This is a genomic window from Actinoplanes sp. NPDC004185 (assembly GCF_053603475.1).
The window spans coordinates 1-43,825 of sequence record NZ_JBSGFR010000064.1 but is presented as its reverse complement, the minus strand read 5'-3'; the positions used below and the strand labels follow the sequence as shown (position 1 = coordinate 43,825).

General features: G+C 71.9%; 33 protein-coding genes, 1 pseudogene and 1 riboswitch. Of the genes and pseudogenes, 22 read left to right on the top strand and 12 right to left on the bottom strand.

Annotated elements, in window-relative coordinates; translation table 11 throughout:
* Positions 1-516 precede the first annotated feature (516 nt).
* The gene (locus tag ACWEOZ_RS39875) at positions 517-1,701 is read right to left on the bottom strand and encodes a YncE family protein (protein ID WP_451915875.1); all 1,185 of its coding nucleotides are present in this window, start codon (positions 1,699-1,701) and stop codon (positions 517-519) included.
* A gap of 389 nt (positions 1,702-2,090) precedes the next feature.
* Between ACWEOZ_RS39875 and ACWEOZ_RS39870 the strand changes: the two genes are divergently transcribed.
* The 4 genes from ACWEOZ_RS39870 (at position 2,091) to ACWEOZ_RS39855 (ending at position 11,740) form a co-directional block, all read left to right on the top strand.
* A complete protein-coding gene (locus ACWEOZ_RS39870) occupies positions 2,091-10,376 on the top strand; it encodes a DNRLRE domain-containing protein (RefSeq protein WP_451915874.1) in 8,286 nt (2,761 codons plus the stop codon).
* Positions 10,376-10,621 carry a hypothetical protein gene (locus ACWEOZ_RS39865; RefSeq protein ID WP_451915873.1) on the top strand — a complete coding sequence of 82 codons (246 nt, stop codon included), beginning with the start codon at positions 10,376-10,378 and terminating at the stop codon, positions 10,619-10,621. Before ACWEOZ_RS39870 ends, ACWEOZ_RS39865 begins: the two co-directional genes overlap by 1 nt.
* 380 nt (positions 10,622-11,001) lie before the next feature.
* Positions 11,002-11,151: a hypothetical protein gene (locus ACWEOZ_RS39860; RefSeq protein WP_451915872.1), complete on the top strand. Its 150-nt coding sequence runs from the start codon at positions 11,002-11,004 to the stop codon at positions 11,149-11,151.
* Between the two features lie 184 nt (positions 11,152-11,335).
* Positions 11,336-11,740 (top strand): VOC family protein, encoded by a 405-nt coding sequence (locus ACWEOZ_RS39855; RefSeq protein WP_451915871.1) that lies wholly within the window; start codon positions 11,336-11,338, stop codon positions 11,738-11,740.
* 104 nt (positions 11,741-11,844) lie between these two features.
* Here the strand turns inward: ACWEOZ_RS39855 and ACWEOZ_RS39850 are convergent, their stop codons facing one another.
* From ACWEOZ_RS39850 to ACWEOZ_RS39830, 5 genes are all read right to left on the bottom strand, one after another.
* Positions 11,845-12,219, bottom strand: coding sequence for a cyclic-phosphate processing receiver domain-containing protein (locus tag ACWEOZ_RS39850; protein WP_451915870.1), 375 nt, complete (start codon positions 12,217-12,219; stop codon positions 11,845-11,847).
* Between the two features lie 33 nt (positions 12,220-12,252).
* Entirely contained in the window at positions 12,253-12,879 is a 627-nt protein-coding gene (bluB, locus tag ACWEOZ_RS39845; RefSeq protein WP_451915869.1) for a 5,6-dimethylbenzimidazole synthase, read from the bottom strand.
* 37 nt (positions 12,880-12,916) lie between these two features.
* A riboswitch (cobalamin riboswitch) is annotated at positions 12,917-13,119 on the bottom strand.
* Positions 13,120-13,228: 109 nt separating this feature from the next.
* Positions 13,229-14,473 carry a D-arabinono-1,4-lactone oxidase gene (locus ACWEOZ_RS39840; protein WP_451915868.1) on the bottom strand — a complete coding sequence of 415 codons (1,245 nt, stop codon included), beginning with the start codon at positions 14,471-14,473 and terminating at the stop codon, positions 13,229-13,231.
* Positions 14,474-14,496: 23 nt separating this feature from the next.
* Positions 14,497-15,708 (bottom strand): fatty acid desaturase family protein, encoded by a 1,212-nt coding sequence (locus ACWEOZ_RS39835; RefSeq protein ID WP_451915867.1) that lies wholly within the window; start codon positions 15,706-15,708, stop codon positions 14,497-14,499.
* A 52-nt stretch (positions 15,709-15,760) separates the two neighbouring features.
* Positions 15,761-16,819, bottom strand: a complete 1,059-nt coding sequence (locus tag ACWEOZ_RS39830) for a ferredoxin reductase (RefSeq protein WP_451915866.1) — start codon at positions 16,817-16,819, stop codon at positions 15,761-15,763.
* Positions 16,820-16,914: 95 nt separating this feature from the next.
* On the opposite strand from ACWEOZ_RS39830, the gene ACWEOZ_RS39825 reads away from it, so the two are divergent.
* The 3 genes from ACWEOZ_RS39825 to ACWEOZ_RS39815 all read left to right on the top strand — a co-directional run bounded on the left by ACWEOZ_RS39825 (position 16,915) and on the right by ACWEOZ_RS39815 (position 20,189).
* Entirely contained in the window at positions 16,915-18,087 is a 1,173-nt protein-coding gene (locus ACWEOZ_RS39825) for a PucR family transcriptional regulator (RefSeq protein ID WP_451915865.1), read from the top strand.
* 88 nt (positions 18,088-18,175) lie between these two features.
* Positions 18,176-18,664 carry a hypothetical protein gene (locus ACWEOZ_RS39820; protein ID WP_451915864.1) on the top strand — a complete coding sequence of 163 codons (489 nt, stop codon included), beginning with the start codon at positions 18,176-18,178 and terminating at the stop codon, positions 18,662-18,664.
* 61 nt (positions 18,665-18,725) lie between these two features.
* Positions 18,726-20,189, top strand: a complete 1,464-nt coding sequence (locus ACWEOZ_RS39815; RefSeq protein WP_451915863.1) for a LysM peptidoglycan-binding domain-containing protein — start codon at positions 18,726-18,728, stop codon at positions 20,187-20,189.
* A 3-nt stretch (positions 20,190-20,192) separates the two neighbouring features.
* Here the strand turns inward: ACWEOZ_RS39815 and ACWEOZ_RS39810 are convergent, their stop codons facing one another.
* Positions 20,193-21,707 carry a diguanylate cyclase gene (locus ACWEOZ_RS39810; RefSeq protein ID WP_451915862.1) on the bottom strand — a complete coding sequence of 505 codons (1,515 nt, stop codon included), beginning with the start codon at positions 21,705-21,707 and terminating at the stop codon, positions 20,193-20,195.
* Positions 21,708-21,795: 88 nt separating this feature from the next.
* On the opposite strand from ACWEOZ_RS39810, the gene ACWEOZ_RS39805 reads away from it, so the two are divergent.
* The gene (locus ACWEOZ_RS39805) at positions 21,796-23,088 is read left to right on the top strand and encodes a serine/threonine-protein kinase (RefSeq protein ID WP_451915861.1); all 1,293 of its coding nucleotides are present in this window, start codon (positions 21,796-21,798) and stop codon (positions 23,086-23,088) included.
* Between the two features lie 3 nt (positions 23,089-23,091).
* On the opposite strand, the gene ACWEOZ_RS39800 is transcribed toward ACWEOZ_RS39805, so the two are convergent.
* Together ACWEOZ_RS39800 and ACWEOZ_RS39795 are read right to left on the bottom strand one after the other, a co-directional pair.
* On the bottom strand, positions 23,092-24,015 hold the full coding sequence (locus ACWEOZ_RS39800) for an AraC family transcriptional regulator (protein WP_451915860.1): 924 nt from the start codon (positions 24,013-24,015) through the stop codon (positions 23,092-23,094).
* A 4-nt stretch (positions 24,016-24,019) separates the two neighbouring features.
* A complete protein-coding gene (locus ACWEOZ_RS39795) occupies positions 24,020-24,832 on the bottom strand; it encodes an NmrA family transcriptional regulator (RefSeq protein WP_451915859.1) in 813 nt (270 codons plus the stop codon).
* A gap of 249 nt (positions 24,833-25,081) precedes the next feature.
* On the opposite strand from ACWEOZ_RS39795, the gene ACWEOZ_RS39790 reads away from it, so the two are divergent.
* From ACWEOZ_RS39790 to ACWEOZ_RS39755, 8 genes are all read left to right on the top strand, one after another.
* A complete protein-coding gene (locus ACWEOZ_RS39790) occupies positions 25,082-26,218 on the top strand; it encodes an inositol-3-phosphate synthase (protein WP_451915858.1) in 1,137 nt (378 codons plus the stop codon).
* The gene (locus ACWEOZ_RS39785) at positions 26,215-27,063 is read left to right on the top strand and encodes an SCO3242 family prenyltransferase (RefSeq protein ID WP_451915857.1); all 849 of its coding nucleotides are present in this window, start codon (positions 26,215-26,217) and stop codon (positions 27,061-27,063) included. The genes ACWEOZ_RS39790 and ACWEOZ_RS39785 overlap by 4 nt, the downstream gene beginning before the upstream one ends.
* On the top strand, positions 27,060-27,908 hold the full coding sequence (locus ACWEOZ_RS39780) for a sugar phosphate isomerase/epimerase family protein (RefSeq protein ID WP_451915856.1): 849 nt from the start codon (positions 27,060-27,062) through the stop codon (positions 27,906-27,908). Before ACWEOZ_RS39785 ends, ACWEOZ_RS39780 begins: the two co-directional genes overlap by 4 nt.
* A 253-nt stretch (positions 27,909-28,161) precedes the next feature.
* A complete protein-coding gene (locus ACWEOZ_RS39775) occupies positions 28,162-28,770 on the top strand; it encodes an EboA domain-containing protein (RefSeq protein WP_451915855.1) in 609 nt (202 codons plus the stop codon).
* Positions 28,770-29,618: a TatD family hydrolase gene (locus tag ACWEOZ_RS39770; RefSeq protein WP_451915854.1), complete on the top strand. Its 849-nt coding sequence runs from the start codon at positions 28,770-28,772 to the stop codon at positions 29,616-29,618. The genes ACWEOZ_RS39775 and ACWEOZ_RS39770 overlap by 1 nt, the downstream gene beginning before the upstream one ends.
* Positions 29,618-30,769, top strand: a complete 1,152-nt coding sequence (gene eboE / locus ACWEOZ_RS39765) for a metabolite traffic protein EboE (protein WP_451915853.1) — start codon at positions 29,618-29,620, stop codon at positions 30,767-30,769. Before ACWEOZ_RS39770 ends, eboE begins: the two co-directional genes overlap by 1 nt.
* Entirely contained in the window at positions 30,766-32,148 is a 1,383-nt protein-coding gene (locus ACWEOZ_RS39760) for an alkaline phosphatase family protein (protein ID WP_451915852.1), read from the top strand. The genes eboE and ACWEOZ_RS39760 overlap by 4 nt, the downstream gene beginning before the upstream one ends.
* Positions 32,145-33,212, top strand: coding sequence for a polyprenyl synthetase family protein (locus ACWEOZ_RS39755; protein ID WP_451915851.1), 1,068 nt, complete (start codon positions 32,145-32,147; stop codon positions 33,210-33,212). The genes ACWEOZ_RS39760 and ACWEOZ_RS39755 overlap by 4 nt, the downstream gene beginning before the upstream one ends.
* Before the next feature lie 4 nt (positions 33,213-33,216).
* Here the strand turns inward: ACWEOZ_RS39755 and ACWEOZ_RS39750 are convergent, their stop codons facing one another.
* A complete protein-coding gene (locus ACWEOZ_RS39750) occupies positions 33,217-35,526 on the bottom strand; it encodes an ABC transporter permease (RefSeq protein ID WP_451915850.1) in 2,310 nt (769 codons plus the stop codon).
* A gap of 91 nt (positions 35,527-35,617) precedes the next feature.
* Between ACWEOZ_RS39750 and ACWEOZ_RS39745 the strand changes: the two genes are divergently transcribed.
* The 3 genes from ACWEOZ_RS39745 to ACWEOZ_RS39735 are packed head-to-tail and all read left to right on the top strand — an operon-like array spanning position 35,618 to position 38,456.
* The gene (locus tag ACWEOZ_RS39745; RefSeq protein WP_451915849.1) at positions 35,618-36,859 is read left to right on the top strand and encodes a sensor domain-containing protein; all 1,242 of its coding nucleotides are present in this window, start codon (positions 35,618-35,620) and stop codon (positions 36,857-36,859) included.
* Complete coding sequence (locus ACWEOZ_RS39740) at positions 36,832-37,491, top strand: response regulator (protein ID WP_451915848.1); 660 nt, start codon at positions 36,832-36,834, stop codon at positions 37,489-37,491. The genes ACWEOZ_RS39745 and ACWEOZ_RS39740 overlap by 28 nt, the downstream gene beginning before the upstream one ends.
* Positions 37,492-37,505: 14 nt before the next feature.
* The gene (locus tag ACWEOZ_RS39735) at positions 37,506-38,456 is read left to right on the top strand and encodes an MBL fold metallo-hydrolase (protein ID WP_451915847.1); all 951 of its coding nucleotides are present in this window, start codon (positions 37,506-37,508) and stop codon (positions 38,454-38,456) included.
* A 63-nt stretch (positions 38,457-38,519) separates the two neighbouring features.
* Here ACWEOZ_RS39735 and ftsH read toward each other — a convergent pair whose 3' ends face one another.
* Entirely contained in the window at positions 38,520-40,622 is a 2,103-nt protein-coding gene (ftsH, locus tag ACWEOZ_RS39730) for an ATP-dependent zinc metalloprotease FtsH (protein WP_451915846.1), read from the bottom strand.
* Positions 40,623-40,753: 131 nt separating this feature from the next.
* Between ftsH and ACWEOZ_RS39725 the strand changes: the two genes are divergently transcribed.
* Both ACWEOZ_RS39725 and ACWEOZ_RS39720 read left to right on the top strand, forming a co-directional pair.
* Positions 40,754-40,918, top strand: a complete 165-nt coding sequence (locus ACWEOZ_RS39725; protein WP_451915845.1) for a hypothetical protein — start codon at positions 40,754-40,756, stop codon at positions 40,916-40,918.
* Positions 40,915-42,126, top strand: coding sequence for an LCP family protein (locus ACWEOZ_RS39720; protein ID WP_451915844.1), 1,212 nt, complete (start codon positions 40,915-40,917; stop codon positions 42,124-42,126). Before ACWEOZ_RS39725 ends, ACWEOZ_RS39720 begins: the two co-directional genes overlap by 4 nt.
* Before the next feature lie 34 nt (positions 42,127-42,160).
* Here the strand turns inward: ACWEOZ_RS39720 and ACWEOZ_RS39715 are convergent.
* Positions 42,161-43,106, bottom strand: a pseudogene (locus ACWEOZ_RS39715) (AraC family transcriptional regulator).
* Between ACWEOZ_RS39715 and ACWEOZ_RS39710 the strand changes: the two are divergent.
* Positions 43,014-43,427: an SDR family oxidoreductase gene (locus ACWEOZ_RS39710; RefSeq protein WP_451915876.1), complete on the top strand. Its 414-nt coding sequence runs from the start codon at positions 43,014-43,016 to the stop codon at positions 43,425-43,427. The pseudogene ACWEOZ_RS39715 and the gene ACWEOZ_RS39710 overlap by 93 nt on opposite strands.
* Positions 43,428-43,825 lie beyond the last annotated feature (398 nt).

Below are 43,825 nucleotides of genomic sequence, written 5' to 3'. Positions count from 1 at the left end.
CGAGGTGGGCAGCCGAAATGAGAGCGACAGCCCGGACGTCTAGACCGAAGCCTGGCCGGGCCGCGGTCCTAGGGCAATGAAACAAGTAGCCGATGAGAGTGCGTAGCCACGGGTCCGAGACTCATTCAGAGCTTGTTCATGGCCGGTGTAGTTGATGCGTCGTTGCCTGGGTTGTTCGGAGGGATGACAGGTGACTGCCCTTTTCTCACGTGCAGCCTTCGCGTTTGTCATCGAGTCGGATGCGTGCTTGTAGCTGCTGGTGCGGCCGTTGGGATATCGCGCATTGTCCGGAGCAACGTCACGAAGAGCGCCGCGCTCACATGCCCAACGCGCACATCCGGATGGCCGGCCGGAGCCCCAGGGTGGCCCCGAGCGCACTGCCGGACGTCGCCGCACGCGCGGCCTCCGGGTCGTCTGCCCGCTGCCGCAACCGATGTCGTGGACGTGGTCATGCGGGCGCACGGTCGAACCCTGGAACGCGGCACCCGATCGGGCGCCGCGTTCCGGGTGTCCCGGTCAGACCGGGTCGTGAATCACGTGCAGGGTCGGTGCGCCGCCGGCCGGCGGCGCGGTGATCGCGTACAGGTGGGTGCTGTCCGGCGACCAGACCAGGCCCCGGGGTACGAGCACGTCGGTGCTGATGTCGATCCGGGCCTCGGGCACGACGCCGCCGGTCTCGTAGATGTAGATGTCGTCGCCGGTGGCGCGCACGCCGTTGGCGACGTGGTAGTCGTCCGGCGCCGCGGCGACGGCGGTCGGGTAGTAGCCGGTGTAGTACGACCCGCGCCCGGACAGGTCCGCGGTCGCGTACGCCTGGGTGGCGTTGCGGCTCCCGGCGCCGGTCAGCAGCGTCTGGCCGTACTTGTCGATGCTGATGTCGTTGAGGTTGCTGCCCGGGGCGGTCCCGGACGTCTTGGTGCTGAGCGCACCGTTGTCGCTGATGTCGTAGATGTACACGGTGGACTGGCTCAGGTTCAGCTGGGCGGCCACCAGCGGGCCGGTGGCGGCGTTGTGCGCGGCGAGCAGGGGCGCACGCTGGAAGCGGACGCTGCCCTGGGTGTTGAGGTCGATGTCCGGCTCCGGCTCGGGCGACGGTGACGGCGACGACGACGGGGTCCGGGACGGGGTGGGCGAGGGTGAGTACGGCCCGGAAGGGCTGGGCGCGGGCGAGGACGTCCGCGACGGGGACGCCGATGGTGAGGTCGACGGGTCCGGCTCCGGCTCCGGGAACGTCACCCGGCCGACGCCGCCGCTCCATGTGCCGTCGCAGCCGTGCCCGAACCAGAGCCGCTCGCCGGCCCGCACCAGGTGGGTCGGGCAGGTACGGGCGCCGGTGCTGTACCGGTCGATCTCCTTGAGCGTGTGCGTGTCGATGACCGAGATCGCGTCACCGGCGGCGAGCGCCACGTAGAGCTTGTGGTTGTCGTGGTTGAGCGCCAGGCCGGTCGCGCCGTACTGGCCGGTGATCGTCTTCTTGTAGTGCCCGTCCATGTCGGTGACGACGACGCCGTTCGCGCTGGGGCCGCCGGTGATGTAGAGCTGGTCGTGGTCCTGGTCGACGGCCAGGTCGCCGTAGGCCGGCAGGGCGAGCGGGACGGTGTTGTCCTCGGCGGCGGCCGGCCCGGCGGCGGCGATACCGAACACTGTGGACAGTGCGGCGGCGGCCGCGGCGGCGAGAATGCGGTTTCTGGTCGCCCTCATTGATTTCCTCCCCGTGACACAACAATGGCGGTGGCAGGTTATGCATGCCATTCGAGATCGCGCGGTCCCGTCCAGTCTTGATCACCGGCCCTCGGGGGAACGGACATATCGACTACGGGAGGGCGATGTCACCATTGAGGACGGTCATTGTCGCCAGCGGCGAGCTGCGCTAGCGTCACCACCAGCTATCAGCAAGATTCACTCCACGGGGGGCCGGGTCCGCTCGGTCCGGCGCGCTTCGCACGCGTCGCACTTTCTTCAGTTACCGAGACGGCCAGCAACTTCTGTTACGCACTTATGACGATTCCGCATGCCCATTTCCGCAATGGGCGTGTGGCGGTTCTGGCTGTCTCTTTTGCGCCGCACGTCTACGAGGAGACCGGACGAGCATGCACACCACTCCACCCCGCGACGGCCCGCGTCGTCGTCGCACCGCCATCGGCGCGGGCCTGCTCGGCCTGCTCCTTGCCGCATCCGGCACGGTGGTCGTCACGCAGTTGCGGCCGGACGGCGCCGCGCAGACGCGCGAGGCCGAGTCCCCGCCCGCCGGGGTGCCACCGGTCAAGGGCCGGCCGATCGCCGAGACCGCGCCGGCGCCGGGCAGCAAGCTGCCGCATCCGGAGAAACTGGCCGCGGGCAGGACGATCCCGGCCGCCAAGCGGGTCGGCGAGAAGGTCTCCGCCCGTACCGCCAACACCAAATTCTTCACCCTCGCCGACGGCCGGACCCAGGCCGAGGTCAGCGGCACGCCGCTGCACTACCGCGACTCCGCCGGCAAGTGGCAGGACATCGACACCACGATCCGGAGCACGACCAAGCAGGGGTACGCGTACGCGTCCGAGAAGAACGCGTTCGGCAGCTTGTTCGGCACCCGCACCGACCGCCTGGCCCGCTACGAGCTGGGTGGCGGCTCGGTCGCCGTCGGCGTCGACGGGCCCGCGCGCGACGTGACCCCGAAGGTCCGCGGCGCCGCCATCACCTACCCGGACGTGTTCGGCAGCGCCGACGTCGCGTACGACGTGACCTCGTCGATGATGAAAGAGAAGATCGTCCTCGACAAGGCGCCGGCCGGCGCCGCGTCGTACACCTTCACGCTCGCGCTCGACGGCGTCCGGGCCGCCGCGCAGCCCGACGGATCGATCGAGTTCCGCTCGGCGAAGTCCGACGGCCCGGCGCTGTTCTACCTGCCCAAGCCGTTCATGTACGACAGCGCCGGCAACGCCGGCACGGCCACCGGCACCGGGTGGAGCAACAAGGTCACCCAGGTGCTCACCGGCACCGGCAGCCAGGTGCGGCTGACGATGACCGCCGACCAGGCGTGGCTGCGCGACCCGGCCCGTAAGTACCCGGTCGTCATCGACCCCACGATCAAGGTGCAGCCGCAGGTCGGCCAGGCCCAGGACGGGATGGTCAACTCCTACGAGCCGACCACCAACTACGACTCGAGCTGGCGGCTGTCGGTCGGCACCAACAAGATCAACGACACCACCAACGCGACCTTCCGCAGCCTGGTCAAGTTCCCGCTCACCGAGGTCCCGGCCGGCACCAAGCTCGACTCGGCGCAGCTCAAGCTCTACTTCGACCAGACCATGGTGAACGAGCTCGACGACACCGCCGTGCCGATCAACGCGCACCGGGCCACCACGGCGTGGGCGGAGAACTCGGTCACCTGGAACAGCGTCAAGAGCTCGGTCGGTGAGATCGGCACCAACACCGAGCAGATCGACAACGTCGACCCGGGCAAGACCGCCGCCGCCGGCGCGTGGGGCCTGGGCACCGCCACCACCGCGCTCGGTGGCACCTTCGTCTCCAACAGCGGCGCCACCACCGGTGACAACTTCACCTGGGTGCCCCGGGTCACCGAGGCCGGCACCTACGAGGTCAAGGTGCACTACGTGCCCGGCTCGGACCGGGCGACCAACGCGCCGTACACCGTCTTCCACAAGGGTGGCAGCACGGTCAAGACGGTCAACCAGACCACCGGTTCCGGCAACGGCACCTGGGTGTCGCTGGGCAGCTACGCCTTCGACGCCGGCACCACCCACAAGGTCGTGCTCGGCGACGTGGCCAACAAGACCGTGGTCGCCGACGGCGTGCGCCTGGTCAAGAACGCCGCCGACACCAAGGGCAAGCTGCAGAACCACGCGTGGCACACGTTCAGCGTGCGGTCGATCGTGCAGGACTGGCTGGACGGCAAGCAGGCCAACAACGGCTTCATCGTCAAGACCGACGACGAGTCGCTGGCCCGCAGCGGCCCGCGCTACGAGGGCGCGGAGAACGCGTTCGGCGGTGAGGTCGACACCTTCCCGACCATGTTGCTGACCTGGGGCAAGCCCGGCGTCACGCTGCAGATGCCGACGACCATCCGGTCCACCGGCGCGGAGCTGGCCTGGAGCGCCTACGCCGACCCGTCGCCGAACAGCACCACCGGCGACGACATCCTCGAGTACCAGGTGCACCGCAGCACCGCCCAGAGCTTCATCCCGTCGGAGCGGACCCTGGTCGCGCCGATCCTCAAGGACCGCACCGCTTACAGCGACACCAGCGGCACACCGACCCCGGCCAACAACGCCACCGAGTTCGGTGCGCCGTTCTACTACATGATCGTCGTGAAGACCCGCGACGGGCAGCTCATCCCGTCACCGACCGAGCAGGTACAACTGCCCAAGGCCGGGCACATCGTGCGCGTCCTGCAGGGCAACTCCACCGACACCACATTGACCAGCAAGGACCCGACGGCCGGGCACGACGTGCTGGACGGTGGCGGGCTGGTCCAGGTCGGCATCGACGGCTCGAAGTACGGCACCAGCCGGGCGGTGATCAAGTGGCCCAGCATGGCCGGGCTGCCGACCGGGACCAAGGTGCTCAGCGCGAAGGTCGGCCTCTGGGGCGCGTACTCCGAGGGCGACGGCGGCGCCACCTTCACCATGCACGGCCTGACCCGCGACTTCGACGAGGCCACCGGCACCTGGAACAAGGCGAACTCGTCGACGGCGTGGACGACCGCCGGTGGTGACTACACCTCCACGGTGGCCGGCTCGGTGACCAACATCGGCACCGACCCGCGCTGGCAGAACTGGACCGCCACCAGCTTGGTGCAGGGCTGGGTCAACACCCCGAGCACCAACAAGGGCGTGTTGTTCAAGGTGGCCGACGAGACGTCGGCGAGCCGCAAGACCCAGCGGGTGCTGTTCACCGCGGGTGAGGTGCCCGACATCCGGCAGCGGCCGCGTCTCGAGGTGATCTACACCGCCCCGGCCACGGAGAACACCTACTACGCGCCGACCGTGCCGTCGCGGATGATTCCCGGCGACGAGTACACCTCTCCGGTCACGATCACCAACTCGACCGGTTCGGCGTGGTCGAAGGCGGACTGGGTGCTGTCGTACCGGTGGGAATTGGCTGACGGTACCGACGTGACCAACGGCGACAACCAGCGCGAAACGGCGTTGCCGGTCGATCTGGCCTCCGGTGCGGTCACGACCGTGCAGGCGAAGATCATGACGCCGGTACGCTCGGATCAGGGCAACAAGCGGCAGAAGTTCGTCCTGAAGTGGGACCTGAAGAACAAGACCACCAACCAGTGGCTGTCGCAGGTCTGGGAGATCCCGCCGCTGGCCCAGCCGATCACCGTCGAGGACCCGACCTCCGACCAGCTCGGCCTGGAGAAGTTCTACCAGTACACCGGGCAGAACGCCGGCGCCGGCTCGACCGTGATGGTCAACCAGTTCTCCGGCAACTCGGTGTTCAGCTACAACGCGTTCTCCAACCCGAGCCGGGGCCTGTCCACGTTCCTCCGGTTGTCCTACAACAGTCAGGACAGTTCCAACTCCTACATCGGCTACGGCTGGTCGCTGTCCACCTCGACGGTGACCCGGCTCGGCTCGCCGTTGCAGTTCTCCGGCGGCAACGACCGGTGGCCGGTGAAGATCACGCTGACCGACGGTGACGGCACCAGCCACTGGTTCGACCTGAACAAGCACAACAGCAGCAACGAGGCCGACTGGGACTACGACAACCCCGCTGGTGTGCACCTGTACCTGCAGCGCAACGGCGACGACCCGACCCGTACCTGGGTGATGACCCGCCCGGACCGCAGCCAGTTCTACTTCGACGTGGACGGCTACCAGACCGCGGTGGTCGACAAGAACGGCAACGACCTGCGCTTCACCTACGAGCGGGTCAAGGTCGGCAACCGCAACACCGGCGTGCTGAAGTACATCACCGACGCCACCGGCCGCCGCACGCTGACCTTCGAGTACTTCAACAGCGGCGACAACTTCCCGTTCTTCACCGGCAACAGCGACACCAAGCAGTCCGGCACGAACCTGGCCAACGGCCAGATCGTCAACCAGCTGCGGGCGATCACCGACGTCTCCGGGCGCCGCATCACCCTGACCTACAACGACAAGGGCATGCTGCGCGAGGTCCTGGACGGGCAGGGCACGGCGGACGAGAAGCCGTTCGGCTTCTACTACGACGACGCCGCCGGGCAGAACAACCCGAAGCTGGTACGGGTCGACGACCCGCGTGGCAACGGTACGAAGCTCGGCTACTTCCCGGCGTCCGCCGGCAACCTGCTGAAGTGGCGGACGGCCAAGGTCACCGACCGCAACGACAAGGACACCGACTTCACCTACACCGACCCGGACGGCAGCACCGGTTCGTCCATCGAGAACGTCGTGACCGACGCCAACGGCCACGCTTCGACGTACCTGCTCGACGGGTACGGCCGGCCCGAGCTGCTGACCAACGCCAAGGACCAGAAGACCCGCCTGACCTGGGACGCCGACAACAACGTCCGGCGCCTCGAGGAAGACAACAAGGCGGTCACCACCTGGGTGTACGACGAGAACACCGGCCTGCCGACAGAGATCAAGGACCCGGAGGCGAACAAGAACGGCTGGCCGGCGCAGAAGATCGAGTACAAGTTCGGCCTCAAGGGCCACACCGCCGACATGATCTCCAAGACGTCGCCGGAGGGCCGCAAGCACACCTTCACGTATGACCAGTACGGCAACCTCAAGTCGGTCACCGACCCCAAGGGCACGGCCACCGCGACCGAGGGCGACTACACCTCGTTCTACGAGTACGACACGTGGGGCCAGCAGACGAAGTCGACCGACGCGAACGACCACACCACCCAGTACCGCGATTACGACCCGGTCGGCTACCCACGCATCATCGAGGACGCCCTCAACCAGGTCGAGACCTACGAGTACGACTCCATCGGCAACGTCGTCTCGATCACCGACGCGAACAAGAAGACCAGCACCTACACCTACGACGTGTTCGGCCGGCCGCTCAACTCGCGGGAGCCGAAGGACGCGGCGAACGACGTCTACATCGTCACGCCCGGCTCGACCTACGACGGCAACGACAACGTCATCCGCGAGGAGCAGGCCAACGGCGCCGTGGTCGAGGCCGGCCACGACCCGACCGACCGCCCAGCCTTCAAGAAAGAGCCGAGCGACGGCGACGGCAAGCCGGAGCGGATCACCACCTACGACTACGACAACGTCGGCAACCTGCTCAGTGAGACCGAGCCGAAGGGAACGCTGACCGCCGACCCGGACGACTACGTCACCACCTACCGGTACGACGAGCTCAATCAGGTCATCGAGGCCACTGACGCGAACCGTGGGCGGGTGACCTCCACCTACGACAACGTGGGCAAACTGAAGACGATCTCCGACCAGCGCAAGTCCGCCACCGCCGACCCTGACGACTTCAACGAGAAGTACGACTACGACCTGAACGGCCGTCAGACCGTGGTGACCGATGCCGCCGGTCACACCACGAAGACGGAGTACGACAAGGACGGCAACACGACGGCGACGATCGATCAGGACAACAACAAGACCCTGATCGCGTACGACGAACGCTCCGCGGTCAAGGAGCAGCAGGTTCCGTACGAGAGCAAAGACGGCAAGATCACTTACCGTACGACGCGCTTCGAGTACGACGAGGTCGGCAACCAGACCCGGGTCATCTCGCCGCGGGGCGTCGCCACCACCGACGACCCGAACGACTTCGCCACCGTCACCGTCTACGACGCGCTGAACCGGACCAAGGAGCAGCAGGAGCCGTACGACGCCGACGACTCGCGGTACAAGACGGCCGACAAGACGATCTACGAGTACGACGCGGTCGGCAACACCAGGACGGTGAGCGCACCGCCGTCGGAGGGTGAGAGCAAGCGGGCCGACACCACGTACACGTACTGGGACAACGGCTGGAACCGCACCAGCACCGACCCGTGGAACATCAAGACCGAGTACGACTACGACGCGGTCGGCAACCAGACCTCGCGCGAGGTCACCGGGGCCAACGGCAAGACCCGCCAGATGAACTGGACCTTCTTCCTGGACGGCAAGCAGAAGACCCAGTCCGACGACGGCGACGGTTCGGGCACCGCGCGCAAGAACTTCTCCTTCTCGTACGACGCCAACTCGAACCTGACCGAGATGCTCGACAAGAGCAGCGACGCCAAGATCGACGCGTACGTGATGACCTATGACGTCGTCAACCGCATGCGCAAGGTCGAGGAGAAGCTCAACGGCTCGGTGAAGAACACCACCAAGTACGACTTCGACGTCAACGACAACCTGCTCGAGCGCACCCACGACAAGATCTGGTCGAAGTACACCTACGACGCCCGGGACCTGATCTCGGAGGTGAAGAACGGTAAGACGTCGACCGACTCGGACGCCAAGACCACCACCTTCACCTACACGCCGGCGCAGAAGATCAAGACGGAGAAGAAGGGCAACGGCAACACCGTCACCTACGACTACTTCCTGAACCAGCTGCTCAAGCACCAGGTCGAGAAGAAGTCGAGCGGAACGGTCGTCAACGAGCACACCATCGAGTACGACGCGAACAGCCACCGCTCGAAGGACGCGGCCAAGAAACAGAACGCGGACAACAAGTCGGGGTCGATCGACACCACCACGACCTACGAGTACGACCCCCGCGACCGCATCCGCAAGCAGACGAAGGCCGGCAGCGGCGCGGGCACCGAGGAGTACGTCCACGACGCCAACAGCAACGTCATCGAGCAGACGGTCAAGAGCCTCAAGACCACGTTCGATTACGACCGCAACCGGCTGAAGACGTCGGAGACCGCCGGCATCAAGTCGACCTACAAGTACGACGACTGGGGCCGCCAGGAGAGCACCACCACCGCCGACAAGGAAACCGAGAAGTACACGTACGACGGTTTCGACCGCACGGTGGAGTACAAGAAGACGCCGGGCGGCACCACCACCTACACCTACGACCCGCTGGACCGGCAGCGCACCCGTAAGCAGAACGACAAGACCACCGAGTACTCGTACGTCGGCTTGTCCGAGCAGATGCTGTCGGAGGAGGAGGGCGGCAAGCTCCGCAAGACCTACCAGTACGGCCCCGACGGGCAACTGTTGTCGCAGGCGAAGTTCAAGGACGACGGCAGCTTCGAGACGTCGTACCAGGGCTACAACCCGCACACCGACGTCGAGCAGATCACCGACGAGCAGGGCGATTCCCGGTCCACGTACGGCTACACCGCGTACGGCAGCCAGGATGAGTCCCAGATGACCGGGGCCGACAAGCCGGACGCGTCGAACCCGGAGGACCCGAACAAGGAGCCGTACAACGCGTACCGCTTCAACGGCAAGCGTTTCGACCAGTCCTCCGGCGACTACGACATGGGTTTCCGCGACTACGACGCGGGCCGCAACCGGTTCCTGACCCAGGACAACTACAACGGCGCCCTGGACGACATGAACCTGTCCACGGATCCGTTCACCAACAACCGGTACGCCTTCGGCGGCGGTAACCCGATCTCCCAGGTGGAGCTCGACGGCCACATCTCGCTCAGCGACATCGGCCACGCGGCCCTGGACGTGGCCGGCCTGGTTCCCGGCGTCGGCGAGGTCGCCGACCTGGCCAACGCCGCCTGGTACGCCGGTGAGGGCGACTACGCCAACGCTGCCCTCTCCGCGGCGTCGGCCATTCCGTTCGCCGGCTACGGAGCCTCGGCTGCCAAGGGTGCGAAGTACGCGGCCAAGGGCGTGGACGCGGCCCAGGGTGCGGCCAAGGGAGCAGACGCGGCCCGCACCGGCGCCAAAGCCTCGAACGCGGCTCAGGGCGCCGGTAAGGCATCGCCGTCCCCGGTCAAGGCATCGTCCGGTGGGGGTGGCCCGGCTGGCAACGCCAGAGGTTCCGGCGGGAGCGGCGGTACACCCAAGGCCGGCTCCGGCGGGCGCGGGGGCGGGGGAGGGGGCGGTTCGCAGCCGATATACCGAGGAATGACCAAGGATGCGGATGGGGCACCGAAAGTCGGTGATACAGCCCGTACCCTCGGTGCCCGGAAGGGAACCGACATCAAGGCGGACGCTCAGGGTATGGTTCATCCCAAGACCGGTGGAATGTCGGTCAGCCCCGGTTCGCCACGCAATCTGCCGAGTCACCGTCGGCCGTCGGAGTGGGGTGGCAATGGTAAGGACCCGGCATGGCAGATGGACTCCGGGGGTCTACCGGACGGCTTGTCCTATCGATCCGACCCGGCCAATCCAAGCGGACACGGTTTCATCGAGCCGAGCCGACCGATGCCGTTCGAGCAGTACCAGAGTCTGATCGGCGGCACCCGAGGTCTGTGGCGAGTGATCAAGCCTGGGGAGGGCGGCTGATGGACAGGATGGAATTCCTCCGCGAGATCGACGTCGCGTTGGCGGCAGACGACCCGCTTGATGCCTCGCGGGCGACGGTGCAGAAGTTTCGCGAACTCGGCTCGTCCCCGGCGGAGATGATCGAAATGCTGCAAGCCCACGCCCTCGATCTGCGTCGAGCCGGCCGCGAGCGGGAGGACGACACTGTGCTGGAGGTGTTGGACTTCCTGTCCGGATGGTGCGCACCGCACATGCGCATCGAGTGATCGACTGATGAGGTCACGCGGTGCGGGCATCATGCCAATGGATGCCCGCACCGCTCTGCATGTGCGTGGAGGTCTCATAGGCGGGCAGTGAGGCTTTCCGGGTGACAGGTGACATCTGAGATGGCTTGCCCGCTGGGCGGCCTGGAAGGATGCCATCGGGCCGAAGCCCTATTTCCGAGAATTCCGCGATGATGTCGTGCGGGTTGCCCCAATCGCAGGCGAATCTGCCGGGAAAGGATCCCCGGTCCGCGTCGCCCGGCCTATCCGGACGGGCCCTGGACCCGAACTCGTACCGAGGGTTCTTCGAACCAGAGTGAGAATGTCGGGGCACCCCTGCAGCGGCAGGGGTGCCCCGAACCGCCCAACGAGAGAGGATCTCCATGACCACCCGGGACACCGCGGCGCTGGTGATGTGCCGGATGGCCGAGGTGCTCCGGGGCTGGTCCGCCTTCGCACCAGGCAAGTTCACCAGCCGGATCGAACGGGTTGTGGAGGAAGCCGGTCGTGTGACACTGGCACTCCGCCACTGACCTGGCCGTCGTGGGGTTGCTTGATCGGGCTCTTGATGCCGTGGCCTGGGCTTTCGTAGCCGGAGTCGGCCAGGGCGACGGGCCGGAATCCAACAATGAACAGACACGCGCGGCTACGCATTGTCATGCCGCCGTCAACGCGCGCCGACGCCGAATACGGCACGGCAACGCATACGCTGCCCCGGTGCAGGTTGACCTGGTTGCTGTGATCGTTGACGAGTACGACCCTGCCATCGCGTTCTTCACCGGCGTACTCGGCTTCGACCTCGTCGAGGACTCGCCGTCCCTCACCAACGACGGCCGGCCCAAGCGGTGGGTGGTTGTCCGCCCTCCGGGAGCGCAGACGGGTCTTCTCCTTGCTCGCGCAGATGGAGAACGCCAAGCTGCAGCCGTCGGCGAACAGGCAGCCGGCCGGGTCGGCTTCTTCCTTCGTGTCGACGACTTCGACGCGGCGTACCGAAAGATGACGGCAGCCGGGGTGACGTTCGTTCGTGAGCCTCGCGCCGAACCGTACGGCCGGGTGGCGGTCTTCCTTGACATCGCCGGTAACCGGTGGGACCTTCTCGGAACTCCCGCGAGGACGATGTGACGGCCTACCTGGAGGAGGCCCTGTGACTCCGCGCTCGCAGCAACAGCGAGGCCTCGCATCCGGATCTGCCGCGGAGCGGCGTTCTGGTCGGTCGCTGAGTCAGGTCATCCACCGGCGCCCGATCCGTCGACGTAACCCACGGCGGGGTCACCCGAAGCGATGCGGACCGGATAGTCCCACCGTCGGAGAACCTGCGCCATCTTCGCGGCTCCCGCGGGATTGGCCGAGTGGATGATGACGACACCGACATCGAGAGGCCGGCCCTCGAACGCAGCCCGCTCGAGGATTTCCACGACCGGCCAGATGGTGTCGTCGTCGCCCAGATCGTGATCCAGCCAGAGTTCGTCGAGCCGGTGGCTCCGGGGTCGGTCGAGCAGCTCGACTCCCGCCGCACTGGTGCGAGCTACCTCGGCTCGACGGCCGTCGACGAAGGAGCGGAGATCGTCGACGAGGACGATCGCCGGCTTGTGGTCGGTCATCGCACGATGATCCCGGTTCGGGCCTGGCCGGGATCAGCCGCCCCAGCGGTCCGCGTGCAGGGCCAGGGACAACGGCCGGCGTCGCCGCCAGCCATGTCGTTCCAGGTCCGGCTCGTCCTCCAGGTGACTCACCGGGCCGAGACACAGCCAGGCGACCGGCCGCACCCCTTCCGGGATGCCCAGCAGGTCGCGCACGAACTCCTCGCGGTAGAAGGACACCCACCCGACCCCCAGCCCCTCGGCCGTGGCGGCCAGCCAGAGGTTCTGAATGGCCAGGCACACCGAGTAGAGCCCGGCCTCCGTGATGGCGTGCCGGCCCAGCACCGCCGGCCCGCCCCGGGCGGCGTCGTAGGTCACCACGACCGACAGTGTCGACTCCAGGATCCCGTCGATTTTGATGCCGGCGAACCGCCCGGCCGCCTCGTGGTCGAGGGTGGCGGCGAAGGTCTCCCGTTCGGTGTGCACGTGCCGGTGGAACGTCTGCCGCAGCTGCGGGTCGCGGACCAGGATGAAGTCCCACGGCTGCGACAGTCCGACGCTGGGGGCGGCGTGCGCCGCCGTCAGGATCCGGTCGAGTACGGCGCCCGGCAGGGGCGCGCCGGTGAACTGGCCGCGGACGTCGCGACGGCGGTGAATGGTCTCGTACAGGTCGTGGCTCATGGGCAGGCTCCCGCTGCGCTCGGGCCCCGGACACGCCGGGGCCGCCGGACGCGAGGCCGGTCTTCGGACTCCCGGATCAGCGCCTCACCGCCCGCCTTCCCAGCCGGCCGGCCAGTGGCTGCGCACAGGATGCGCGTGGGCGGCAGCTCCCCGGTCACCGCGGCGGGCCCGTGCCGGATTTCCACCGGCTTCCCGATTCTCCCCGCCCGGGGGCGGGGCACCTCGCAACAAGTTCGTGCCGGGCGACACGCTACCGCCGCGGGCGGCGCGCCAGAAACGAGGGCACCCGGCGAGCACGGCAGCCCGGGCCCGCTCGGCGCCGTGGCGAAGTACCTCGAGGGACGGGGTGTCAGCGGCCCAGGATGTCGTCGAGCCAGGGGTTGCGGAAGGTGCCCTGGGGGTCGTACTTGGCGACCAGGGCCTGGAAGTCCGCGAAGCGGGGATAGCGGCTGCGCACCGTGGCCGCGTCCTGGGTGAAGACCTTGCCCCAGTGGGGGCGGGCCTCCAGCGGCGCGAGCTGCTCCTCCAACGCCGCCACCGCGGGCAGGACCGCCGCCGTGTCCGCGATCCAGGTGAAGTGCAGGCCGAGGCTGTCGCGTTCGTGGTTCATGCTCAGCCACAGGTCGTCCGCCGCCACCGTGCGGATCTCGTTCACCTGCAGGACCGGCACGATTTTCTCGCGGACCCGGGCCACCGCGTCGATCGCCTCCAGCGCGCGGTCGAACGGGACCATCCACTCCGACTGCAGCTCCGCGCCGGTGCTCGGGTTGAACTCCATCTTGAAGTGCGGCAGCCGGGCGTGCCACGGGCCGGGCACGCCGAACTGCTCGGTGCTGTTGTCCGCCGGCACGCCGGGCACCGGGTGGCGCTTGCCGTCAGCCGGCCGGGCGCCGAACATCGGGCCGTCGGGCAGCTCGTCGGTGCGCTTGAACCAGGCGTGGTTGATGTCCGCGCTCCGCCAGTTGGTGAACAGGCTGACGCTGTAGCCGGCCGCCAGGATCTCCGGCAGCTGCTGCTCCAGCGAGGCGCGGGGCAGGTCGTCGTAGACGTACTGGCGGATCTCGAACGCGGGCACCACGTCCAGGGTCAGCGCGGTGACCACCCCGAGGGCGCCCAGGCCGACCACGGCGCCGGCGAAGTCGTCGTCGCCGCGGCGCAGCGTGACCAGCTCACCGTCGCCGCGGATCAGCTCGATAGCCGCGACCGAGGCGGCCAGGTTGCGGTTGCGCACGCCGGAGCCGTGGGTGGCGGTGGTGACCGCACCGGCGACCGAGATGTGGGGCAGCGATGCCGTGTTGTGCAGCGCAAGGCCCGCGGCGTCCAGGTACGCCACCAGGTCGCCGTAGCGGGCGCCGCCGTCCACCCGTACCGTCGTGCGGTCCTCGGCGATCTCCACGACCCGGGGCATGCTGATCAGGCTGATCAGGTCGCCGGTCGTGTCGGCCATCCGGTTGAAGGAGTGCCCGCTGCCCAGGACCCGCAGCGGGCCGCCGGCCCGGAGGATCTCCCGTAGCTCCGGCAGCGCCGCCGGCCGGTGCAGCCGGCGGGCGCCGAAGGTGATGTTGCCGGCCCAGTTGGTCACCACGTTGCTCACCGGACCAGCCTAGGCCGTACCGGTCAGGAGTTCACAGCTACGGGCTCGGCCGGGGCCTCGGTGACCGGGCGCTGCCAGCGGGTCGCCTTGGCCTTGCGGCCGCTGGCCGGGCGCGGGCCGTCGGCGAGGGCCTTGGCCGCACCGCGGTTCGGCAGCGCGAGCCGGAAGACCTTGTACCAGGCGGAGCCGACCTGGCGGGGCAGCGAGCCACTGACGTACGAGAGCCCGTAGCGCTGGAACAGGTCGCGGATCTGCGGCGCGATCTCCTGGTACCGGTTGCTGGGCAGGTCCGGGAACAGGTGGTGCTCGATCTGGTACGACAGGTTGCCGGTCATGATGTGCATCGCCCGGTTGCCGTCGATGTTGGCCGAGCCGAGCATCTGGCGCAGGTACCACTCGCCGCGGGTCTCGCCCTCGATCGAGGTGCGCTCGAAGGTCTCCACGCCCTCCGGGAAGTGACCGCACATGATCACCGAGTGGGTCCACAGGTTGCGGACCAGGTTGGCGGTGGCGTTGGCGGCGATCGTGGTCAGCCAGGAGCCGGTCAGTGCGGACAGCGCCGGGTGCACGCCGTAGTCCTTCAGGATCTGCTTGCCGATCTTACGGCGGACCTGCTTGAGCCGCTCCTTGAACTGCGGCGACTGGCGGCGCTTCTTGGTCTTGAGGTTCTTGCCCAGCTCCAGGTCGTACGCGGCGATGCCGTACTCGAAGAAGCAGGCGTTGACGAAGTTCCAGAGCGGCTGACCGAGATGGATCGGGTGCCAGCGCTGCTGCTCGTCGACGCGCATGATGCCGTAGCCGAGGTCGTTGTCCTTGCCGATCACGTTGGTGTACGTGTGGTGCAGCTCGTTGTGCGAGTGCTTCCACTGCTCCGACGGCGAGGCGTTGTCCCACTCCCAGGTGGTCGAGTGGATCTTCGGGTCGCGCATCCAGTCCCACTGGCCGTGCATGACGTTGTGCCCGATCTCCATGTTCTCGAGGATCTTGGCCACCGACAGGCCGGCCGTGCCGAGCAGCCAGGCCGGCGGGAAGATCGACACGAGCAGGACCGCGCGGCTGGCCAGCTCGAGCCGGCGCTGGGTGGTGATCACCTTGCGGATGTACCGGGCGTCACGCTCGCCGCGGCTCGCCACGATCTTGTCGCGCAGGGCGTCCAGCTCGCGGCCGATGGCCTCGATGTCCTCGGGGGTCAGGTGCGCGATGGGGTTCTCGGGCTTGCGCTGCAGAGTGGTCACGGCAGTCCTCGGTTTCTTCGTGGAGCAGGAGCAGGGGAGCGGGAGCGGAGTCTCAGTGGTCCAGGTGGCAGTTGCCGGCGGCGGCCGACACGCAGGTCTGCACCAGGACGTTGTCGCCTTCGACGGCGGTGGTGACCGAGCCGTCGCGCAAGTCGCGCACGGCACCCTCGGTCATCGGCAGCACGCAGCTGAAGCAGATGCCCATCCGGCAGCCGGACGGCATCAGCACGCCCGCGGCCTCGCCGGCCTCCAGCAGCGGGGTGCTGCCGTCGGCGTCGACGACCGTGCCGGAGCGGCCGAAGGTGACCTTGCCGCCGTCGCCGGTGGCGATGACGGTCGGGCGGAACCGTTCGACGTGCAGGTTCTGGGTGATGCCGGCCTCGGCGAAGTGCGCGCCCAGGTCGTCCAGCATCTCGTTGGGCCCGCAGGCCCAGGTGTGCCGCTCGGCCAGGTCGGGGACCAGGGTGGCCAGCTCGGGCGGGGCGATCCGGCCGGCGGTGGCGGTGTGCCGCTCGACGAAGCGGATCCGGCCCGCGGCGGCCAGCGCGCGCAGCTCGTCGCCGAAGACGACGGCCTCGCGTTCCCGCGCCGAGTGCACGACCACGACGTCCGGCAGCTCGTGCAGGGCGCTGCGCAGGATGCCCATCACCGGGGTGATGCCGCTGCCGGCGGTCACGAACAGCGCCTTGGCCGGGCGCGTGGCGGGCAGCGTGAAGTCGCCGGCCGGCTGGTCGAGGTGCACCAGCATGCCGCGCTTGGCGTGGCGGATCAGGTGGTTGCTGACCGCGCCGTCCTTGACGGCGTTGACGGTCACCGAGAGCCGGCCGGGAGCGCTGGTCACCGAGTACGCGCGCCACAGCCGTACGCCGTCCACGTCGACGCCGATGCGGACGTACTGGCCGGGCTCGTGCCGGCGGAAGCCGCGACCGGGCCGCAGCACCAGGGTCACCGCGTCGCGGGTCTCGGGCCGTACCGCCTCGATCCGGGCGCGCAGCACGCTCGCGTTGCGCAGCGGCGCGATCACGTCGAGGTAATCGGCCGGCACCACCGGTGTCGTGAGGAGCTCCACGACCCGCCAAGCACGCGATCGCAGGGTATGAGTCACCGCCATGTCTCAAGCCTGCGGTGATCTCGGCACGAATGCCTGACCCGGTCAAGGGAATTTAGCGGCAGGTTATTGTTCCCTACGAACAAAAGGGGGTCGCGGTGAGCGATGTGAAGGACTTCCGCCTATCCGCCGAGGCGGCCGCCCCGCTGCGGCACGCGCTCCCGGCGGTCGCCACCCAGACCGTGGAGGCCATCACCGAGGGCGTGCCGGCGTACGCGAAGGCCTTCGCCGGGGAGCTCGGCCCGCAGATCGAGAAGGCCGTCCGGGCCGCGCTGGCGACCTTCCTGAACCTGGTGTCCCGCTCGGCCGGCAAGGGACGGGGCTCGCCGCTGACCCCGGCGCTCGAGGCAGCGTACGCGCTGGGCCGCGGCGAGGCGCGCAACGGGCGCAGCCTGGACTCGCTGCTGGCGGCGTACCGGCTGGGGGCCCGGGTGGCCTGGCGGGAGCTGGCGGCGATCAGCGTCGGGGCCGGGCAGGACTCGGCGACCATCGCGCACTTCGCCGAGCAGGTGTTCGCGTACATCGACGAGCTCTCCGCGGCCAGCGTCGCCGGGCACGCGGACGAGCTGGCCAGCTCCGGCCGGGTCCGCCGGCACCTGCTGGAACGCCTGGCCCAGGCCCTGCTGGCCGGTGAGCCCGCGCACGTGGTGACCGCGGCGGCCGAGCGGGCGGAGTGGGTGCCGCCGCAGACCCTGACCGCGGTACTGGTGCCCGAGCCGTTCGCCCGCTCGGTGCTCGACCTGCTCGACGCCCGCACCCTGCAGGTCGCCGAGGCCGGCCCGGACGAGACCTCGGTGCTGCTGGTCCCGGACGCCCAGGGCCCGTCGCGCATCCACCTGATGCGGCTGCTGGCCGGCCGGGGCGCGACCGTCGGACCGGTCCGGCCCTGGCTGCAGGCCCGCGACTCGCTGGCCCGGGCCGTGCGGACCTCCCGGTTCGCGCCCAGCGCCGGGGGAGCGGTGGTCGACACCGAGGACCACCTCGTCGCGCTCATCGTCACCGCGGACCCGCAGGCCCTGGCCGACCTGCGGGCCAAGGTGCTGGCCCCGCTCGCGGACGAGAAGGAGCCGGTGGTGGCCAAGCTGACCGAGACACTGCGCGCCTGGTTGCAGCACCAGGGCCGCCGCGACGAGGTCGCCGCGGCCCTGTTCGTGCACCCGCAGACGGTCCGCTACCGGATGACCAGGCTGCGCGAGCTGTACGGCGACCGCCTGCGCGACCCGCAATGGCTGCTGCAACTGACCGTCGCCCTGGCCCTCGAACCCGCCTGATCCACGGTCCGCCGAACGAATGACCACCGTGGTCCCGCCCCGCGCGGCGCGCTTATGGTCAGCGCGGACACGACGAACGGGGACAAGCGTGGACGATGACGACGAAGACCTACGGACCGGGCAGGATGTCGTCCGCGAGGTGCTGGCCGCGCTGGCCCCCGCCGAGCTGCCGTACGTCGGGTCAGTGCTGGAGGCGTACCGGATCGAGCCCTGGGCCCTGACCGGGCTGCCCGGTGGCCCGCACGCCGGGTGGGCGCCGTTCGTGCTGGGTTTCGTCGCCGAGACGGTGGTCTCGCTCGCCGTGGGCGGACCGGAGACGGCGCCGGTCCGGCCGGGCCGGCTCGCGGCGCTGCTCAGCCGGTGGCGCCGCTCGCGCACCGATCACCTGGCCCAGGTGCCGGACCAGCCCGTGCCCGCCTTCGACCAGGGGCAGCTGCGCGCGGTCTGGGCCGCCGCGACGGACGCGGCCGTCGAGCACGGCTGCTCGCCGGGCGACCGGGAGGCGTTCGCCGCGGCGGTGGTCGCGGCCCTGTCCGTCGGTCACCTGCCCAGGCCCCGGCGGCCGCCGGAGGATTGACCGGCCGGGGTACGGCGGCCGGAGAGTCTTGCCGACGTCGATGAAATGTAGGGTGACCGGCATGCTTTCGCGGGCCGTGCTCCTGGCGCTGACTCTCGCCCTCACCGGCCCGCTCGTCGCGGCGACCGGCCCGGCCGCCGCGGCCGCACCCGCCGCGCAGACACCCACCCGGCCCGGCGCGGCGGCACCCGACACGCCGCAGGCCGCGTCGGCGCCCAACCGGCCCGCCGAGCAGCCGCTCGATCGGCCCGCCGCGCAGGCGCCCACCCCGGCCGGCTCGGCGGCGCCGCCCGGCGCCGCCGAGCCGGTGAAGTGGTACCGCGTCCGGCCCAGCTACGACGGTGAGAACGAGTATCTCTACGAGATCGCCGAGCGGTTCCTCGGCGACGGCGACCGCCTGGACGAGATCTTCGAGCTCAACCGGGGCCGTCTGCAGGCCGACGGCAACCGCCTGACCGTCCCGGACGAGATCGAGTCCGGCTGGGTGCTGCGCATGCCCGCCGACGCCGAGGGTCCCGGCGTGGAGACCGGCCCGCTGCCGGCCGTGGTGCCGAGCGCTTCCGCTGTCTCCGCGCCTCCGCCGCGGGCGGGCACCACCCCGCAGAAGTCCGGCATGTCGCCGATCTGGCTGATCGCCGGGCTGCTCCTGGTCGTGGCCGGTGCTGTCCTCGCCGTCGTGCTGGCCCGCCGCCGGCCGAGTGCGCCTCCCGCCGCCGGGGTCGTGGTGCCGCGCCGGCGCACCGGCGAGGAGGTCCCGGCCTTCGACGCGGCCGCTTCCTGGACGATCGACCGGGCCCTGCGGGTGCTGGCCACCTCCGCCGCCGCGGCGGGCCGGCCGGCGCCGCCCATCCTGCGCGTCAGCGTCGGCGAGAGCTGGATCGGCCTGCGGCTCGCCGAGGCGGATCCGGCTCCGTGCGAGCCCTGGGAGGCCCGCGAGGACGGCACGCTCTGGGTTGCCGCGCTGCGCGCGTTGCAGGCTCTGCCGGCCGACCAGCACCTCCCGGCCCTGTGCCCGCGGCTGGTGACGCTCGGCGTCCAGGACGGCACGCGCGAGCTGCTGGACCTGGGCCGGGTCGCCGGGCCGGTGAGCCTGCGGGGAGACGCGCCGGCGACCCGGGCGCTGCTCAGGGCCTGGGCCGCCGAGCTGACCGGCAGTCCCTGGTCCTCCGGCGTACGGGTGGTGGCCGGCGGCCTGCTGCCCGAGGTGCGCGACGCGGGCCCGGTGCTGTCCGTGCCCGCCCTCGACGATGCCGTCACCCAGGCCACCGGCGAGGCGGCGCCGGACGCGCCGGATGACGGATGGCTCTCCGTGCTGCTGCTCGGGGCCGTACCGGCGGGGCGCGATGCCGACCGGGTGCGCGAGCTTGTCGCGCGGGAGGGGAGGCCGTGGGCTGTGGTCGTGCTGGGCCGGGCCAGGAACGAGGCGGTGCAGCTCACTCTGCGTCCGGACGGCCGGCTGGACACCGGGTCGCTGGGCGTCACCGTCCGGACGGCGAGGACGGCGGCCGAGCCCGAGCCGGTCTGAGAGTCACTCGGCGCCGGCGACCACCCGGTCGCGGCCGGCGTGCTTGGCCGCGTACAGGTGCCGGTCGGCGCGGGACAGCAGCATCGCCGGGGTGACCCGCGCGTCGGCGGTGGCGGTCACGCCGATGCTGGCGGTGACCGGCAGGCGGCCCGTGATGGGCACCCAGTCGTGCCCGCGCAGTCGCCCGGCCAGTCGCTCGCAGACCCGGACCGCCGCGGCCGTGCCGGTGCCGGGCAGCACCAGCAGGAACTCCTCGCCGCCGAGCCGGGCGGCGAACGCGGGCTCGGTCAGCGCCTCGGTGAGCAGCCGGCCGACCTGGCGCAGCACGAGGTCACCCGCGTCGTGCGACAGCGTGTCGTTGATCCGCTTGAAGTGGTCGAGGTCGACGATCGCCACCGCCAGCGGGCGGCCCGCCGCCACCGCCTCGCCGAGCAGGGCCGGCAGCCGCTCGTCGGCGTAGCGGCGGTTGTGCAGGCCGGTCAGCGCGTCGCGGTGGGCCAGCTCGCGGAAGTGCTCGCCGACCCGGCGGGCCTCGGTCGCCTCGAACACCGCCTGCAGGGTGCGGGCCTGGGCGTCGCGCTGCGCGGACTGCAGTTCGGCGAAGAACCGGTGGTACGCCACGTGCGCGTCGTACGCCTCGCGGTGCCGGTCCATGGCCGCGTACAGGGCGGCCTGCTGCTCCAGCATCGCGGCCTGGGTCGCCCGTAGTCCGCGTTCCTGCGCGAGCCGGCGGGCGGCGTCCAGATCGGCCTGGGCGGCGCTGAACTCGCCGGCCAGCCGGTGCGCCTCGCCGAGGGTCAGCATCGCCTCGGGCAGCGCCGCGCTGGTGCTGTGCAGATACTCCGCATCCCGGGTCAGCGGGCGCAGGATCTCCTCGACCGCCCGGTGGTCACCGCCGGCCAGCCGGACGCGGGCGATCGTGATCAGCTGCGGCCCGTCCAGCGGGATCCCGGTGGTGGCCTGGACCTCGGTCATCCGCGCGACCGCCCGGGCCGCGGTGCCGGGATCGTCCTGCTGGGTGGCCAGGTTGGCCAGGTTGCCGAGGATCATCAGCAGCTGCTGGTGGTCGCCGGTGGTGGCGGCCAGCTCGAGGGCCTCGCGGTAGCGCTGCGCGGCCTCGTCGGGGGAGCCGCTCTCGCCCAGCACCACGGCCAGGGTCATCAGGTGCCGGACCCGTACGGCCACCGGGTCGTCGGCGCCCAGGTGGGCGACGGCCTGCACGGCGTGTCCGAGGGCGCCGGCCAGGTCGCCGATGTAGTAGTGGAAGTGGGTCAGCGTGCGGTGGCTGCAGGCCAGCACGTACGCGTCGCCGCGCTCCAGCGCCCAGGCATTGACCTGCTGGGCGAGGGTGCCGCCCTCGGCCGTGCGCCCCTCGCGCAGCGCCGCGTCGGCCCGGATCAGCCGGGCGCGCATCACCGTGCGCTCGTCACCGTCGCGCTCCAGCGGCGCCGCCGCGGCCGCCGTGGCCCGGAAGTCGGTGACCGGCCGCAGCTCCAGCTCCGCGACCTCGATGCTCACAAAACGCAATGTAATGCTCACAGGTCTCGCTCGGGGTGCGAACCCGGCCCCCGGGTTTCACCGCCGGAGCGGTGGGCACAGCCTCCGCGTGGACGAACGGTATCGACTGCAGGAACGACTCGGCGTGGGTGGCATGTCCGAGGTGTGGCGCGCCCATGACCAGGTGCTCGCCCGGGACGTCGCGGTCAAGGTGCTCGCCCCCGGCGCGCCCGCCGACGCGCAACGCCCGGCACGGATCCGGCTCGAGGCGCGTGCCGCCGCCGGCCTGCGGCACCCCAACATCGTCGAGGTCTACGACTACGGCGAGGCCACCGACGGCGCCGGCCAGGCCCGCCCGTACGTGGTGATGGAGCTGGTCGAGGGTCCGACGCTGGACGACCTGCTCAAGAACCGGGCCCTGCCGTGGGCCGCCGCCACCCGGATCGGCGCGCAGGTCGCGGCGGCGCTCGCCGCCGCGCACGCCCGCGGGGTGGTGCACCGCGATGTGAAGCCCGGCAACGTGATGGTCACCCCGGACGGCGTGAAGCTGGTCGACTTCGGCATCTCGGCTGCCGCCGGCGCGGTCGACGAGACCGACGGCGAGGTGCTGGGCACCCCGGCCTACCTGGCCCCGGAACGCCTCGACGGCGGCCCGGTCCGGGTGGCCACCGACGTGTACGCGCTCGGCCTGCTGCTCTACCGCGCGCTGGCCGGCCGGCTGCCGTGGACCGGCTCGACGGTCACCCAGATGGTCGGCAACCACCTCTACGTCGACCCGGCGCCGCTGCCCCGGATCGCCGGGCTGCCGTCCCGGGTGGCCGAGCTGGTCCGGCACTGCCTGGCCAAGCGCCCGCAGGACCGGCCGACCGCGGCGGAGGCGGCCCGGATCCTCGGCGCGGCCGTGGGTCAGCCCGTTCCGGAGCCGCTGGCCCTGCCGACCGTCGCCGCCCAGGCCGGTGCCGAGACCGTCGCCCTGACGGTGCCGGCTCCCCGTCGTCCGCGCCGCCCCCGCCGCCCGGCGCTGCTGATCGCCGCGGGCTTCGCGGCTGTGGCGATGATGTCGTCGTTCACCTGGTGGCCCACGGGCGCACCCCGGTCGGCCGAGGCCGAGGCCTCGACGGTGCCGTCCGCGTCCGCCCCGGCTCCCTCGAGTGCCGCGCCGGCCCCGAAGCCGTCCGGGACGACGACCGACCGCCCGGCCGGCCGCCGGACGACGGTGACCAGGCCGGTGGTGGCCACCAAGGCCAGGCCCAAGGCGGCGCCCATGCTCAAGGCCGACCCCAAGCCCAAGGCCGACCCCAACGACGACGCCAACGGCAAATCCAAGGACAAGTCCAAGGGCGGGCCCGGTAAGCCCAAGGGTCCGGAGAAGGCGAGATCCGGGGGCAAGGGCAAGGGCTGACCCTCAGGCCAGCCGCCGGTACTCCTGCGGGCTCAGGCCGCGCTCGCGTTTGAACGCCGCGCTCAGGGCGAAGGCGCTGCCGTAGCCGACCCGGCGGGCCACCGCCCCGATCGTCGACTCCGGCTCGCGCAGCAGGTCCGCCGCCAGCGTCAGCCGCCACGTGGTCAGGTAGCTCATCGGTGGTTCGCCGACCAGCTCGGTGAAGCGCCGGGCCAGCGCCGAGCGCGACACCCCGCACCGCTGGGCCAGGGTCGCCACCGTCCACGCCTCGGCCGGTTCCTCGTGCAGCAGCCGCAGGACCGGCCCGACGACCGTGTCGTTCCGGGCCCGGTACCAGGCCGGTGCTCCGGACTCCGGTGCGGCCAGCCAGGCCCGCACCACCGCGACCAGCAGCAAATCCAGGATCCGGTCCAGGACCAGCTCCTGGCCGGGCTCCGGGCGGGAGATCTCGGCGGCGAGCAGCTCCACCGGTCCGGCCGCGCCCGGGCGCACCAGCAGTGGCGGCAACGCGTCGAGCAGCCGCCGGCTCACCTCGCTGCGCAACTGGTAGGTCCCGGTGAGCAGCAGGGTGCTGCCGTCCGGCCCGTCGCCCCAGGTGCGTCCGCCGGCGTCCACCGTGGCGGTCCGGTCCGGCCCGGTCAGCGTGGTGCACGTCTGTCCGGGACCGATCAGCGTCTGCCACGGCGTGCCCGGGTCGTCGGCGACCGTGTAGTGCCCCGGCCCGCGGACCAGCGCCACGTCGTACGGGTGCAGCAGCACCGGCTCCCCGTCGTCGGGCAGCACCCAGGCCGCACCCCGCACCAGCGTCATCACGGTCAGCGGCGCCTCGTCCTCGATCCGCAGCGCGTACGGCGGTTCGAGCAGCGACCGCAGCAGGAACGCCCCCCGCGCCCGCGGCCCGTCCAGCAGCCCGGTCAAGGTGTCCACCCGGTCACCGTAGCGCCACATCCCAGACCCCGGTGGCCGCCGTGGCCCGCGCATAGTCGGCGAAGTCGCGCGGCGGGCGGCCCAGCGCGCGTTGCACCCCGTCGGCCACACTGGCATTGCGACCGTCGGTGATCAGGTGGAACAGGTCGCCGAGGTCCTCGGGCAGGCCGTGCTCGCGGAGCACCGCGATGAACTCCTCGGGCTGCAACGCCACGAAACTCAGCGGCCGGCCGGTGGCCTCGGCGATCTCGGCGGCGGCGTCGGCGAAGGTGAGCAGGCGGGGGCCGGTCAGCTCGTAGGTCTGCCCGGCGTGGCGCTCGTCGGTGAGCGCGGCCACCGCCACCTCGGCGATGTCGTCCGCGTCGGTGAACGGCTCGGCGGCGTCGCCTACGGGCAGGGCCAGCTCGCCGGACAGCACGGCGTCGAGCAGAAAACCCTCGCTGAAGTTCTGGTTGAACCAGCTGGACCGGACGACCGTCCACTCCAGACCGGATCGGCGCACGGTGTCCTCACTGACGAGCGCCTGAGGTTCCCCGCGCCCGGAGAGCAGGACGAGACGGCGTACGCCGCGGGCCGCCGCCCGGTCCACCAGGGCAGCCACCGTCTCCGCCGCACCGGGCAGCGCCAGGTCGGGATAGAAACTGAGGTAGACCGCGTGCACGCCATCGAGGGCGGCGTCCCAGGTCTGCGGGTGGTACCAGTCGAACGGGGGTTGGGCCGAGCGCGAGCCGATCCGTACGGGCCGGCCCTGCCGGGTGAGCAGGGACGCGATCCGCCGGCCGGTCTTGCCCGTGCCGCCGAGCACCAGAGTTGTCATGTCCGCCAGTCAACCGCCGCCCGCCGGGACGGGCCATGGTCCGGCGTCGCCGGTCCATACGCGAGCGTCCACACCCACCGGTCAACTTTCGTACGAGGCACGGAAAAGTTTTGATCGCACATGGAGAACTTTCTTCATATCGAGCCTTTCCTTTGTCCCGCGCCCTGGGCTAGCGTCGCCTCACGTAACACGGAAGACACATGGTGTTAGCGGAAGTCCGTCTCTGCCTGCGATCGGAAGGGATGCCGTATGCGCACGGGAATCTGGTTGATCGGCGCACGCGGCTCGGTCGCCGTGACCGCCATGGTCGGCGCCACCGCTCTGCGGGCCCGCCTGGTCGAGCCCACCGGCTGCGTCACCGAGCTGCCGCAGCTGCGCAGCGCGGCCCTGCCGGGCTGGGGCGAGCTGGTCTTCGGCGGCCACGACATCGTCACCACGCCGCTGCTGAAGAAGGCCGACGCGCTGGCCGCCGCCGGTGTCGTGCCCGGACGGCTGGTGGCCGCCCTGGCCGACGAGCTGACCACGATCGAGAGTGACCTGCGACCGCTGCCCGCCGCCCCGACCCAGGCCGGCACGGCCGAGCGGATCGCGGCCGACCTGCGTGAGTTCCGGGCGCGGCACGAGCTGGCGCAGATCGTGGTCATCAACGTGTCGACCACCGAGCCGCTGCCGGAGCCGCACCCGGCCCACGCCGGGCTGGCCGCGCTGACCGAGGCGCTCGACGGGTCCGATCCCGTCCTGCCGCCCAGTGCGCTGGCCGCGTACGCCGCCTTCACCGCGGGTTGCGCCTTCATCGACTTCACCCCGTCCACCGGCGCGCGCCTGCCGGCTCTGGCCGAGCTGGCCACCAGCGCGGGCGTGCCGTACGCGGGCAACGACGGCAAGACCGGCGAGACACTGGTCAAGTCGGTGCTGGCGCCGATGTTCGCGCTGCGCAACCTGCGGGTGCGCAGCTGGTCGGGGATCAACCTGCTGGGCGGCGGCGACGGCGCGAACCTGGCCGACCCGGCCGCCAACGCCGCGAAGGTGGCCAGCAAGCAGCGGGTGCTGGGTGACGCCCTGGGCTATCAGCCCGAGGGCACCAGCCGCATCGACTACGTGGCCGAGATCGGCGACTTCAAGACGGCCTGGGACCTGGTCACCTTCGAGGGCTTCCTGGGCACCGGGATGCGGATGGAGTTCACCTGGCACGGCTGCGACTCCGCGCTGGCCGCCCCGCTGGTGCTCGATCTGGCCCGGCTGACCGCCGCCGCGCACCGCGCCGGACGGGCCGGGCCGCTGAGCGAGCTGGGCTTCTTCTTCAAGGACCCGCTGGGCGCCGGGCCGTCCGCGCTGGCCGAGCAGTGGGCCACTCTGGCGGCGTTCACGGCGGGGCTGACGCGATGAAGGCGCCGCTGCGTACCCTCGCGGAGCTGGTCCGGGCCCCGGCGGCGCTGTCCGTGCCGGGTGATGTGGTGGCCGGGGCGGCCGCGGCCGGCACGCTCAGTGCCCGCACCGCGGGACTGGCCGGCGCCTCCGTCTGCCTCTACTGGGCCGGCATGGCCGCCAACGACTGGGCCGACCGCGACCTCGACGCGGTCGAACGACCCGAGCGCCCGATCCCGTCCGGCCGGATCTCGGCCCCGGCGGCGCTGGGCATCGCCGCCGGGCTCACCGCGGCCGGCCTGGCCGTCGCCGCCAAGGCCGGGGGAGCACGGGCCCTGGCGGTGGCCGTGCCGCTGGCCGCCGCGGTCTGGGCCTACGACCTGCGGGCCAAGAACTCCGCGGCCGGACCGGCGGGCATGGCCGCCTGCCGCGCGCTCGACGTCCTGCTCGGCGCGACCCCCGGCGATCCGGTACGGGCCCTGCCGGCCGCCCTGGCCGTCGCCGCCCACACGTACACGGTGACCGAGCTGTCCCGCCGCGAGGTCTCGGGCAGCGACAGCACCGCCCTGCCCGCCACGACGCTCGGCGCCACCGTGGCCCTGGCGGCGGCCGTCGCGTCCCGCGGCACCGCGGCGACCGGCCTGCTCGCGGGCGAGTACGTGACCAGCTACGGCCGGGCCCAGACCCACCTGTTCACCGAGCCCGGCGCCGCGAGCGTGCGCGCCGCCGTCGGCGCGGGCATCACCGCGCTGCCGTCGTTGCAGGGCGCCCTGACGGCCCGGGCCGGCCGCGCCTGGACCGGCCTCGCCCTCGCCGCCGCCGCGCCGCTCGCCCGGCTGCTCGCCCGCAAGGTCTCACCCACATGACAACCGGGGGACTGCGGTTCGGCTACGGGACCAACGGGTTCGCCAATCATCGCCTCGCCGACGCGCTCACCGTGATCGCCGGGCTCGGCTACACCGGGGTGGCACTGACGCTGGACCACGACCACCTCGACCCGTTCGCGCCCGGTCTGGCCGCCCGGGTGACCCGGACCGCCGACCAGCTCCGCGACCTGGGCCTCGCGGTCGTCATCGAGACCGGCGCCCGCTATCTGCTCGACCCCTGGCGCAAACACGCGCCCACCCTGCTGCACGACGATCGCAAGCTGCGGCTGGACTTCCTGCGGCGCGCGGTCGCGGTGGGCGCGGACCTGGGTGCCGAGGCGGTCTCGTTCTGGGCCGGGGTACGCCCGGACGACGTCGACGAGCGCACCGCCTGGCACCGGCTGGTCGACGGCTGCGCCGAGGTCACCGAGGCCGCCACCGCGGCAGCCGTCCCGCTCGGCTTCGAACCCGAACCGGGCATGCTGGTGGCCGACATCGCGGACTGGCGGCGGCTGCACGCCGAGCTCGGCGCCCCGGCGATGTTCGGGCTCACCCTCGACATCGGACACTGCCGGTGCCTCGAGCCGGTCCCCGTGCCGGACTGCGTGACCGCGGTCGCCGGGTACCTGGTCAACGTGCAGATCGACGACATGGTCCGGGGCGTGCACGAGCACCTCGAGTTCGGCACCGGCGAGATCGACTTCCCGCAGGTGCTGCGGGCCCTTCGTGAGAGCGGTTACCGAGGCCTGGTCGCCGTCGAACTGCCCCGGCACTCGCACGCCGCCCCGGCCGTCGCGCGCGAGTCCCTGGCCTTCCTGCGAGCGGCCGACGAGGAGGCGCGATGACCGCCTGCACCGAGCATCGCCGTGCGGGGACCTGCCGACGGCCGGGACCGCGAGGGCCAGAAGGGCATCGCAAAGGAGGCTCAGCGATGACCGCCTGCACCGAGCATCGCCGTGCGGGGACCTGCCGACGGCCGGGACCGCGAGGGCCGGAAGGGCATCGCAAAGGAGGCTCAGCGATGACCGCCTGCACCGAGCATCGCCGTGCGGGACCTGCCGACGAGAGCCAGAAGGGCATCGCGAAGGAGGCTCAGCCATGACCCTTGACGACCTGCGCGCGGCGCTGGCCGCCGTACCGGGACGGGACTGGCTGGACGACGCCCTGGCCCGGGTCCGCACCGACCCGGACGCCGCCGGGCCGTTGTTCGCCCGCGCCGAGCGCAAGCTCGGCCGGGAGCCGCTGGCCGGCGGCAGCGCCTGGACGGCCGGACGGGCCGGGCGCGTGCTGCTGCTGGCCGAACTGGCCGACCCGCGGCGGATCGTGACCCTGTACCAGCAGGGGGACGCCGCCGAACGGCTCGCCGTGCTGGCCGCCCTGCCGCTGCTGGACATCAGCGAGGCCGGGGTGCCGTTGCTGCACGACGCGTTGCGCACCAACGACACCCGGCTCGTCGCCGCCGCACTCGGCCCCTACGCCGCGCACCTGGACGCCGCGACCTGGCGCCAGGGCGTGGTCAAGTGCGTCTTCATGGGCGTCCCGCTCAGCGCGGTGGACCGCCTCGACGACCGGGCCGACCAGCAACTGGCGGCCATGCTCGGGGCGCTGGCCACCGAACGCGCCGCCGCCGGCCGCCGCATGCCGGACGACGCGCTCGCCCTGCTCAACCGGCTCACCGTCGCCAACACCTCGAGGAAGCAGGCGTGATGCGCATCTTCGACCCGCACATCCACATGACCTCGCGCACCACCGACGACTACCGGGCGATGGCCGCCCACGGCGTGCAGGCCGTGGTGGAGCCGGCGTTCTGGCTCGGGCAGCCGCGCACCAACCCGGGCTCGTTCGCCGACTACTTCGACTCGCTGATCGGCTGGGAGCCGTACCGGGCGGCGCAGTTCGGCATCCGGCACCACGCCACGCTGGCCCTGAACCCCAAGGAGGCCAACGATCCGCGCTGCCGGGGCGTGCTCGACCTGCTGCCGCGCTACCTCGACAAGGACGGCGTGGTCGCGGTCGGCGAGATCGGCTACGACTCGATGACCCCGGCCGAGGACGAGGCCTTCGCCGCCCAGCTGGCCCTGGCGATCGAGTACGAGCTGCCCGCCCTCGTGCACACCCCGCACCGCGACAAGGCCGCCGGCACCAAGCGCACCCTCGACGTGGTGACCGAGTCCGGCATCGAGCCCGGCCGGGTCGCCGTCGACCACCTCAACGAGGTCACCGTCGGCCTGGTCCGCGACTCCGGCTGCTGGATGGGCTTCTCCATCTACCCGGAGACCAAGATGTCGCCGCCGCGGATGGTGGAGATCATCAAGGAGTACGGCACCGAGCGGATCCTGGTGAACTCGGCGGCGGACTGGGGCCACTCCGACCCGCTGCTGACCGTGGAGACCGGCAAGGCGCTGCTGGCCGCGGGGTTCACCGCCGACGACGTGGACCGGGTGCTGTGGCGCAACCCGATCGAGTTCTACGGCCAGTCCGGACGCCTCGACCTGTCCGCGACCACGCCGGGCCCGTCCTTCGCCGGCAGCTCGATAGCCCGCGGAGGCAGCTGATGCGGCTGCGCCATCGCGACGGGCAGACCGTGCACCTGTCCTACTGCACCAACGTGCACGCCGCCGAGGACCTCGCCGGCATCCTGGAGCAGCTCGACACGTACGCGGTGCCGATCCGGGAACGGCTCGGCACCGACGTGCTCGGGCTCGGCCTGTGGCTGGCCGCGCCGGTCGCGGCGGGGCTCGCCGCCGACCTCGCCGACCGGCAACGGTTGCGCCGTGAGCTCGACGCGCGCGGGCTGGAGGTGGTCACCCTCAACGGGTTCCCGTACCAGGCGTTCCAGGCCCCGGTGGTGAAGCACGCCGTGTACCAGCCCGACTGGAGCACCGCCCAGCGGCTCGCGTACACCCTGGATCTGGCCCGGGTCCTCGCCGACCTGCTGCCCGCCGGGGCCGCCCGGGGTTCGGTCTCCACCCTGCCGCTGGCCTGGCGCGACCCCTGGAACGCGGGCCGGGCCGCCGACTGCCGGCACAACCTGGACGAGCTCGCCCGGTCGCTGGCCCGGCTGGACCGCCCGATCCGGGTCGCCTTCGAGCCCGAGCCGGGCTGCGTCATCGAGAACACCGTGCAGGCGGCGGAGCTGCTCGCCGGCGTCGACACCACCCGGCTGGGCGTCTGCCTGGACCTCGCCCACCTGGCCTGCTCCTGGGAGGAGCCGGCCGACGCCCTGCGCCACCTCGCCGACGCGGGCCTGCCGATCGTCAAGGTGCAGGTCTCGGCCGCGCTGGCCAGCGCCGATCCGCGCGCCGACGCTGCGGTGCTGGGCGAGTACGTCGAACCGCGGTTCCTGCACCAGACCAGGGGTCCGCGGGGACTGTCCACAGACGACCTCGACGAGGCGCTCGCGGTGCCCGGCGGCGGGGACCAGCCCTGGCGGGTGCACTACCACGTGCCGTTGCACGCGCCGCCCGTACCGCCGCTGCAGAGCACGGTCGGGGTGCTCGTCGACTCGCTGCGGCTGCTGGTGGGCGGACCCGAGGCGCTGTGCGACCACTTCGACGTGGAGACGTACACCTGGCACGTGCTGCCGCCGTCCTCGCGCCCGCACGGCCCGGCCGAGCTCGCCGCCGGGATCGCGTCCGAGTTGTTCTTCGCCCGGGCCCAGCTCACCGCGCTGGGTCTCACCGCCGATCAAGGAGTGACGTCGTGAAGCCCGTGGTCGTCCTGGACGTCGTCGGCCTGACGCCGCGGCTGCTCGAGCACATGCCGCGCCTGGCCCGGCTGGCCCGCACCGGATTCCAGGCCCCGCTCGGCACCGTGCTGCCGGCGGTCACCTGCTCGGTGCAGTCCACCTTCCTCACCGGCACGCTGCCCGCCGAGCACGGCATCGTCGGCAACGGCTGGTACTTCCGCGATCTCGGCGAGGTGCTGCTCTGGCGGCAGCACAACGCGCTGGTGCAGGGGGAGAAACTGTGGGACGCGGCCCGGGCGCGCCGGCCCGGCTTCACGGTGGCCAACGTCTGCTGGTGGTACGCGATGGGCGCCGACGTGGACTGGACCGTCACGCCCCGGCCGATCTACCACGCCGACGGGCGCAAGGACCCGGACTGCTACACCTACCCGCCGGAGCTGCACGACGAGCTCACCGCCGAGCTCGGCACGTTCCCGCTGTTCAGCTACTGGGGGGCCAACGCCGGGCTGCCCTCGTCGGCCTGGATCTGCCGGGCCGCCGAGCAGATCATGGACCGCCACCACCCCGACCTGACCCTGGTCTACGTCCCGCACCTGGACTACGACCTGCAACGCCACGGCCCGTCCTCGCCCCAGGCCGCCGCGGCCGCCGCCGAGCTCGACGTCACCCTGGGCCCGCTGCTGGACGCCGCCGCGGCCCGGGACGCCACCGTCGTGGTCCTCTCCGAGTACGGCATCACCGACGTCTCCCGCCCCGTCGACATCAACCGGCTGCTGCGCGCCGAGGGCCTGCTGGAGGTGTACACCCAGGCCGGCATGGAGTACCTCGACCCGTGGCGATCCCGGGCATTCGCCGTCGCCGACCACCAGATCGCCCACGTCTACGTCCGCGACCCCGCCGACATCCCGGCCGTGGCGAAACTCTGCGCCGCGCTGCCCGGGGTCGCCGAGGTCCTCGACGCGGGCGCCCAGGCCGGCCACGGGCTGGACCACGCCCGCTCCGGCGAGCTGGTGCTGGTGGCCGAGCCGGACGCCTGGTTCACGTACTACTACTGGCTGGACGACGCGGCCGCCCCGGACTTCGCCCGGCTGGTCGAGATCCACCGCAAACCCGGCTACGACCCGGCCGAGCTGTTCTTCGACCCGGCCGGGCCCGGCGCCGCCAAGGGCCGGGCCGCGGTGGCTCTGCTGCGCAAGAAGGCCGGCATGCGGTACCTGATGAGCGTCGTCGGCCTCGACGCCGGTGCCCGCGCGGTCCGGGGCTCGCACGGGCGGTTGCCCACCGATCCACGGGACGCGCCGGTGCTGATCTGCTCCGACGCCTCCGCCGCCCGGGAGTCGATCCAGGCCACCGAGGTGAAGGAGCTGCTGCTCACCCTGGCCGGCCTGCCGTCATGAGCGTCGGCACCGACCCGGGCACCGACGCCGAGCTGGCCCACCGGTGCGAGGCCGCGCTGGTCGCGTACCTGGACCGGCAGCGGCCGCACTGGCCGGACGGCACCCCGGCGGGTGTGCTCGACGCGGTCCGCCGGTTCGTGCTCTCCGGCGGCAAACGGCTGCGCCCGATGTTCTGCTACTGGGGCTGGCGGGGCGCCGGGCAGCCGGACACCCCGCAGATCGTCATCGCGGCGGCGGCCCTGGAGCTGTTCCACGCGTTCGCCCTGATCCACGACGACATCATGGACGGCAGCACCCTGCGCCGCGGCCAGCCGACCGTGCACCGGCACTTCGCCGAGGTGCACACCCGGCACTCCTGGCGCGGTGAGGCCGCCCGCTACGGCCACAGCGCGGCCCTGCTCTGCGGCGACCTCTGCGCGGCCTGGGCCGACCAGTTGCTGCACGAGTCGGGCCTGCCGATCGACTGGATCCACCGCGGCTACCGGCTCTTCACGGTGATGCGCACCGAGGTCATCGCCGGGCAGTACCTGGATCTGGTGTCCGGGGTGGGCGACGGCTCGGTGGCGGGCGCGCTGACCGTCATCCGGATGAAGGCGGCCCGCTACACGGTGACCCGCCCGCTGCAGATCGGCGCGGCGCTGGCCGGCGGCGACCCGGCGCTGCAGGACGCCCTGCAGGCGTTCGGCGACCCGCTGGGCGACGCCTTTCAGCTGCGTGACGACGTGCTGGGCGTCTTCGGCGACCCGGCCGTCACCGGCAAACCGGTCATCGACGACCTGCGCGAGGGCAAGCCCACCGTCATGGTGGCGATGGCCCGCGACCGCGCCGACCGCGCCCAGGCGGCCCGGATCCGCCGGCTCTTCGGCGACCCGGAGCTGGACGAGGCCGGCGCCGCCGAGCTGCGGGAGATCATCACCGCGACCGGCGCCCGGGAACGCACCGAGGATCTGATCGCGCAGCGCGCCGCCCAGGCGACGGCTGCCCTCGCCGACGCGCCGCTGACCGGCGAGGCCCGCGACGCCCTCGCCACGCTGGCCGCCTCCGCCGTGGTCCGCAGGCACTGAGCCGTCACCCCGCGCGCCGGGCCGCCGTGGCGAGGGCCGCCGTCATCGCGATGACAGCGCATGCCCCCGCGGCACCGGCCAGTTGCTGCCACGGCACGACGACCGGCGCCCACACCGACAACCGGCCCAGCGCGGCCCAGATGCCCGCCAGGTTGAGCAGGGTGACGGCCGCGCCGAGCACCGCACCGATGCCGGCCACCAGCAGGGCCTCGACCGTGACCAGCCGCAGCAGCTGACCGCGGGTCGCACCGGCCAGGCGCAGCGCGGAGAACTCCGGCACCCGGCCGGTGGTGGCCATGACGAGCGTGTTGGCCAGCGCGATGGCCGTGTAGAGCAGCGCGATGCCGAGCACCACGAGAAAGCCCACCCGGGTCTGCCGTCCGGTGCGGGGCGCCTGTTCCGCGAGCCACTGCTCCCGGCTCAGGCCGAGCCCGGCCGCGAGTGACGGCTCGGGGACCGTCATCTCCAGGCGGTCCGGTGCCACGCCGGGTGCGTTGGCCGGGGTCAGGTACGCGCCTTCGCTGCCCGTACCGGCCGCGAGAACCGCCACGATGCGCAACGTCCTCGGTGTCCCGTCGCCCAGCCACACGTCGATCCGGCTGCCCACGGTGTGCTGCGCCCACTCGTCGGTGACGACGATGCTGGAGTCGTCCAGCTCGGCCAGGCTGCCCGCGATCACCGGCAGGCGCCGGACCGACGCCAGCGCGCCCGCGTCCACGGCCCACGCCGGGAAGCCGATCAGCGCCACGCCCTCCTCCAGGACGTAGACCGCCGTCTGCGCGCTGGTCATGACGGTGGCACCCGGTACGGCCCGGGCCCGCGCCACCGTGGCGGCGTCCGGTCGCTCGGCGATCACGTCGGCCCGGGTCCGGTCGCGCAGCTCGCCGGCCTCGGCGGTGGTGATGGTGGCCGTCGCGCCCAGCAGCGACCCGGTCAACGCCACCATGATCAGCACCGGCGCCGCGACCGCCGCGGTGCGCCGGATCCCCGCGGCGGCGTTCTCGCGGGCCAGCAGGCCGGTCACCCCGGGCAGCCGGACGGCGCTGACCAGCGGCCGGACCACGAGCGGCGCCAGCAGGGCGACCGCCGTGATCAGCAGCATCGGCTGGGTGGTGTAGCTCTTCCGGTGAAGGGCCTCGCCGGGCTCCGCGATCACGTGCCAGACCAGCACGCCCAGTCCGGTCGCCAGCATCAGCGCGCCCGCGATCCGGCGCCCCGGCGGCATGCTGCCGGTGTCCACCGCGGCCTCCCGCAGCGCCTCCAGCGGTCCCACCCGCCCGGCCCGCACGGCGGCGGTCACCGCCCCGGCCAGTGCCACCATCAGCCCGGTCCAGAAGGCCACGTGGAACGGCCACCGGTGCGCGCCGATCACGAACCACGGTGGTGCGAGCCGCTCGTCGACCAGCAACCGAGCCAGCAGCGGCGCACCCCGGGCCCCCAGCACACAGCCCGCGGCCGACGCCAGCACCCCGACCGCCCCGGCCTCCGCGAGCACCATCCGGCGCACCTGACCCGGCGTGGCCCCGGCGGTGCGCAGCAGGCCGAGCTCCCGGCGGCGCTGGGCGACCGCGAAGGCGAACGTGGACGCCACCACGAACACCGACACGAAGGTGGTGATCCCGCCGGCCGTGCCGAGCAGGGCGTTCACCGTCATCAGCGCCTCGGCGTCGCGATCAGGGTCGGGATCGGCCCGCCGCCGGTCGTCACCGGTCAGCACCTGGATCCCCGGCGCGGCCCCGACCAGTGTCCGGACCGGGCCGGGACCGGCGTCCACGACGAGGTTGTCGATCCGCGGGGACAACCGCGCGGCTTCCGCGTCGGTGAAGAACACCGCGCGCTCGTACCCGGCCGGCCCGACCGTCCCCACCACCCGGCGGCCCTGCATCTCCGAGCCGAGCAGGGCCGGCTCGCCGCTCACCACGACCTCGCCCGCGGCGGCGGGAGCGCGGCCCGCCGTGAGCCGGTAGCCGGCGAAGCGGGCCACCGGCCACGGATGACCGGTGAAACCGTCGCGGACGGCGAATGAGCGGTCGATGACAGTGGGCGCTGCCGCCGCCAGCCGCGCCGCGACGCCGGCCGGGACGCCCCGATAGTTCGCGAGCGGCTGATGCTTGTCACCGACCCGCAGCTCGTCCGGTCCGCGTACCACGACCGGGGCGCCGGCCAGCCGTTCCGGGCGCTGTGGGGGAGCGTCCACCGTGGACGCGAGGGCGAGGCCCATGGTGGCCAGCAGGGCGACCCCGAGCGCCAGGGCGACGAAGCTGCCGGTCAGCGTCACCCAGCGCGTACGCAGGCTCGCCAGTGTCACGATCATCGCTTCACCCTGCCGACGCCGGCGCCGCCGCACAGTCTCCCGGAGAGGAGTCTTCCCGGTAGCGCTGGCACTACGGTCTACGGTGTGCCGCGTGAACGTGTGGCAGGCACTCGGCAGCCGGCGCTTCCTGCTGTCCGCGTGGCCGTGGCGCGCGGCGGCCTATCTGCTCGGCGGCGCCCTGACCGGCGCTCTGGTCCTGCTGGCCGGGCTGCTGTTGCTGACCGCCGGGGCGCTGGTCGTGCTGGGGCCCGCCGCTTTGGCCCTGGCCGGCCTGCCGGTCGCGCGGGCCGAACGCCGGGTCCGGCGGCTCCTCGACGACCGGCCGCTGCCGGACGCGCACCGCACACCGTCCCGGCCGGGTCTGCGGTCCTGGCTGCACACCCGCTGCACCGAGCCGGCCACCTGGCGCGAGCTCGGCCACGCGCTGCTGCTGGCGCTGCTCTGGCCGTTCGACGTGCTCGCGGCGGTGCTGACCGTCGCGGTGCCGCTGGCGCTGCTCGCCACCCCGATCCTGCTGGGCGTGGACGGCGACCAGGTCAACGTGCTCAAAGCCTGGCCGGTGACCTCGTGGCCGGTCGCGGTGGCCGTCGCCGCCCTCGCCGCGCCGGTGTTCGCGCTGGCCGCGTACGGGATGACGGTCTACGCCGGGGCCCGCGCCGCGCTGGCCCGGACCCTGCTCACCGGCCCGGACGCGCGGATCACCGAGCTGACCCGCTCACGGGTCCGGCTGGTCGACGCGTTCGAGGCGGAACGCGCGCGCATCGAACGGGACCTGCACGACGGCGCCCAGCAGCGGCTCGTCGCGCTCACCATGATGCTCGGGCTGGCCCGGCTCGACGCGCCCGCCGGTCCGCTCACCGTCCAGCTGACCCGGGCCCAGGGCGAGGCCGAGCGGGCCCTGACCGAGCTGCGCGAGCTGATCCGCGGCATCCACCCGCCGCTGCTGACCGACTTCGGCCTGCCCGCCGCGGTGGCCGAGCTGGCCGACCGCTCGGTGCTCCCGGTCGCCGTCGGCCTGGACCTGCCGGGCCGCTTCCCGGCCCCGATCGAGTCGACCGCCTGGTTCGTCGTCTGCGAGGCGGTGGCCAACCTGAGCCGGCACAGCGGCGCCACGCGGGCGGAGATCACCGGCGGCTACGCGGACGGCACGCTGACCGTCCGGGTGCGCGACGACGGCCGCGGCGGCGCCGGCCCGGACGGCGGCACCGGGCTGCTCCGGCTGGGTGACCGGGTATCCGTGGTCGATGGGAGACTGACCCTGTCCAGCCCGCCCGGCGGCCCGACCGTCCTGACCGTGGAGCTCCCGTGCCGGCCCCTGCCACCCTGCGCGTAGTCCTCGCGGAGGACAGCGTCCTGCTCCGTGAAGGGCTGGCCGGCCTCCTCGCCCGCTTCGGCCACGAGGTCGTGGCCGCGATCGACGACGCCGCCGCGCTCCGGGAGGCGGTCGAGACCGGCCGCCCCGACATCGTGGTGACCGACGTCCGGATGCCGCCCGGCTTCACCGACGAGGGACTGCGGGCCGCGGTGGAGCTGCGCCGCCGCCACCCGGCCCTGCCGATCCTCGTGCTGAGCCAGTACGTGGAGACCACGTACGCCACCCTCCTGCTGGAGTCCGGCGACGGCACCGGCGTCGGTTACCTCCTCAAGGACCGGATCGGCCGGGTCGAGGAGTTCGTCGAGGCGCTGCACCGGGTCGCGGACGGCGGCACGGTCGTCGACCCGGAAGTCGTGCGGCAGCTGCTGCGCCGCCGCCGGGACCCGCTGGGCGCGCTCACCCCCCGCGAGCGGGAGGTGCTCGCGCTGATCGCGGAGGGTCGTTCCAACGCGGCGATCGCGGCCGGGCTCGTCGTCACCGAAGCGGCCGTGGCCAAGCACATCCGGGCCATCCTGCAGAAACTCGACCTGCCCCAGGACGAGCAGGACCACCGCCGCGTCCTGGCCGTCCTCGCCTACCTGCGCGCCTAAGCTCCGGAGGAACCATGTCCGCTCACCGCGTCGCGTACCGCAAAGGTCTGCACGAGATCGCCGAGGGCGTCCACGCCTGGCTCGCCCCCGACGGCGGCTGGGGCCTGAGCAACGCGGGCCTGATCGAGGGCGCCGGCAGCACACTGCTCGTCGACACCCTCTTCGACCTGCCGATGACCCGCGAGATGCTCACCGCGATGGCCCCGGTCACCGAACGCAGCCCGCTGCGCCACGCGGTCAACACCCACGCCAACGGCGACCACTGCTACGGCAACACGCTGCTGCCGGCCGGTACGGTCATCCACGCCGGGCCGCACTTCGACGACGACCTGCACGAGGTGCCTCCGGCGCTGCTGGCCCAGCTCATGACCGCGGAACTCGGCCCGGTGCTCGGCCCCTACCTGCGGTGCAACTTCGGCGCGTACACCTTCGCGGACATCACCGTCCGCGGCGCTGACGAGACGGTCACCGCACCCACCACACTGGATGTCGGCGGCCGGGCTGTCGAGGTGCTGCCGCTCGGGCCTGCGCACACCCGCGGCGACGTGGTGGTCTGGGTGCCGGATGCGCGGACGCTCTTCGCCGGGGACCTGCTCTTCATCGGCGGCACCCCGATGATCTGGACCGGGCCGGTCGAGAACTGGATCGCGGCCTGCGACCGGATGCTGGCCCTGGACCCGGTCACGGTCGTGCCGGGCCACGGCCCGGTCACCGGCCCGGACGGCATCCGCCAGGTCCGCGACTACCTGACCTTCCTGCACGGGTACGCGGTCAGCAGCATCGCCGCCGGCCGCACCTGGCGCGAGGCCGCCGCGGTCGTGGACCTCGGTCCCTACGCCGCCTGGGGCGAGACCGAGCGCACGGTCGCGAACCTCTACGCCGCCTGTCGGTCGCTGGACCCGGGCACCGAGCAGATCACGCTGCTGGAGCTGCTCACCGCGATGGCCGGCTGGCAACGCCCCTGACCGAGGGCTCACTGCTCGCCCTCGTGCCGGTTCCGGCCGCCGGCCGTTCGCGGGGCGGTCCCGTCAGTCGCGGGTGGCGGCCAGCGGTTCGTCCTGCGTGGTCGCCGGGGCGTCCTCGGGCGGCAGGCCGGGCGCCGGCGGGGTGCCCGGGATCTCGCCGCGGGCCACCGCTCCCGGCGCCTGCTCGCGGTCGATCCCGGCCGCGGCGTAGGCGTCCACCTCGTCCAGCGTCTCCGCCTCCAGCAGCCGGTGGGCCAGCGCGCTCAGCTGCTCGCGGTGCCCCCGCAGCAGGCTCACCGCCTCGTCGTAGCACTCGTCCACGATCTTGCGGACCTCGGCGTCGACCAGCTCCTTGGTGGCCGGCGCGACCCCGTCGAGTCCCAGCGGCGACTCGCTGCCCGGCGGCGGCAGCACCGTCACCGGGCCGATCGCCTCGGACATGCCCCAGCGGCCCACCATCTGCCGGGCGATGCTGCTGACCTGGTCGAGGTCGCTCTCGGCGCCGGTGGTCATGTCGCCGAAGACGACCTCCTCGGCCGCCCGCCCGCCGAGCGCGCCGATGATCCGGCCGCGCAGGTACTTCGCCGAGTAGCCGTACCGGTCGGCCGAAGGGCTCTGGAACGTCACGCCCAGGGCCTGCCCGCGCGGGATGATCGAGATCTTGCGGACCGGGTCGGCGCCCGGCGTGAGCATGCCGAGCAGCGCGTGGCCGGACTCGTGGAACGCCGTGCGCTCCTTCTCCTCCGGGGTGAGCATGATGCCGCGGACCGTGCCCAGCACGATCTTCTCCAGCGCGTCGCTGAAGTCCGCGACCGCCACCTGCTCGTGCTTGCGCCGGGCGGCCAGCAGTGCCGCCTCGTTGACCAGGTTCTTCAGGTCGGCGCCGACCATGCCCGGCGTCGCCGAGGCGATCGCGCCCAGCTCCACCTCGGGCGCCACCGGCACTCCGCGGGTGTGCACCTCGAGGATCTTGCGGCGGCCGCTGAGGTCGGGCGGGCTGACCGTGACCCGGCGGTCGAACCTGCCCGGGCGCAGCAGCGCCTGGTCGAGGATCTCCGGCCGGTTGGTGGCCGCGAGCACCACGACGCCCTCGCTGCCGGTGAAGCCGTCCATCTCGGTGAGGATCTGGTTGAGGGTCTGCTCGCGTTCGTCGTTGCCGCCGAGCGACTGCGCGCCGCCACGGGCCCGGCCGATCGCGTCCAGCTCGTCGATGAAAATGATGGCCGGGGAGACCTTCTTGGCCTGCTCGAACAGGTCCCGCACCCGGCTGGCGCCGACCCCGACGATCATCTCGATGAACTCGGAGGCGGAGATCGAGAAGAACGGCACCTTGGCCTCGCCGGCCACCGCCCGGGCCAGCAGCGTCTTGCCCGTGCCGGGCGGGCCGGACAGCAGCACGCCGTGCGGGATCTGCGCGCCGAGCTTGCGGTACTTATCCGGCTCGCGCAGGAAGTCGACGATCTCGGTGACCTCCTGCTCCACCTCCTCGATGCCGGCCACGTCGGCGAACGTCGTCCGCGGGCCGCCCTCGGGCTGGTAGAGCTTGGCCCGCGACTTGCCGAACCCGCCGATGCCGCCGCCGGCCCCGGCCGCGGCCCGGCGCAGGAACCAGATGAGCAGCCCGACGAGCAGCAGGGTCGGCCCGAAACCGAGCAGCACCTGCTGCCAGATCGGCCGCGGCGCGTCCGGCGGGTTGGCATTCACCGGTACGCCGTTCGCCTGCAACTTGGCGAACAGGTTGTCCTCGGCGAACGAGGGCCGCTGCGTGGTGAACCGGTCGACCTTCACCGCCTTGCCACCGACCGGCGTGTACGACGTCTTGGCGGTGAACGTGCCCTCGATGGTGTCGGCGGTCGAGGTGATGTCCGCGACGTTCTTCGCGTCGACCTGGGTCAGGAAGAACGTGTACGACACCGCGGTGCGCGGCTCGGGCGCCAGCAGGGTCGAGGTGATGACCCAGTTGGCCGCGAGCAGCACCAGCAGCAGCCAGCCGAAGCGCTGCCAGGCCGGACGCGGGGGCTTGGCGCCGTGGTTGCCCGGCGGCGCACCCTCGACCCGCCACGGCGGTGGGGCGGGCGGCCGGTCGTCGCCCGCGCGGCCGGAGCCGCCGGCGCGGGACAGCGGGCCGCCGGGACGACCGCTCTGCTCAGGCCCGGGGGTGCTCATGGTCGCGACGCTACCCCCGGCGGGCGCCCGGTTGCCCGTGACGTGACGAGGTCGACGCTCGTCGAATGTTCACCCAGAATTTCGCAACGTTCTCATGTTCCGTACCCGTCGTCTCCATCGAGGGGGCAACCATGATCGAACGAGAACGGCGCACCGCGTTCGCACGCCGTGACGCGGTGCGGGGACGCGTAGGCGGCACGCCGCGCGCCACCGCCGACGCCCGGGCCCGACGGCTCGCGGCGACCGCGGCACGGCTGCGGGCGGAGCGCGTCCTGAGCCGGGAGCGGGTGCTGTGAGCAAGCGTGCGAGCCGTGGAGCGCAGACGACAGGGGAGCAGGGCGACCGTGCCCCCGCCCGGGCGAAGAGCCGGGCGAGGCGCTCGCCGCGCTGGGCGCTGTGGTGTGTGGTGGTCGGCGCGCTGCTGATGGCGGGCAGCGGGGCCGCGGTCGGGGGCACCCGGGCGCTGCTGGGCACGGCCACCGAGACGGTCACCGAGCAGAACCTGCTGGGCGAGACGCGGGTGGAGACCAAGTGGGTCAGCGTCAAGGGCGCGAAGACGATCCTGCTGGTCGGCCTGGACACCCGGCCCGGCCAGGACCCGGGCAAGCCGACCCGGTCGGACTCGATCATCCTGCTGCACATCCCGGCCGACCACCGGCAGGCGTATCTGGTGTCGCTGCCACGCGACAGCTACGTGCGCATCCCGGAATTCGACAACGGCGCCCAGCGGTACGCCGGCGGCCGCAACAAGATCAACGCGGCGTTCGCCTACGGCAGCCGGGGCCTGACCGGTCAGAAGGCCCTCACCGGTGGCTTCACCCTGCTGGCCAAAACGGTGAAGAGCCTGACCGGCATCACCCCCGACGCCGGGGCGATCATCGACTTCCAGGGCTTCCGCAAGGTGGTCGACGTCCTCGGCAAGGTCTGCATGTACGTGGACACCACCACGACCTCCATCCACTACGGCCACGACAAGAGGACCGGGAAACTGACCGCGCCGTACCGGATCAATCCGGACGGCACGCTGCGCGGCAAGATCGGCGGCGTGACCCCTAACATCTACCGCAAGGGCAACCGCTGCTTCACCCCGTCCGAGGCCCTGGACTTCGTCCGCCAGCGCGACCTCCTGGAGGACGACAGCTACGACTACGGGCGCCAGCGGCACCAGCAGCAGTTCCTGAAGGCGCTGATCAAGAACATCATGGACAGTGGCCTGGACTCACCGACGAAACTGCCGGGCCTGCTGAAAGCGGTCGGCAAGACCATGACGGTCGACGACGGCGGCATCCCGTTGCAGGACTGGGTGTTCGCGCTGCGGGGGATCCGCCCGGAAGACCTGATCACCATCAAGACCAACAACGGCAAGTTCAACAGCAGGACCATCCCGGGCGTGGGCAGCGCCGAGATCCTGAGCGACACGAGCATGGACCTGCTGAAGTCGGTCAAGACCGACACCGTCGACGAGTTCGTCCTGGCCAACCCCGGCTGGGTGACGCGCAGCTGAGGGGACGAGGGCCGGCCCGGCCGATGAGTCGTCGTCACCGTGCGTCGCGGCGATATCTGCCGGGTGCTGTGCCGCACTGGCGCTTGAAGGCGTTGCCGAAGGAGAACTCCGAGCTGTAGCCGATCCGGGTGGCGACGTCTCTGAGGGGTGCGTCGGATCGGCGGAGGAGATCGGCCGCCGTGGTCAGCCGCCACCAGGTGAGGTAGGTCAGGGGTGGCTGGCCGGTCAGGGCGGTGAAGCGACGCGAGAACGTGGCTCTGGGCAGGTTGGCGCGGGTGGCGAGGCTCTGGACCGTCCAGGGGTGGGCGGGGTCGCGGTGCAGGGCCTGCAGGGCGGCGCTGACGGCGGGGTCGGCGAGCGCGGCTGCCCAGCCGGACGTGGCCGGTGTCGGCGGTTCCTCGAACCAGGCGCGCATGACGTACAGCAGAAGCATGTCGAGCAGGGCGAGCACGACGGTGTCCGCACCGAGGCGGGGACGCCGTATCTCGTTGCCGAGCAGTTCGACGGCGGCGCGCAGGTCGGGGTGGTGGCCGGTCCCGGCCGGGAGGTGGATCGTCCCGGGCAGGTCCCGCAGCAGCGGATGCGTGTGGCGTGGGTCGAGCTGGTAGCCGCCCGCCGCAGAGGGTCACCGTGCCAGGGTCGCCGGTCTCGTCGCCACGGTCTCCGGCAACGTCGGAGACGAACAGGTCAGCGTCCTCCAGCGGGTCGCACGCGGGCTGGGTGAGGGGCGTGGACGGGTCGTCGGCCAGGCCGTAGCCGTGCCCGTGAGGAAAGAAGACCACGTCGCCGACGCCGAGCGGAACCGGCTCGCCGACCGACGGGATGAGCCAGCACGAGCCCTCCAGAACGACCTGGAACCCCGCCGATCCCGGCACCGCAGGAAAGCGCTGCCCCCAGGAACCCTGCCAGGCCACGCGGGCCGAGCGCGGCCGCCCGGAACGCAGGATCGCCACAACATCGCTCAGCAGATCCTGCCACAACGAATTCTGGTCACAGGAGCAACCGGCACAGTAGGTCGCGAGGTGGTCGCCCACCTGACGGAAGCCGGGGCCAAGGTCCGTGTATTAACCCGCGAGCCGACCGTTCTCCCACCCGGCGTGGAAACCAAGCAGGGCAACCTGTCGGCGCCCGACTCGCTGCGCGGCGCTCTGCAGGACGTCGAGGCCGTATTCCTGCTCTGGCCCTTCGCCTCAACCGACGGATTGGCGGCAGTACTGGCTCTGATCGCCGACCATGCCGAAGGGTGGTCTACCTGTCCTCGGCAGCCGTCAGAGACCACGAACGATACGCCGAGCACCTGATCGAGAACTCCCGCCTGGAATGGACAGTGCTGCGCCCGCACGCCTTCGCAGCCAACACACTCCGCTGGAGCGAAGAGATCCGTCGCAACGCGCCCACGCCTTCCGCCCCACCAAATAACCGCCCCACCCACCCAACCCGCGATCCGACCCACCAAGCAACCACCGCAACCGGCGAGGTGCGTACGCAAGACCCACCACAGAGCCCGGCCTGCCCGACCCGAATCCCCTGCAAGGACCACAGCGCGGCAGCCAGACCCAAACCGCAAGGGGATCACCCACGAAGACCAGCAACCACCAGCGAGCAACCAAACCCAAAGCCGAAACGGGAAACCATGCAAGGTTGGGGGCCGGGGTGACCAAGAACGGCATAGCTGCTCCTCAAGCCGATCTTGGTCACC

Excerpts from the sequence above, each read along its gene's own strand:
- bluB (WP_451915869.1), bottom strand. The coding sequence starts at position 12,879 with ATGAGCCACGACCTGTACGAGACCATTCACCGCCGTCGCGACGTCCGC.
- ACWEOZ_RS39735 (WP_451915847.1), top strand. The coding sequence starts at position 37,506 with ATGTCCGCTCACCGCGTCGCGTACCGCAAAGGTCTGCACGAGATCGCC.
- ACWEOZ_RS39850 (WP_451915870.1), bottom strand. The coding sequence starts at position 12,219 with ATGACCGACCACAAGCCGGCGATCGTCCTCGTCGACGATCTCCGCTCC.
- ftsH (WP_451915846.1), bottom strand. The coding sequence starts at position 40,622 with ATGAGCACCCCCGGGCCTGAGCAGAGCGGTCGTCCCGGCGGCCCGCTG.
- ACWEOZ_RS39780 (WP_451915856.1), top strand. The coding sequence starts at position 27,060 with ATGACAACCGGGGGACTGCGGTTCGGCTACGGGACCAACGGGTTCGCC.
- ACWEOZ_RS39725 (WP_451915845.1), top strand. The coding sequence starts at position 40,754 with ATGATCGAACGAGAACGGCGCACCGCGTTCGCACGCCGTGACGCGGTG.
- ACWEOZ_RS39750 (WP_451915850.1), bottom strand. The coding sequence starts at position 35,526 with ATGATCGTGACACTGGCGAGCCTGCGTACGCGCTGGGTGACGCTGACC.
- ACWEOZ_RS39785 (WP_451915857.1), top strand. The coding sequence starts at position 26,215 with ATGAAGGCGCCGCTGCGTACCCTCGCGGAGCTGGTCCGGGCCCCGGCG.
- ACWEOZ_RS39775 (WP_451915855.1), top strand. The coding sequence starts at position 28,162 with ATGACCCTTGACGACCTGCGCGCGGCGCTGGCCGCCGTACCGGGACGG.
- ACWEOZ_RS39860 (WP_451915872.1), top strand. The coding sequence starts at position 11,002 with ATGACCACCCGGGACACCGCGGCGCTGGTGATGTGCCGGATGGCCGAG.
- ACWEOZ_RS39755 (WP_451915851.1), top strand. The coding sequence starts at position 32,145 with ATGAGCGTCGGCACCGACCCGGGCACCGACGCCGAGCTGGCCCACCGG.
- ACWEOZ_RS39790 (WP_451915858.1), top strand. The coding sequence starts at position 25,082 with ATGCGCACGGGAATCTGGTTGATCGGCGCACGCGGCTCGGTCGCCGTG.
- ACWEOZ_RS39815 (WP_451915863.1), top strand. The coding sequence starts at position 18,726 with ATGCTTTCGCGGGCCGTGCTCCTGGCGCTGACTCTCGCCCTCACCGGC.
- ACWEOZ_RS39875 (WP_451915875.1), bottom strand. The coding sequence starts at position 1,701 with ATGAGGGCGACCAGAAACCGCATTCTCGCCGCCGCGGCCGCCGCCGCA.
- ACWEOZ_RS39865 (WP_451915873.1), top strand. The coding sequence starts at position 10,376 with ATGGACAGGATGGAATTCCTCCGCGAGATCGACGTCGCGTTGGCGGCA.
- ACWEOZ_RS39770 (WP_451915854.1), top strand. The coding sequence starts at position 28,770 with ATGCGCATCTTCGACCCGCACATCCACATGACCTCGCGCACCACCGAC.
- eboE (WP_451915853.1), top strand. The coding sequence starts at position 29,618 with ATGCGGCTGCGCCATCGCGACGGGCAGACCGTGCACCTGTCCTACTGC.
- ACWEOZ_RS39870 (WP_451915874.1), top strand. The coding sequence starts at position 2,091 with ATGCACACCACTCCACCCCGCGACGGCCCGCGTCGTCGTCGCACCGCC.
- ACWEOZ_RS39795 (WP_451915859.1), bottom strand. The coding sequence starts at position 24,832 with ATGACAACTCTGGTGCTCGGCGGCACGGGCAAGACCGGCCGGCGGATC.
- ACWEOZ_RS39830 (WP_451915866.1), bottom strand. The coding sequence starts at position 16,819 with ATGGCGGTGACTCATACCCTGCGATCGCGTGCTTGGCGGGTCGTGGAG.